At 44.9% G+C, this 49,248-nt stretch carries 54 protein-coding genes, 3 tRNA genes, 3 pseudogenes and 1 other annotated feature; of the genes and pseudogenes, 41 read left to right on the plus strand and 19 right to left on the minus strand.

Translation table 11 applies throughout. The features are described from left to right. The first annotated feature begins 385 nt into the window (after window positions 1–385). From V2H45_RS08775 to V2H45_RS08785, 3 genes are all read left to right on the plus strand, one after another. On the plus strand, window positions 386–829 hold the full coding sequence (locus tag V2H45_RS08775) for an SH3 domain-containing protein (RefSeq protein ID WP_330483257.1): 444 nt from the start codon (window positions 386–388) through the stop codon (window positions 827–829). 108 nt (window positions 830–937) lie between these two features. Next, window positions 938–2,002 carry a GTPase ObgE gene (obgE, locus tag V2H45_RS08780; RefSeq protein WP_330483258.1) on the plus strand — a complete coding sequence of 355 codons (1,065 nt, stop codon included), beginning with the start codon at window positions 938–940 and terminating at the stop codon, window positions 2,000–2,002. Between the two features lie 23 nt (window positions 2,003–2,025). Further along, window positions 2,026–2,463, plus strand: a complete 438-nt coding sequence (locus V2H45_RS08785; RefSeq protein WP_330483259.1) for a hypothetical protein — start codon at window positions 2,026–2,028, stop codon at window positions 2,461–2,463. 23 nt (window positions 2,464–2,486) lie between these two features. Here V2H45_RS08785 and V2H45_RS08790 read toward each other — a convergent pair whose 3' ends face one another. The 4 genes from V2H45_RS08790 to V2H45_RS08805 all read right to left on the minus strand — a co-directional run bounded on the left by V2H45_RS08790 (window position 2,487) and on the right by V2H45_RS08805 (window position 5,593). Further along, window positions 2,487–3,059 (minus strand): Uma2 family endonuclease, encoded by a 573-nt coding sequence (locus V2H45_RS08790; RefSeq protein ID WP_330483260.1) that lies wholly within the window; start codon window positions 3,057–3,059, stop codon window positions 2,487–2,489. A 162-nt stretch (window positions 3,060–3,221) separates the two neighbouring features. Continuing rightward, window positions 3,222–4,001, minus strand: a complete 780-nt coding sequence (locus V2H45_RS08795) for a hypothetical protein (RefSeq protein ID WP_330483261.1) — start codon at window positions 3,999–4,001, stop codon at window positions 3,222–3,224. Between the two features lie 43 nt (window positions 4,002–4,044). Next, window positions 4,045–4,407 (minus strand): hypothetical protein, encoded by a 363-nt coding sequence (locus V2H45_RS08800; RefSeq protein WP_330483262.1) that lies wholly within the window; start codon window positions 4,405–4,407, stop codon window positions 4,045–4,047. A 10-nt stretch (window positions 4,408–4,417) separates the two neighbouring features. Continuing rightward, window positions 4,418–5,593, minus strand: a complete 1,176-nt coding sequence (locus tag V2H45_RS08805; protein WP_330483263.1) for a hypothetical protein — start codon at window positions 5,591–5,593, stop codon at window positions 4,418–4,420. Window positions 5,594–5,736: 143 nt separating this feature from the next. On the opposite strand from V2H45_RS08805, the pseudogene V2H45_RS25575 reads away from it, so the two are divergent. Continuing rightward, window positions 5,737–5,799: pseudogene (locus V2H45_RS25575) on the plus strand (DUF4351 domain-containing protein); the annotation flags it as partial. A 24-nt stretch (window positions 5,800–5,823) separates the two neighbouring features. Here V2H45_RS25575 and V2H45_RS08810 read toward each other — a convergent pair. Beyond that, window positions 5,824–7,194, minus strand: coding sequence for a four-carbon acid sugar kinase family protein (locus V2H45_RS08810; protein ID WP_330483264.1), 1,371 nt, complete (start codon window positions 7,192–7,194; stop codon window positions 5,824–5,826). Between the two features lie 150 nt (window positions 7,195–7,344). Here V2H45_RS08810 and V2H45_RS08815 point away from each other — a divergent pair, with 150 nt between their 5' ends. Then, complete coding sequence (locus V2H45_RS08815; RefSeq protein ID WP_330483265.1) at window positions 7,345–7,683, plus strand: hypothetical protein; 339 nt, start codon at window positions 7,345–7,347, stop codon at window positions 7,681–7,683. 112 nt (window positions 7,684–7,795) lie between these two features. On the opposite strand, the gene V2H45_RS08820 is transcribed toward V2H45_RS08815, so the two are convergent. After that, window positions 7,796–8,365 carry a Uma2 family endonuclease gene (locus V2H45_RS08820; protein WP_330483266.1) on the minus strand — a complete coding sequence of 190 codons (570 nt, stop codon included), beginning with the start codon at window positions 8,363–8,365 and terminating at the stop codon, window positions 7,796–7,798. Between the two features lie 343 nt (window positions 8,366–8,708). Here V2H45_RS08820 and V2H45_RS08825 point away from each other — a divergent pair. The 4 genes from V2H45_RS08825 (at window position 8,709) to V2H45_RS08840 (ending at window position 11,172) form a co-directional block, all read left to right on the plus strand. Further along, window positions 8,709–8,793 (plus strand) — tRNA-Ser (locus V2H45_RS08825). 161 nt (window positions 8,794–8,954) lie between these two features. Continuing rightward, window positions 8,955–10,022 (plus strand): hybrid sensor histidine kinase/response regulator, encoded by a 1,068-nt coding sequence (locus tag V2H45_RS08830; protein ID WP_330483267.1) that lies wholly within the window; start codon window positions 8,955–8,957, stop codon window positions 10,020–10,022. Further along, on the plus strand, window positions 10,019–10,579 hold the full coding sequence (locus V2H45_RS08835) for a hypothetical protein (RefSeq protein WP_330483268.1): 561 nt from the start codon (window positions 10,019–10,021) through the stop codon (window positions 10,577–10,579). Before V2H45_RS08830 ends, V2H45_RS08835 begins: the two co-directional genes overlap by 4 nt. An 8-nt stretch (window positions 10,580–10,587) precedes the next feature. Then, window positions 10,588–11,172, plus strand: coding sequence for an antibiotic biosynthesis monooxygenase (locus V2H45_RS08840; RefSeq protein ID WP_330483269.1), 585 nt, complete (start codon window positions 10,588–10,590; stop codon window positions 11,170–11,172). On the opposite strand, the gene V2H45_RS08845 is transcribed toward V2H45_RS08840, so the two are convergent. The 3 genes from V2H45_RS08845 to V2H45_RS08855 form a co-directional block, all read right to left on the minus strand. Continuing rightward, the gene (locus V2H45_RS08845; RefSeq protein WP_330483270.1) at window positions 11,142–11,792 is read right to left on the minus strand and encodes a transglutaminase-like domain-containing protein; all 651 of its coding nucleotides are present in this window, start codon (window positions 11,790–11,792) and stop codon (window positions 11,142–11,144) included. The genes V2H45_RS08840 and V2H45_RS08845 overlap by 31 nt on opposite strands. Before the next feature lie 30 nt (window positions 11,793–11,822). Then, complete coding sequence (era, locus tag V2H45_RS08850; protein WP_330483271.1) at window positions 11,823–12,755, minus strand: GTPase Era; 933 nt, start codon at window positions 12,753–12,755, stop codon at window positions 11,823–11,825. Between the two features lie 35 nt (window positions 12,756–12,790). Beyond that, window positions 12,791–12,864 (minus strand) — tRNA-Pro (locus V2H45_RS08855). Between the two features lie 78 nt (window positions 12,865–12,942). On the opposite strand from V2H45_RS08855, the gene V2H45_RS08860 reads away from it, so the two are divergent. From V2H45_RS08860 to V2H45_RS08870, 3 genes are all read left to right on the plus strand, one after another. Then, on the plus strand, window positions 12,943–13,386 hold the full coding sequence (locus tag V2H45_RS08860; protein WP_330483272.1) for an RrF2 family transcriptional regulator: 444 nt from the start codon (window positions 12,943–12,945) through the stop codon (window positions 13,384–13,386). Between the two features lie 150 nt (window positions 13,387–13,536). Continuing rightward, window positions 13,537–16,590: an ATP-binding protein gene (locus tag V2H45_RS08865; RefSeq protein WP_330483273.1), complete on the plus strand. Its 3,054-nt coding sequence runs from the start codon at window positions 13,537–13,539 to the stop codon at window positions 16,588–16,590. Further along, window positions 16,587–18,833 (plus strand): two-component system response regulator, encoded by a 2,247-nt coding sequence (locus tag V2H45_RS08870; protein WP_330483274.1) that lies wholly within the window; start codon window positions 16,587–16,589, stop codon window positions 18,831–18,833. The genes V2H45_RS08865 and V2H45_RS08870 overlap by 4 nt, the downstream gene beginning before the upstream one ends. Window positions 18,834–18,887: 54 nt before the next feature. Here V2H45_RS08870 and ribH read toward each other — a convergent pair whose 3' ends face one another. Both ribH and psbZ read right to left on the minus strand, forming a co-directional pair. Next, a complete protein-coding gene (gene ribH, locus V2H45_RS08875) occupies window positions 18,888–19,382 on the minus strand; it encodes a 6,7-dimethyl-8-ribityllumazine synthase (protein WP_330483275.1) in 495 nt (164 codons plus the stop codon). Window positions 19,383–19,517: 135 nt separating this feature from the next. Then, on the minus strand, window positions 19,518–19,706 hold the full coding sequence (gene psbZ, locus V2H45_RS08880; protein WP_330483276.1) for a photosystem II reaction center protein PsbZ: 189 nt from the start codon (window positions 19,704–19,706) through the stop codon (window positions 19,518–19,520). Between the two features lie 204 nt (window positions 19,707–19,910). Between psbZ and uvrB the strand changes: the two genes are divergently transcribed. The 11 genes and pseudogenes from uvrB to V2H45_RS08935 all read left to right on the plus strand — a co-directional run bounded on the left by uvrB (window position 19,911) and on the right by V2H45_RS08935 (window position 27,613). Further along, window positions 19,911–21,920 (plus strand): excinuclease ABC subunit UvrB, encoded by a 2,010-nt coding sequence (gene uvrB / locus V2H45_RS08885; RefSeq protein WP_330483277.1) that lies wholly within the window; start codon window positions 19,911–19,913, stop codon window positions 21,918–21,920. 102 nt (window positions 21,921–22,022) lie between these two features. Next, window positions 22,023–22,385 carry a 50S ribosomal protein L19 gene (gene rplS, locus V2H45_RS08890; protein ID WP_330483278.1) on the plus strand — a complete coding sequence of 121 codons (363 nt, stop codon included), beginning with the start codon at window positions 22,023–22,025 and terminating at the stop codon, window positions 22,383–22,385. A gap of 114 nt (window positions 22,386–22,499) precedes the next feature. Further along, window positions 22,500–22,572: transfer RNA gene (locus V2H45_RS08895), tRNA-Trp, on the plus strand. A gap of 31 nt (window positions 22,573–22,603) precedes the next feature. Further along, the gene (secE, locus tag V2H45_RS08900) at window positions 22,604–22,846 is read left to right on the plus strand and encodes a preprotein translocase subunit SecE (RefSeq protein WP_330483279.1); all 243 of its coding nucleotides are present in this window, start codon (window positions 22,604–22,606) and stop codon (window positions 22,844–22,846) included. After that, the gene (gene nusG / locus V2H45_RS08905) at window positions 22,846–23,505 is read left to right on the plus strand and encodes a transcription termination/antitermination protein NusG (protein ID WP_330483280.1); all 660 of its coding nucleotides are present in this window, start codon (window positions 22,846–22,848) and stop codon (window positions 23,503–23,505) included. The genes secE and nusG overlap by 1 nt, the downstream gene beginning before the upstream one ends. Window positions 23,506–23,615: 110 nt before the next feature. After that, on the plus strand, window positions 23,616–24,041 hold the full coding sequence (rplK, locus tag V2H45_RS08910) for a 50S ribosomal protein L11 (protein WP_330483281.1): 426 nt from the start codon (window positions 23,616–23,618) through the stop codon (window positions 24,039–24,041). Between the two features lie 120 nt (window positions 24,042–24,161). After that, on the plus strand, window positions 24,162–24,872 hold the full coding sequence (gene rplA, locus V2H45_RS08915; RefSeq protein ID WP_330483282.1) for a 50S ribosomal protein L1: 711 nt from the start codon (window positions 24,162–24,164) through the stop codon (window positions 24,870–24,872). 103 nt (window positions 24,873–24,975) lie between these two features. Further along, window positions 24,976–25,167 (plus strand) — a sequence feature (ribosomal protein L10 leader region). Between the two features lie 65 nt (window positions 25,168–25,232). After that, window positions 25,233–25,760 (plus strand): 50S ribosomal protein L10, encoded by a 528-nt coding sequence (gene rplJ / locus V2H45_RS08920; RefSeq protein ID WP_330483283.1) that lies wholly within the window; start codon window positions 25,233–25,235, stop codon window positions 25,758–25,760. A gap of 51 nt (window positions 25,761–25,811) precedes the next feature. Next, the gene (rplL, locus tag V2H45_RS08925) at window positions 25,812–26,198 is read left to right on the plus strand and encodes a 50S ribosomal protein L7/L12 (protein ID WP_330483284.1); all 387 of its coding nucleotides are present in this window, start codon (window positions 25,812–25,814) and stop codon (window positions 26,196–26,198) included. 219 nt (window positions 26,199–26,417) lie between these two features. Next, window positions 26,418–26,690: pseudogene (gene hisE / locus V2H45_RS08930) on the plus strand (phosphoribosyl-ATP diphosphatase); the annotation flags it as partial. A gap of 74 nt (window positions 26,691–26,764) precedes the next feature. After that, a complete protein-coding gene (locus tag V2H45_RS08935; RefSeq protein ID WP_330483286.1) occupies window positions 26,765–27,613 on the plus strand; it encodes a Tab2/Atab2 family RNA-binding protein in 849 nt (282 codons plus the stop codon). On the opposite strand, the gene nadB is transcribed toward V2H45_RS08935, so the two are convergent. From nadB to zds, 3 genes are all read right to left on the minus strand, one after another. After that, window positions 27,610–29,274: an L-aspartate oxidase gene (nadB, locus tag V2H45_RS08940; protein WP_330483287.1), complete on the minus strand. Its 1,665-nt coding sequence runs from the start codon at window positions 29,272–29,274 to the stop codon at window positions 27,610–27,612. The two genes, V2H45_RS08935 and nadB, sit on opposite strands and share 4 nt — an antisense overlap. A 132-nt stretch (window positions 29,275–29,406) precedes the next feature. Next, complete coding sequence (psbU, locus tag V2H45_RS08945) at window positions 29,407–29,787, minus strand: photosystem II complex extrinsic protein PsbU (protein ID WP_330483288.1); 381 nt, start codon at window positions 29,785–29,787, stop codon at window positions 29,407–29,409. A gap of 284 nt (window positions 29,788–30,071) precedes the next feature. Further along, complete coding sequence (gene zds / locus V2H45_RS08950) at window positions 30,072–31,466, minus strand: 9,9'-di-cis-zeta-carotene desaturase (protein WP_330483289.1); 1,395 nt, start codon at window positions 31,464–31,466, stop codon at window positions 30,072–30,074. A gap of 282 nt (window positions 31,467–31,748) precedes the next feature. Between zds and V2H45_RS08955 the strand changes: the two genes are divergently transcribed. The 8 genes from V2H45_RS08955 to cobT all read left to right on the plus strand — a co-directional run bounded on the left by V2H45_RS08955 (window position 31,749) and on the right by cobT (window position 36,568). Continuing rightward, on the plus strand, window positions 31,749–31,964 hold the full coding sequence (locus V2H45_RS08955; RefSeq protein ID WP_330483290.1) for a hypothetical protein: 216 nt from the start codon (window positions 31,749–31,751) through the stop codon (window positions 31,962–31,964). Beyond that, window positions 31,961–32,365 carry a type II toxin-antitoxin system VapC family toxin gene (locus V2H45_RS08960; RefSeq protein WP_408648758.1) on the plus strand — a complete coding sequence of 135 codons (405 nt, stop codon included), beginning with the start codon at window positions 31,961–31,963 and terminating at the stop codon, window positions 32,363–32,365. Before V2H45_RS08955 ends, V2H45_RS08960 begins: the two co-directional genes overlap by 4 nt. Window positions 32,366–32,400: 35 nt before the next feature. Beyond that, window positions 32,401–32,610 carry a hypothetical protein gene (locus V2H45_RS08965; RefSeq protein WP_330483292.1) on the plus strand — a complete coding sequence of 70 codons (210 nt, stop codon included), beginning with the start codon at window positions 32,401–32,403 and terminating at the stop codon, window positions 32,608–32,610. Window positions 32,611–32,689: 79 nt separating this feature from the next. After that, a complete protein-coding gene (locus tag V2H45_RS08970; RefSeq protein ID WP_330483293.1) occupies window positions 32,690–33,655 on the plus strand; it encodes a metallophosphoesterase in 966 nt (321 codons plus the stop codon). Between the two features lie 44 nt (window positions 33,656–33,699). Then, a complete protein-coding gene (locus V2H45_RS08975) occupies window positions 33,700–34,446 on the plus strand; it encodes a GvpL/GvpF family gas vesicle protein (RefSeq protein ID WP_330483294.1) in 747 nt (248 codons plus the stop codon). 29 nt (window positions 34,447–34,475) lie between these two features. After that, on the plus strand, window positions 34,476–35,300 hold the full coding sequence (locus V2H45_RS08980; RefSeq protein WP_330483295.1) for an LmeA family phospholipid-binding protein: 825 nt from the start codon (window positions 34,476–34,478) through the stop codon (window positions 35,298–35,300). Between the two features lie 48 nt (window positions 35,301–35,348). Further along, a complete protein-coding gene (locus V2H45_RS08985) occupies window positions 35,349–35,492 on the plus strand; it encodes a DUF2256 domain-containing protein (protein ID WP_330483296.1) in 144 nt (47 codons plus the stop codon). Then, window positions 35,489–36,568 carry a nicotinate mononucleotide-dependent phosphoribosyltransferase CobT gene (gene cobT, locus V2H45_RS08990; RefSeq protein ID WP_330483297.1) on the plus strand — a complete coding sequence of 360 codons (1,080 nt, stop codon included), beginning with the start codon at window positions 35,489–35,491 and terminating at the stop codon, window positions 36,566–36,568. Before V2H45_RS08985 ends, cobT begins: the two co-directional genes overlap by 4 nt. On the opposite strand, the gene V2H45_RS08995 is transcribed toward cobT, so the two are convergent. Continuing rightward, window positions 36,565–37,098 carry a DUF2808 domain-containing protein gene (locus V2H45_RS08995; RefSeq protein WP_330483298.1) on the minus strand — a complete coding sequence of 178 codons (534 nt, stop codon included), beginning with the start codon at window positions 37,096–37,098 and terminating at the stop codon, window positions 36,565–36,567. The two genes, cobT and V2H45_RS08995, sit on opposite strands and share 4 nt — an antisense overlap. 13 nt (window positions 37,099–37,111) lie before the next feature. On the opposite strand from V2H45_RS08995, the gene V2H45_RS09000 reads away from it, so the two are divergent. The 9 genes from V2H45_RS09000 to V2H45_RS09040 all read left to right on the plus strand — a co-directional run bounded on the left by V2H45_RS09000 (window position 37,112) and on the right by V2H45_RS09040 (window position 44,856). Further along, the gene (locus tag V2H45_RS09000; protein ID WP_330483299.1) at window positions 37,112–37,276 is read left to right on the plus strand and encodes a hypothetical protein; all 165 of its coding nucleotides are present in this window, start codon (window positions 37,112–37,114) and stop codon (window positions 37,274–37,276) included. A 128-nt stretch (window positions 37,277–37,404) separates the two neighbouring features. Next, window positions 37,405–38,553: a hypothetical protein gene (locus V2H45_RS09005; RefSeq protein WP_330483300.1), complete on the plus strand. Its 1,149-nt coding sequence runs from the start codon at window positions 37,405–37,407 to the stop codon at window positions 38,551–38,553. Window positions 38,554–38,621: 68 nt separating this feature from the next. Next, entirely contained in the window at window positions 38,622–39,455 is an 834-nt protein-coding gene (locus V2H45_RS09010; protein WP_330483301.1) for a SirB1 family protein, read from the plus strand. A gap of 381 nt (window positions 39,456–39,836) precedes the next feature. Continuing rightward, window positions 39,837–40,388 carry a type IV pilin protein gene (locus V2H45_RS09015; protein WP_330483302.1) on the plus strand — a complete coding sequence of 184 codons (552 nt, stop codon included), beginning with the start codon at window positions 39,837–39,839 and terminating at the stop codon, window positions 40,386–40,388. Window positions 40,389–40,665: 277 nt separating this feature from the next. After that, complete coding sequence (locus V2H45_RS09020; protein WP_330483303.1) at window positions 40,666–42,093, plus strand: hypothetical protein; 1,428 nt, start codon at window positions 40,666–40,668, stop codon at window positions 42,091–42,093. A 7-nt stretch (window positions 42,094–42,100) separates the two neighbouring features. Beyond that, window positions 42,101–43,537, plus strand: coding sequence for a RecQ family ATP-dependent DNA helicase (locus tag V2H45_RS09025; protein WP_330483304.1), 1,437 nt, complete (start codon window positions 42,101–42,103; stop codon window positions 43,535–43,537). Between the two features lie 105 nt (window positions 43,538–43,642). Beyond that, on the plus strand, window positions 43,643–43,921 hold the full coding sequence (locus V2H45_RS09030) for a hypothetical protein (protein WP_330483305.1): 279 nt from the start codon (window positions 43,643–43,645) through the stop codon (window positions 43,919–43,921). 129 nt (window positions 43,922–44,050) lie between these two features. Continuing rightward, the gene (locus tag V2H45_RS09035) at window positions 44,051–44,332 is read left to right on the plus strand and encodes a hypothetical protein (RefSeq protein WP_330483306.1); all 282 of its coding nucleotides are present in this window, start codon (window positions 44,051–44,053) and stop codon (window positions 44,330–44,332) included. A 5-nt stretch (window positions 44,333–44,337) separates the two neighbouring features. Further along, window positions 44,338–44,856, plus strand: a complete 519-nt coding sequence (locus V2H45_RS09040) for a hypothetical protein (protein WP_330483307.1) — start codon at window positions 44,338–44,340, stop codon at window positions 44,854–44,856. A 15-nt stretch (window positions 44,857–44,871) separates the two neighbouring features. On the opposite strand, the gene V2H45_RS09045 is transcribed toward V2H45_RS09040, so the two are convergent. The 4 genes from V2H45_RS09045 to V2H45_RS09060 all read right to left on the minus strand — a co-directional run bounded on the left by V2H45_RS09045 (window position 44,872) and on the right by V2H45_RS09060 (window position 48,584). Then, window positions 44,872–46,062: an NAD(P)/FAD-dependent oxidoreductase gene (locus tag V2H45_RS09045; RefSeq protein WP_330483308.1), complete on the minus strand. Its 1,191-nt coding sequence runs from the start codon at window positions 46,060–46,062 to the stop codon at window positions 44,872–44,874. A 130-nt stretch (window positions 46,063–46,192) separates the two neighbouring features. Next, window positions 46,193–46,399 (minus strand): hypothetical protein, encoded by a 207-nt coding sequence (locus V2H45_RS09050; RefSeq protein WP_330483309.1) that lies wholly within the window; start codon window positions 46,397–46,399, stop codon window positions 46,193–46,195. 153 nt (window positions 46,400–46,552) lie between these two features. Then, window positions 46,553–47,647, minus strand: a complete 1,095-nt coding sequence (locus V2H45_RS09055) for a fatty acid desaturase (protein ID WP_330483310.1) — start codon at window positions 47,645–47,647, stop codon at window positions 46,553–46,555. A 355-nt stretch (window positions 47,648–48,002) separates the two neighbouring features. Further along, window positions 48,003–48,584: a Uma2 family endonuclease gene (locus V2H45_RS09060; protein WP_330483311.1), complete on the minus strand. Its 582-nt coding sequence runs from the start codon at window positions 48,582–48,584 to the stop codon at window positions 48,003–48,005. Between the two features lie 194 nt (window positions 48,585–48,778). Here V2H45_RS09060 and V2H45_RS09065 point away from each other — a divergent pair. Next, window positions 48,779–49,198 (plus strand): annotated as a pseudogene (locus tag V2H45_RS09065) (Uma2 family endonuclease); the annotation flags it as partial. Window positions 49,199–49,248 lie beyond the last annotated feature (50 nt).

A 49,248-nucleotide genomic window follows, 5' to 3' on the forward strand; every position in this document is an offset into this window, starting at 1 on the left:
TTTTCTCGTGCCTTTCTGTTGCTCTTGCCTTGCTGCCGATTAGTCCAAACTAAAGATCTTAATCACAGCCTGATGAAGAGGATCGCAGCTTTTAACACTTGTAAAATGCAATTCAGGAGATTTTGGAGTGCTTTGGCAGCAAAGGTTCAAAAATTCGCTGCTCTTCAAACAACAAAGGACTGTACCCATTGAAATTTTTGGCTCAGTCCATCAGCTTAACATTTTGTAATAAAACTCATGGCTTTTTATGTAAATTTTTTGTTGTGCTAAATCCGCCAACATAGGTTAATCTATTCAGTCAACTATCTCAAAACGATCCAAAGGGTCTACCGTTGAGATAGTTGAACGAATTATCAGATATGTAACGAGATAGGTGTATTGACTGATGAGATTCCCAGATACTGCTAAATCTAGTGTTAGCTTGGCTTTCAGTGCTGGTCTTATTCTTGCGATCGGGTTCGCTACTTGGAAGTATGTGATTGTGCCCTACCATACACCGCCCCAACGCCCGAAATTTGCGAACGATATTAAGTCACCGCCCAAACCGACACTGCCGATCGCTGCCATCAAACCTTCGCCTTTAGCAAAACCTCAACTAACGGCAAAAGCTACGCCTGCCGCTGACGTCAAATATGCTGGCAAAGTTAATGCCAGTATGGGATTGGTTTTGCGATCTGAACCCAGTCAGTCTGCGCCTAGGGTTGGCGGCGCCGATTACAACGCCAAAATATCTGTCCTCAAAGAAACCCCCGATCGCGAGTGGGTTTATATTCGTCAGGAAACCACCAAAGAAATAGGCTGGGTGCGATCGGGCAATATTTCCCGTTAAGATCCCCGCATAAATTACACCCAATCTTAACTTAAGCAACTGTTTTCGTCAGATTTTGCTTAGGATGGTATCTGGTGAAAATTTTTATTCCATTTATAGTCCTAAGGTATGCAGTTTATCGATCAAGTCGAAATTCACGTTAAAGGTGGCAAAGGAGGAGATGGTCTCGTTGCCTTTAGACGCGAAAAATACGTACCCGCAGGAGGACCTTCTGGGGGAAATGGTGGCAATGGTGGCTCGGTGATCTTTCAATCTGTGAGCGACTTGCAAACCCTCCTAGATTTGCGGTTTCAGAAAATTTATAAAGCCGATGACGGTAAGCGCGGCGGCACGAGTAATATGACGGGTGCGAGGGGAAGCGATCGCATCATTAAAGTTCCCTGCGGCACGGTCGTGATTAATTCTGAAACCGAAGAAGTCATGGGCGATCTGACTGAACACGGTCAAACCTTTGTCGTTGCCAAGGGTGGCAAGGGCGGCATGGGCAATAAGTACTTTTTGAGCAATAGCAATCGCGCCCCCGAATACGCGCTCCCCGGCTTAGAAGGGGAAGAGTTTGAGTTGCGCTTAGAACTCAAGCTGATTGCGGAGGTCGGCATCATTGGTCTGCCCAATGCTGGCAAGTCCACGCTTATCTCTGTGGTCTCGTCAGCCCGTCCGAAGGTAGCAGACTACCCTTTTACCACGCTCGTCCCCAATTTGGGTGTAGTATCGAAACCTAGCGGCGATGGTGTCGTTTTTGCCGATATTCCAGGGTTAATCGAGGGCGCTGCGATGGGGATTGGCTTAGGGCATGATTTTTTACGTCATGTCGAACGCACTCGCCTTTTGTTACACATGGTTGACATGACCGCCGAAGATCCGTTGGGAAACTATCACACCATTCAGAGCGAATTGGATGCCTATGGGCATGGTTTATCTGAAAAGCCCCAGATCCTCGTGCTCAACAAACTCGATGCGGTGGAACCCGAACAGGTCGAAGCGATCGCTTCCCAATTCCCAAACAAGCCCATTATTATTTCGGCAGCGGCTCAAAAAGGTCTGGATATTCTCTTAAATCTAATTTGGAAAAATTTAGATAGCATGAATGAGATGGAAGCGAGTAACTTAGAGGAAGCTGCCAATTATCGATTACCCATTCCCCATAACCGAGAACTGAAAGTTGAAAGCTGATAACTGATAACTGATAACGACCTATGGAACGCGGACTTTTATGGCTGCCCCTGCTGAGTATATTTATTTGGTTAGCGTGGTCGGGATGGAATGAATATCAAAAAATAGAAGCCTACAAGCTATGGGCAACACAGTTTGAGCGGCATAAATTTGATATTTACGCGGTGCTAGGGCAAAAGGGCGATCGCCTCACATGGGGCAAGCCCACTAGAAAAGAACCGATCGCGCTCAAATCAGTGAATTTGCCCGACCTTCAGCAAGTTCGCTTGAAATTAGATCGCAAGCTTATAGAAGTTCCAATTCAGAATTTACCAGAGGGTTCGCAAGTGGAACTGCCAACCAAAGCGAAGGATATTGAGATCGAACTTGTAGCGCGATCGGGTGAGATCTCTCAGATTCCTTTTACGGATATTGCGATCGCCTATGATTGGTATCGTTTTCTTGCTAGCAGAGTCAACTGATAGAATCGCTGTTCTATACTCGCCTAAAAGGTTCCAGGTTTTAACCAGCTAAACAAATCGCCGACGGTCATTTGTAATGGGGTCAAAAAGTTAGGAACAGGGAGAACGTCCTCAGATTCTTGCAGAAACTCTGGTTGTTGCCCTGATGGATAGACCAAAACAGATTTGATATTGGGGTCGATCAACCATCCCATCTGGCAACCAAACTTGAGGCAGTACAAAATATTGGCTGTGACCTTTGACTGATTTTGGTCTGGAGACAAAATTTCAATTGTCCAATCAGGTGGTGCGTTGAATGTATTGGCAATGTCTCCCTCTCGATCTAACGGAATTCGGCTCCATGTAAACACAGCAATATCGGGTACGATTGACCTATCCCCAAAGGTACAGCGCAGTTCAGGAAGGGCTAAGGCTGTTTGCGCTTTCTCAGCCACTTCGTTAATTACCGTTACGATTCGTCCTTGTAATTTGCTATGTTTTCCCTGTGGCATCGGCTTTTGAACAAGTTGACCGTTAATATATTCCGTCGCAGGTTTAGTCTCTGGTAGTTGCAGAAACTCAGCGATCGTCAAGGTTTTTTCAGGGACTTGTACCATCAGTTTTCTCTTTGTGAATAGTCGAATGTCAAATTTTATTCGCGAAGTAGGGAATTACGCTGATATTCCCTACTTACATTACAATTGAAGGTTATTTTTAGTGAAAGGCAATAATATTTGCGATTAAAAATATTTGCGATTAAATATAGACTATATAGTTCACTATATTAAATCTTTTAAATAATTTGGTAAATCAATATCCATAGGCTCGACTACAGATACTGTTGGCAAACCGCTATTTTCTTCTAATTCTTTTATCTTTCTAATCAAGATTGTAATTAAAGAGCCGTTTTTATCAAGGTCAAATATATCATCCTTATCCAGAACAACTATTTTTTTACCACTTCTTGCATTAAATAATACTTGGCAGAGTCTAGCATGTCGAATACAACTGGTTCTGCTTTTTTGTGAACGTTTTGGAAAGCCAGCAGCACCATTTATAGTGAAAAATACACCCAGCCCAACTGATTTATATAATTCCAGAGTCATGATGCTACATAAACGGGCAAATTGAGAAACAGAAACAGAACTATTAGTTGCTTTTGCTTCTCCAAGAATAGTGCGATATGTTTGGTTGTTTTCCTTAAGATAAAGTCGATCCAAAATCAAATCCCATTCAGTATTATCTCCACTAACTAGTTGATCAATTTGATGGCTGGCTGACTGATAGTTTTTGAGTTCGGAATGACCTGTTAGCCCCTTAAAGGCTAGTAGAAGAATCCTCTCCAATAAATACCCTGCTTTTTGACTTTGAGCTTTTGTTGGTCTTTTAATTCTCAAGAAGTCTCTAAGTTGGTTTAAATGATCAGAAATCCGAGGATCTGGAGTGTATAAAAAGTTGATAAGTTCATTGGATTCTGGGCTATCTCTCTTTAGAAAGCTTAATGCTAGAGTAATCATCTTGAATGCCTCTCTACTATTTTGAGGATGACTTATATTCATATTTTGAGGATGACTTATATTCATCTAGCTTTTGTATTTCTTATTAGATAAATTCAACTGACATTTCAGTTTCTGCCATAACATCAAGTTTTAATTCGTCATAGTTATAAATTGTTATTTCACAGTAAGGACAAACATAAGGCAATTTGGGCATTCCTGAACGTAGAGGAGTACGATCTACAAAAGTCTCTGAGCAATTATGGTAAATTAATAGCCAATTTTGGCAATAACCATCAGCGGCTAAAACAGCCAAAATGGCAATAACCTTTGAATAGTGAATCCCAAGCTTAATTGCAAGCTCACGAGGTTGTGCGGTTTGAGAAGGCTGGCTAAAATGCTTACTTAGCAGAGTCTTGTGATGCTCTGAAAGAAAAGTTAACCTGTTTGCGCAATCTATGCGAGCCATGATACTTACCTCACTTTGCCAGTTCGGAAAGAAGAAAACTTAGAGCTTTAGAACTCCCTCCATAGTCTTTTACAAAGCAATTTAAGTGCTGAAGTGCATCTTGGGGTGAGTTACTAATTCCATTCGCAAAATAACAGTGTGCTCGGAAAAGACTTTTTCGGTTATCATTCGACAATTCAGACAATTCAGATTCTGTTATTTCATCTAGACTAAATTCATATGATTTAGTCTCCCATTCCTGAATCAAAGTTCTCAATAAAGAGCTTTCGACAGATTTAATGACTTCGGGCTTTTTTTCTATATTTAAGGAATCTAAGGCTGAGTATGCTAACTGTCTTGCCAAAGCTTGCAACCCTCTTATTTGTTCGCTTTCTCTATCAAAAGCCCCAGTGCTATGAGCATTCAGTGCTACGCCATGATGATCGGCTCGAATTCTTAAATGCCGCCAAACATATTTTGGATTACTGATATATTTATCCCAAAGATTATAAAGGATAAACTGATCAAGAACTGGATGTTCCCAATTAGCTTTGCATTCTCTTACAAGCTCATCAAAGAAGCCAGGAATATGAGACCAGTATGGGAACTGCATAAGGGATTCAATCTGAGGTTCGTATGTGTTACCCTTTAATTCATTATGCCGAAATCCGTTCCAGGACAATGCTACATAATTTATATCTATCTCTGCAATAACTGTCCATCGGATTTGATGTGTTGTAACCGAACTAAATTGCTGTGGGATTTCTCCTTCCAGAACATTTTCTGCCTTATAAAGGTTCTCATAAAATGGAATTTTTTTAGTCCGAATATACCATTTGCGAGAGCTATATCTATCCTTGATAGGTCCATACCAACATTCTTTCCCAAATTCTGTGAGTAAGATGTTGGGTGTCTCAAAAGTGGGGAAATCCTTACAAGATCCCAATTTAAAACTTAACCACTTACGAGGCTGTTGTACAAATGCAAGAAGAACTTCTTCTGGATCAATTGTGTGGCTATATAGTGAGTCTGTCAGACTAGAGGCTAGTTCATACTTGGAGGAACTTTTTCCCCTCGTTACTAGGCTTTTTAAAGTATTGGCGCTAAACTCAGCACTGTAGAGAAACTGAGTACAAAACGTTCTGCCTTCAGGGAAAGACTGATCTACGAATGCATCTACTATACTTCTTCCACTTTGACTTGGCATGTTTTCTTGTTGTTATACCAATAACTTAAACTATACATCTATCTGAATGGCTTTAATTAATTGTAACTATGATGCTTGATCATGCGATCGCAGCGTGCAAATTAATGTGGCAGCAGCAACGACTTTACTAGGTGGATTAGTATTTGCTTGAAGATCTGGCAGAGGCGATTTTAGATTTTACAACCGTTGCTGATTTGAATGCTTGGCTGCGCGATCGACCCCTTAGAGACTCAATCATGAATACCCGCAGCAAGGCGATTGTAGACAGTAGCAAGCGCATCGGCGTCGCCAACATTTCCAGGAAAGAGAACCACAGGTAAATCGGGAAAACGTGGATGGTCGGAAGGCGTGCGAACTACTGAGCAACCTGCGAGAATTTGACCCAGCAAACGTGCAGTTGGTAGTGCTAAGCCAGTACTGAGAACATCGTTAGAGGTGATTCCGCCTTTACTAATTAAGAACCCAATATCCGCAGGCAAACCCTGCACGATCGCCATTAGTAAAGCTGAGACAGACTGCCCAAAAGCCTGACGGGTGGTGATATCGGCAAAAGAGAGTTCCTTGCGACTGGTAAAGATTGCCACAGTTTTACCAGAGGCATGGATTTGGTCAACGCGATCGCTGACTTCCTTTAACAGAATCTGGGATTCTTTTTCTACATCCGTGAGCAATCTCGATACATCGATTTCCACGGGAACGATATTTGCTGCTTGCAGAAGCTTCTCTAGTTGTTCCGTAGTTTTTTTGACATGGGAACCAACGATCACCGCGCCGGGTTTTGGCGATCGCATGTATTTTGACATCTCTTCGGCTGGGATTGGCTGTGGTGGCAACTGTGCTAAGGCAGTTAATAGACTAGCGGCGCTACGAAACAGAAACCGCTTCCCTTGCGAAGCTGCGATCAGAATATCGCTAGCGAAGCGATCGAGGTCGGCTTGGGTTTCGCCATCCACGACACCACACTGATTGCCCTTGAGCTGCATCAATCGTTCTAGACTGCCCGAACGAATATCTGAGAGTAAAAATCTCTCAACGAGATCGCTCTTGATGCGACCGTTCGTTTTCTCTTCAACATAGTCAGGTAGATAGCTATACTTGTAGGCAAATACGGAATCCTTGGCGAATTCTGTCTCATGCACGGGTGTGGGAATTCCATTCACAACGAGATAATGGATGCTGTCGCGGGTAAAGCGACCTCCCTCAAAGAAAGCAGGCACGAGGAAGTGAGCGTCAAAACCACCTAATTCTTCCGCGATCGCATCGGTCTCAATGGGATAATGCCCTCGCAGAGTGGAATCAGAACGACTGACAACCAGAAATTCAGCGATCGCTTCGGCTTCGATTGCCAGTTTCAAATTATGACAAACTTCACGGGTAACCGTGGCGGCATCGCTCGGCGTCAAGGCTCTAGTATTCGTTAGCACAAACATAATGGGCGAGCGATCGGCTAGACCAGTTCTGAGGGTATCCACATCCCACTGCGTCAAGAGCAAACAGCTATGAACGGTTTGCGAACCTGTAGGATCGTCGTCAAGGACAACTATTTTCGGTGATTTCAGTGGTGAGATTTCAGGAGAAGAACTAGGGGATGTGCTGGTCATTGAGAATTATGTCAAAAAATAGGAAGAGAATTTAGGTGAGGACTTTGCAGCTAAGAGGAAAATCATAGATTGAAATCTATTTGTTATGATTGCAATTAAACAAGTTTTGCGAATAAACTTACATTGAAATCATTCCAAGGAGAAAACCGAATGAAGATTTACCTCACTGGTCTGCCAGTAGTTGCTTCCTGTATTTTAGCCCTCTCTGCTCCCTGGAGCAATTCGCTCTCAGCCGAGGTAGTCTCATCAAAACTCAAAGACAGCGCTTTTAAGAACGAGCTTGTAACGAGTTGTGTGCGTGAAGCCACAAAACAAAGTGTAAGTGAAGAACAAGCCAAATCTTATTGTCAATGTTTTGCCGATAATCTCGAAAAACAAGATCCAGCCGTAACCCAAGAATTTTATACATCAATCCTTGCCAAACAAAGACCCTCAGCCAAGGTAATTAATATGATTGAGGGGATTGTCAAGGCTTGTGCGCCCAAGTAGAAGTGGGTTAGTTTCTTCCTAATTTAAGCGACAGAGCAGGCTATGCAATCTTCCTCCCCATTTTCTTGCCTGCTTTGCCACTGCTCGAAGCATCAGACCCCTGTAAAAATCGCTATGACTGAATATTGACATCTTCATAAAGATCGACAAATTTTCCTTCAAAGTTAATGCTCGATAGTTGGAAATCACTTCGATCGCTTGAGTAGGTTTGTAAAAACCAACGCCCTTCTTCTTTTCTAAAGCATTCAAGACGTTGACGTTTAGTACTAACTAGGACATATTCTTCTAGGCTTTCTAGTTGCTGATAATCTGCAAATTTATCTCCACGGTCGAAGGCTTCGGTGGAACTTGAGAGTACTTCGATAATTAATTTGGGAAAGTGTTTGCGATCTAGAGTTTCGGCATCTCTAGGATCGCAAGTTACCATGACATCAGGATAGTAAAAGCGTTTTAAAGAGTCTACATGTGCTTTCATGTCAGTGATATAAACTCGGCAGCCAGTCCCTCTTAAATGGCTGCGAATCAAAGCAAAAATATTTCCTGTAATTGTAACGTGAGGATCGTTTGCGCCAGCCATGGCATAAACATATCCATCGATATATTCATGTTTAATATCGCTTTTTTCCTCCATCTCGAGGTATTCCTCTAGAGTCATGTAATTAGACTGTGGCGTTGCAAGCATAATTTGCCTAAAGTAAGGTTCAAATTAAATGCGGAATAAACTTATTTCTCATTCTATAACCTTCACTCAAGGCGATCGCTTCCGAATAATTAGCCTTGGCTTAGGTCTTGCTGTTTTGCTAATTGAGTAACCTAGGTTTGGGTTAAGGATTTCGGAATAAAGCAAGCCAACTTACTGGAACCAAGGGGTTTGATCCCCCTGCCCTATCGGGCATCCCCCTTACAAAAGAGGGACAAGTGAGTTCCTTACCTAAAGTACCGCTAACTAAATTGCTAGGTTTTAGTCTTTGAAATTCAGTTTCAGAAGATGTTAAACTCAATGAGCGCTAAATTAGCCGACCGTTGGAGAGGTGGCAGAGCGGTTGAATGCGGCGGTCTCGAAAACCGTTATGGCGAAAGCCATCGGGGGTTCGAATCCCCCCCTCTCCGTAGATGTTTTCATAAACATGAAACTAACCCTTTTTGTAGAGATTTCAACCTAAGACATCGCTAGGGTTGGACTATCTGTCATGGGGGTGAAGGCAATTTGAGCATTTTATGTAACCATATAAGGTCGTGAATGCCGTACTTGACACCCCCTAGTTGTTTGCATGATGCCCCCCGATCGCCTGTTAGTTGTAGATGATGTCCCTGATAACCTGTTCTTGATTCGTACCATCTTAGAAGAGGAAGGGTATGAGGTTCTAACAGCATCGAATGGCGAGAAGGGCTTAGCCCTAGTCCAGTCAGAATTGCCCGATCTCGTACTGCTGGATGTGATGATGCCTGGGATCGATGGCTATGAGGTCACCCGCCGCATGCGCAGCCAAAAAGATTTACCCTTTATCCCGATTTTGCTGATTACTGCCTATGACCAGTCGAGTGCAGTCAAGGGGCTAGATTTAGGCGCAGATGAATTTATTCGCAAACCCGTTGAAGCCGATGAGTTACTCGCAAGAGTCCGATCGCTATTGCGACTCAAACACAGCATTGAAGAACGCGATCGCATCGCCCAACAACGTCAAGATTTTGTGTCTCGACTCACCCACGATCTGCGCACGCCCCTAGTTGCCGCCGATCGGATGCTCGGTTTGTTGCAAGATGGGGCATTAGGACATATCTCCCCCGATGTCATCGAAGCGTTGGAGATTATGTCTCGTAGCAATCGCAATTTGCTGGAAATGGTGAATAAGTTGCTGGATGTATATCGTTACGAAGCAGGCAGCAAAACCCTTAACCTTCAGCCTTTAGATTTAGCAGAACTAGTTACCGAGGTCGTGCAGGAACTCGGCGCGATCGCCAAGTCTAAGGATCTAGCGTTAACCATTGAGATTCAAGAGCATCTACCCACGATTAAGGGCGATCGGCTGGAATTGCTACGGGTTTTTAACAATTTAATCGGCAATGCGCTCAAATTTACCGAAGCGGGTAGAGTTCATGTTAGCCTAGAAAAAATTGGTGCAGAGATCCTTGTGACGATTACCGATTCGGGTATTGGTATTCCAGAAGCAGATCAACCTTTTCTGTTTCAGAGATTTCAACAGGGTAGTCACCAAAAACAAGGCAGTGGGCTAGGTTTATATCTGTCTAATTACATTGTCGCCGCCCATGGTGGCAGAGTTACGCTCCAGTCTGCACAAGATCGAGGCTCTAGCTTCTCTGTACATTTACCTTTATGAATACGCACCAGCACCAATACGACACCCTACTGTGTCACTACAGCAACCAATTAGAAGCGATCGCACTCTTACGGCAATATCGCCCCTATTTTGAGCTAATTCCCAGTCTCAGACGACCGACAGATAGCGTGATTAGCTTACCCCTACCTGTAATTAAGCTTGCGATCGCTCAAGATAATCAAAATCACATTCAGTTAAATTGCGATCTGGCATTAATCATGTGCGATCCAGATTGGAAAGTGAAAACAGGACGTGAGGTGTTTATTTTTATTCACCGTCCTGGGGAAGACTTTTCATCACTACTGCGACGATGGCGACAAGTAGAAGTTGTCTTGGGCGATGAGTATTACTGGCTCATGCCTTGGAAGCATCGCAACCTCATGGGGGATAAGGGTGAGTTTCACTATCCGCTATTTGTGACCCTTGACTACACACCACTTCGAATTAAACGGGGTCTGGAAGGGGCTTCACTGCCATTTGTCGAAGCGGAAGTACCAGAGATCGATGCACCGCCTGATATGGAAGAGGCTGAAAGCGCGATCGCCGATCAAAACTAATTCTTCCTATGCAAAACTCTGAACAGCATCCAGATCCGATTACGTTAGTCATCTCAGAGATCGTCGAACCAGACCGCATACAGGAATACGAAGCTTGGACAAAAGGAATCAACCAATCTGCCCAGCAATTTGAAGGGTTTCTCGGTGTTGAAATTATTTGCCCCCGCGACCATGATTATCCTGAGTATGTGGTTATTGTTAAATTTGACAATTACATTCACTATAAAAGCTGGCTAAACTCGCCCACCTATCAAAAGTGGATGGAGCGATCGCAAGACTTTATCTCAAGGCGATCGCTTCAGCAACTACCAACAGGATTAGAGCTATGGTTCTCGCTACCAAGAGATAGAGGCTATAACCCGCCCCAACCTGCTTATTACAAGCAAGTAATCCTTGGCGTTGTGACCGTGTATCCATTGATTTTGCTCGCTAATGCCCTGATCGGTCCATTCCTTCAAGGTCTCCCACCCTTATTAGGTTTATTGATATCCGTGATCTTCGTATCTGCCTTACTGACCTATCCAGTCATGCCTTGGTTGACCAAATTGCTCAGCTTCTGGCTTTATCCATCATCCCGACGCAAGCGATCTTGATCGGAATGTTCGCACCTTCTCACAGTGAGACCGTAGGTTGCGACTGCTTCCAAAGGGAGATCGGGAAGATCTTGCAATAGCTCATCCCATGTACGCTGCGTTTGTAAAGCTCGAACCACGACGGGAAGCGGCTCCGCCAGAATTTCTTGAAAATCTGCTTCTTCTGGAAATTGCAGGCGATAAGCTATTTTCTCTTGGGGCGGAACGAACTGGGCGTCAACATCTTGGCGATTGCCCCTAGCATCCACGCGATACCAGCCAAAATCCTTTAGATACAAAGCATTGAACCCGTGCAAGCTATAGGGTACGCCGTTATCAAAGACACTCAATCGTTGATAACAAAAACCCGTGGGAATGTGATTGGCTCTAAGCAGTGCAGCCAGTAAATGGCTTTTGGCAAAGCAATAACCCGTCTGATGTTTGAGTACATCAGACGCTCGACAGGTTAGAGGATTCATCTTGTAGTCAGAGCTGTGATGAATGCGATCGCGTACCCACTCAAAACTTGCCCGTGCGATTTCCAATTCGGTGGAATTTTGGGAGGCAATCTGTTTTGCCAGTTCCAAAATCGTAGGATTCTGCCAATCAACGATTTCACTTACTTGCAGGTAGTCTTCCATACGCTTTCTCCTTCCACTCGTCCAATCGAATTATTCAGCGCGATAGCCAAAATCTGTCAATTGAGCACGCGACGATCGCCAATTGGGTTGCACCTTGACAAACAGTTCCAAATGCACCGCTCCCATAATTAATTTTTGCATTTGCTCGCGGGCTTTCGTGCCGATGTCCTTAAGCATTTGCCCTTTCTTCCCAATTAAAATTCCTTTCTGAGAATCTCGTTCCACATAGATCGTCGCCATCACCTTGGTGATTTTGGGCTGTTCGTCCACGCGATCGATGCCGACAGCGACAGAGTGCGGCACTTCCTCATGGGTATGCAGCATAATCTGCTCTCGCACCAGTTCGCCCATAATAAAGCGCTCGGGCTGATCGGTGACTAGCTCTGGGGGATAGTAATAGGGTCCCACAGGTAAATGGTTGCACATCATTTCCTGTAATTTATCCAAGCCCTCTTTGGTAATTGCCGAAAATCTTGCTAAATCCCAATCATGGGGTTTGGCGATATCTCGATAACTAGCGAGGATCTTGGATTGTTTGAGTTCGTCATCTAGACTCTCAGAGGTTAACTGGTCGATTTTATTTAACCCCACGATCGCAGGGGTTCCCGCATTCGCTATGATGTCGGCGATAAAGCGATCGCCTTTGCCAGCCTCCACCGTGCCATCCACCAACCAGACGACGAGATCGACCGAAGCGATCGCGCCCACAGCATTTTTGACAATCACTTCGCCTAAAAGATGATGGGGCTTATGAATGCCAGGGGTATCCACCAAGATAATTTGGGCTTCTGGTAAGGTTAAAATACCCTGAAGCCGATTGCGCGTCGTTTGCGCGACGGGAGAAGTAATCGCAATTTTTTGTCCGATCAGCGTATTCAGTAATGTGGACTTGCCCACATTGGGTCGCCCGACCAAAGCTACAAATCCAGATTTAAATTCAGGACTTGCCGAAGGAATTAGCATTTGTTTTTTTATTCAGATCGAACATTCAAGTTAAATCGGGATGATAGGATTTGAACCTACGACATCCTGCTCCCAAAGCAGGCGCGCTACCAAGCTGCGCTACATCCCGTTATTTTTCGCGCCAATAGAACCTATTCTACATTCAATCTGTCGTTTTTAGCGATCGGCTTAGATATTATTACACAAGATGAAACTAACCAGACGGGGACATTATAGTGTGAAAGCAATGCTCGACTTGGTTGTGTGGGCAAAACACAAGCCAACATCTGTGCGGGAAATTTCTCAACGTCAGTCGATCCCAGCCCCCTATCTAGAAAAGCTGTTGATCGAGCTGCGGCAGGCGGGGCTAGTTCAGTCCACCCGAGGGGTGCAAGGGGGCTACCAACTCAAGCGATCGCCCAAAAATATTTCTCTCGGTGAGATCTTGACCGCCGTAGGTGAAAACACCAATCCTTTGCCGCGATTATCTCCTGATGCTGCACTGGCGTCTGATTGGGTGACGTTTGCGCTATGGCAGCGAGTCAGTGACAAGTTAAAAGATGCGCTCTATAGCATTTGCCTTGAAGATTTATATTACGATGCCCGCAGTTGGCAGGCTGCTCAAGGTCAAGAAACAGGCTTTATCGTTTAATCATGCCCAATTCCCAAGAATTTACATTGGCGAAAAATTAAAAAACCGAATTTAGAATAACGCCAGTTTGGATACATTCCTTTCTGAATTTTTGCTTTTAGATAAAGATCTGGGCAAATCGTTAGCTCGCACTGACGTCTTTTAAATACTATGATTAAGCCCTCAAAATCCTCCTTGAAAATTGTCAAAGTTCGACGCGATTACAATGCTTGGGTCGCAACGGAAACGATCGAAGACTACGCCTTACGCTATACGCCCCAAAGCTTTAGGAAATGGTCTGAGTTTCAAATTACAAATACCGCATTAGGGGGGATTTCGTTTTTAGCGCTAGAAGCGATCGGGGCTTCGATCGCGATCAGCTATGGATTTACGAATTCCTTTTGGGCAATTTTGGTGGTGGGTGCGATCGTTTTTCTGACAGGACTACCGATCTGCTACTACGCCTCCAAGTACAACATTGATATGGATCTGTTGACCAGAGGTGCGGGCTTTGGCTATATCGGTTCGACGATTACATCTCTAATTTATGCTTCTTTTACCTTTATTTTCTTTGCCCTAGAGGCGGCGATCATGGCGCAGGCATTGGAGCTTTACTTCCATTTGCCATTGTATTTAGGCTACCTGCTCTGTTCCATTATTATTATTCCGTTAGTCTTCTTTGGTGTCACCCTGATTAACCAGTTGCAATTATGGACGCAGCCTATCTGGTTGACCTTGATGATTTCGCCCTATATTTTTGTCTTGTATAAGGAACCTGATGCACTAGTAAATTGGTTCAATTTTGCGGGGAATTCAGCTAGTGGTGCGGGGTTCGATCCGATTTTGTTTGGAGCCGCAGCAACGGTCTCTTTCTCATTAATTCCACAACTGGGGGAACAGGTTGACTTTCTCAGATTTCTGCCCGACAAAGAAAAAAACAACCGCATCCGATGGTGGTTCGCAGTGATTTTGGCAGGACCTGGTTGGATTATCCTAGGAGCAGCAAAGCAGCTCGGCGGAAGCTTCCTTGCATCCCTAGCGATTCAGCATGGAGTCAGTTTCGAGAAAGCGAAGGAACCAGCACAAATGTATCTGGCAGGCTTTGCCGATATCTTTGCCAATCCAGAAGTGGTCTTAGCGGTTTGTACGTTATTTGTGATTATTTCGCAAATCAAAATTAATGTTACCAATGCCTATGCGGGTTCTCTAGCTTGGTCAAATTTCTTTTCAAGGGTTACTCACAACCATCCCGGTCGCGTCGTTTGGTTGGTGTTTAATATTACGATCTCCCTGATGCTGATGGAGTTGGGAGTGTTTGCCACCCTAGAGAAGGTGTTGGGACTTTATTCCAATGTGGCGATCGCTTGGATCGGGGCTTTAGTCGCCGATCTTGTCATCAATAAACCCCTCAAACTCAGTCCATCCTACATCGAATTTAAACGCGCCTATCTGTACAACATCAATCCTGTGGGATTTGGCTCGATGTTGATTGCCTCTGGGGTCGCGATCGCTGCTTTTGTCGGAGTTTTCGGTGCGATCGCCCAAGCTTACTCTGCTTTTATTGCCTTGGGGTTAGCCTTTGTTCTATCTCCCATCATTGCCATTCTCACGAAAGGAAAGTACTACATCGCCAGAGAGAATGCACTTCGCACCGAGACTATCTTGCATCGCACCTTGGCTTGTTGCATTTGCGAGAATACCTACGATTTAGAGGATATGGCATTTTGCCCAGTGTATGATGGGCACATCTGTTCTCTCTGTTGCAGTCTAGATGCGCGTTGCCACGATCGCTGCAAAGAATCTCCAAACCTGACCTTACAAACCAGTGCCCAGAGCGCAGAAAGTTCTATAAAAACCGCTCACGCTATTTTTGCTGCTAAGCTCTCCCCAAAACTAGGAACGAGAATCGTTAGTTTTCTCACGATTTTCTTGGCGATCGCGGGGGGCGTAGCAGCTTTATTAGCGATAGTTTACTATCAAGAGGTTTCCAGCCTGCAAGCTGTCTTACCCAAAATATCCGAGCGAATTTTAGACATCTTCTTGAAATGGTATGCCCTCCTATTGCTCTTGATTGCGATTGGAACTTGGTGGATTGTCTTGACACAAGAGAGTCGGCAGATGGCAGAAGAGGAACTCGACAAGCAAACCATTGAACTCCAAGCAGCAAAGGAACTTGCCGAAGTTGCCAATCTTGCCAAAAGTGAGTTTATTGCCAATATGAGCCACGAACTGCGTACGCCACTAAATGCGATTCTTGGGTTTACTCAAATCATGACGCGCGATCGCTCGCTCACGCAATTCCAGCATGAAAATCTGGGCATTATTAGCCGCAGTGGCAAGTATTTACTGGGGCTGATTAACGATGTCTTGGATATGGCAAAAATTGAGTCTGGACATATCTCTTTACAGGAGACTGACTTCGATCTCCATCAAACCCTCGATCGCGCGATCGAGATGTTTGAGATGCGAGCCGAAACCAAGAATTTATATCTACACTTCGAGAAATCTGTAAATCTACCCCAATTTGTGAAAACCGATGAAAAAAAATTGCGTCAGGTTTTGATCAATCTGATTGAAAATGCGATCAAATTCACCCCCAAAGGGGGAGTTACAGTGCGTGCGGCGTTAGATTCTTTAGAAACTGCACAACAGTCCCATTTCCCCTCTCCAAACACTCTATACATTAGCTTTGAAGTGGAAGATACGGGCACAGGTATTGCGCCCGAAGAAGCCGAACTAGTGTTTGAGCCTTTTATGCAAACGCAGTCTGGACGGAGATCTCAACAAGGCACTGGCTTAGGCTTGTCGATTAGCCGCAAATTTGTGCAACTGATGGGTGGCGATATGACCTTTCGTAGCAATGTGGGCATTGGCTCGGTATTTAGCTTTAAAATTCAAGCTAAACTAAGTAAATCACCCATAATGCCGCAATATTTAGGTATACCCTATACCAACGATGCGATCGCGACATTATCCTCCCAAAAGACAACTGCTCAAGTTAGATTTACAGCAGAATTATTGACGGAATCTTTGCGCGCTATGCCTAAAGAATGGTTGGAGCAATTGAAAGTATCAGCATCTCAACTTGATGAGGAGCAAATTTTATCGCTGCTCGACCAAGTTCCAGAACAACATGCCATTTTAGTTAAAGAGATTGCGGAAAAAGTAAAAGATTTTGACTTCGATCGCATAATAACCTTGGTGCAAGAGGCAATTTCTCTATGAATGTCAATACATTCTCCTTCGTAGAAAAAGCAGCAGAGAGAGCCAGAGAGCAATTAATTCTGATTGTAGACGATCTGCCTGACAACCTGAGAGTCTTGTCTACAGCACTTGCGGGACAAGGATTTCAGATCCGTTGCGCAAAAAGTGGGGCGATCGCCTTGATGGCAGTACAGACCACTTCTCCCGATCTGATCTTGCTTGATATTAAGATGCCCGATCTAGACGGTTATGAGGTCTGTCAGCGTCTCAAATCAATGGAACTTACCCGTGACATTCCCGTAATCTTTTTGAGCGCGTTAGATGATGCTTTCGATCAGGTCAAAGCCTTTAAAGTTGGGGGGGTAGACTATATTACAAAGCCCTTCCATGTTGAAGAAGTTTTAATTCGGGTCAGACATCAATTAGATTTGCAAGCAGCAAAGGCGGAAATTCAGCAGCTCAATCAAGAACTCGAACATCGGGTCGAGCAACGTACCGCCCAACTCGCAAAAATTAACGAAGAATTATCCTTAGAGGTAATTGAACGCCAGCATATCGAGGAATCCTTGAGAGTGAGCGAAGAGCGTCTGGAAAATATTTTAAGCTCCCTCGAAGATGTCGTGTGGTCAGTTGCTGCAGATTATTCGCAGATCTTCTATCTCAACTCTGCCGTGGAGAAAGTCTATGGATATTCCATCGCTAGTTTTTTAGGGAATCCCAGTTTTCGATTACAGGTAATTCATTTCGAGGATCGCGATCGCATTGAAGATGCGAACAAAGCGATGTTAGCAACAGGTCATTTGTGCGAAGAATATCGTATTTTGCATGCCAATGGAGAAGTGCGTTGGATCAACGATCGCAGTCACGTTATCTATGATGCTGAAGGTAAACCCCTACGAATTAATGGCATCGTGCGGGATATTACGGAACAAAAGCAGGCACAACAGCAATTGATCTACGATGCCTTACATGATGCCCTCACAGGCTTACCCAATCGCAATCTGTTTATGGATCGGGTCGAGCAGACCCTTAAGCACAGCAAACGTCATTCAGGCTATCTATTTGCCATTCTTTTCATCGATCTCGATCGCTTCAAAATGATCAATGATAGCCTCGGACATGCAACGGGCGATCGCTTTCTCAAGGCAATCGCACAGCTTTTAGAGAGTTGCTTGCGCCCCTCTGATACGGTCGCTCGTTTTGGTGGGGATGAATTTACGATTTTGATTGACGATATTCAAGAGCCCAGCGAAGCGATCGTGATTGCCGAGCGAATTCTCAACAAATTTCTGATGCCTGTTGACTTAGGCGATCAGACCATTTTTACCAGTGCCAGCATTGGCATCGTCATCAGTACGAAAGACTACAATAGCGGAGCCGATCTGCTGCGCGATGCAGATATTGCGATGTATTGTGCGAAATCTCTCGGTAGAGGGCGCTACATTTTATTTGATAGTGAAATGTACGAACAAAATCTCAAACTGATGCAGCTTGATAGCGACCTGCGTTATGCGATCGAGCGTCAAGAGTTTGAGCTTCACTATCAGCCGTTTGTAGCTCTGGCAACCAATAAGCTGGTTGGATTTGAGGCATTGATCCGTTGGCGACATCCCGAACGAGGATTGGTTTCTCCCACCGAGTTTATTCCAGTCGCCGAAGATAGTGGTTTGATTGTGGCGATCGGTGATTGGGTAATGCATGAAGCCTGTCAGCAACTGCGTAAATGGCAAACGCTGTTTCCAGAAACAACTGCGTTGAAAATGAGTATTAATCTCGCCAGTCACCAAGTTCGAGAGAGCAACCTCATCGAAAAGTTAGATCGGGTTCTGGCTGCAACAGGAATAGTGGGAAGCTCAATCTGTCTAGAGATTACGGAAAGTACGCTCATGGATCGCAGCGAACTCACGATTGATAAACTCAGACAATTGCGTGCCCGAAACATTCAACTCAGCATTGACGATTTTGGTCAGGGGTACTCTTCTTTGGGCTATTTACGTCGTTTTCCCATTAATACCCTCAAAATCGATCGGGCTTTTATCGATCGCATGGCTGCTGATGCTGAGAATCTGGAAATCGTCCGTACCATCGTCGTCCTCGCCAAAACCTTAAGCATGAATGTGGTTGCTGAAGGGGTAGAAAATCAACAACAAGTTACGATGCTGAAACAGCTAGATTGCAAGTTCGCACAAGGGTATTTCTTTTCTCGACCTTTGCCCGTATTGGCACTAGAGCAGGCGATCGCTACAAAAATCCTAGAAATATAGCGATTTGGCTAAAGACCTAGCGTAGGGCAGTCCCACTTTGAATTTGCAGGTTTATTAATTTGGATTTGCAGTTTGGCGAATTTGGCGCATCAGGTTTGCCATTTCGATCGCGCCCATGGCATAGTCCCAGCCCTTATTGCTCTTGATCCCTGCACGTTCTAGCGCTTGCTGCATCGTATCTGTTGTAACGACACCAAAAATAATCGGTACGCCAGTCTGAAAAGATGATGCGGCAATTCCCTTAGACACCTCACCCGCAACATAGTCAAAATGGGGCGTATCCCCACGAATTACTGCCCCAAGACAAATAATCGCATCGTAACGACGGGTTGTTGCAAGTTGTTGCGCCACCATCGGTATCTCAAAACAACCTGGTACCCAAGCATAGTCAACCTGACTACCTTCTTCTGAAACATCTACACCATGGCGTTGCAATGCATCTTTGCAACCACCCAGCAGCCGCGATACGATCAAGTCATTAAAGCGACCTACTACGATCGCAAACTTGAGATCCTTTGTATGGACAAAGTTACCTTCAAAAACGGTCATATTTTTACTGTAAACAACCTAGCAAAATCTTTGAGCCGTCAGCCATATCTCTGCCTCGGGCTACGAAAGATTAAGCTGTCAAATTTAGACGAGCGCTTTAGAGGAGCGCTTTAGGCGAGCAAATTGAGTTAAGAATTAAGCAACAAAAGAATTTAGCGCGCCGATCGCAAGGATTAATAAAACCCACAGCACTGAACCAGCGAGTAACAAAGGCTTAGATTGGTTCCAGTAACTGGGTGAGGCATAGGCTACAGGTACGCCAACCAACAGCACAAATGAAAACAAAACAAATACAGTTAATAAAAGTTGAAAGATAATTGTCATTTTTTTAAGCTCCAGGCGATAAAACACTTTGTAAAACGTTTCCCTTAAACAAAGTTAGCAGAAAATGTTTCAAAATGCAGATGCGCTTTTAAGCAAAGCTTTTCAGTCTTAGAGATTAGTTTTTATCGCCGTAAATGCTTCGCCCCACTAGAGTGCGATGTTACAATTCCTTTACAAAAGCGACTCACAAGCAGGTTAACTTTTATGTCAGAGTTTCAACTTCGCGCCCCCTGGGAACCTAAAGCCGACCAACCCAAAGCGATCGCTCAGCTATTACAGGGACTAAAAACGGGCAATCGCTATCAAACCCTTCTAGGTGCAACGGGTACGGGCAAGACCATGACCATGGCGAATGTGATCGCCCAGTACCAAAAACCAACCCTAGTCTTAGCCCATAACAAAACCCTAGCCGCACAACTATGTAACGAGTTGCGGGAATTTTTCCCAGACAATGCTGTGGAGTACTTTATCAGCTATTACGACTACTACCAGCCCGAGGCTTATATTCCCGTTACCGATACCTATATTGAGAAAACCGCTTCGATTAACAATGAAATCGATATGTTGCGGCACTCAGCCACGCGATCGCTATTTGAGCGCAAAGATGTGATTGTAGTCGCATCCGTAAGCTGCATTTACGGTTTGGGTATCCCCGAAGAATACCTCAAAGCTTCCATTCCTTTAAGGGTCGGAGCCGTACTCGATCAGCGGCAGGTTCTGCGAGATTTAACCGCGATTCAATACGAACGGAATGATGTCGAGCTAACGCGGGGAAAGTTCCGCGTCAAAGGAGATATCTTGGAAATTGGACCAGCCTACGAAGATCGGATGATTCGCGTGGAATTTTTTGGTGATGAGATCGATGCAATTCGCTATGTCGATCCGGTCACGGGCGAGATTTTGCAAAGTATGGAAGGCTTGAATATCTACCCTGCCCGTCACTTTGTCACGCCTCAGGAACGTTTGGAAATTGCCTGTGCTGACATTAAACAGGAATTGGAAGAACGCCTCGATGAATTAATTAAGGAAGGCAAGTTGCTGGAAGCCCAACGGCTAGAACAACGCGGTCGATACGATCTAGAACTGCTCAGAGAAGTGGGCTTTTGTAATGGCGTTGAGAACTATTCGCGGCATTTAGCGGGTAGACAGGCAGGCGACCCACCCGCTTGCTTAGTCGATTATTTTCCTGCGGATGATTGGCTGTTGGTCGTGGATGAGTCCCATGTCTCCATTCCCCAAATTCGAGGCATGTACAACGGCGATCGCGCCCGCAAGATGGTGCTAATCGATCACGGCTTTCGTTTACCCAGTGCTGCCGATAATCGTCCCCTCAAGGCAGAAGAGTTTTGGGGCAAAGTCAAGCAATGTGTATTTGTCTCAGCCACACCAGGCGACTGGGAACTAGAAATATCCGAACAAATTGTCGAACAGATCATTCGTCCCACAGGCGTGCTTGATCCTGAAGTCTTTGTCAGACCTACGGAGGGACAGGTAGACGATCTACTGGGAGAAATCAAGAAACGAATTGTCAACAAAGAGCGGGTATTAATTACGACCCTAACCAAGCGCATGGCAGAGGATCTGACCAATTACTTTATCGAGCGCAAACTCAGCGTGCGTTACCTGCATTCCGACATTAAATCGATCGAGCGTATTGAGATTCTACAAGCACTGCGGGAGGGGGAGTTTGATGTCTTAATTGGGGTGAATTTATTGAGAGAAGGGCTAGATCTACCCGAAGTTTCCCTAGTCGCCATATTAGATGCCGACAAGGAAGGGTTTTTAAGAGCAGAGCGATCGCTGATTCAAACCATTGGGCGAGCGGCTCGGAATGTGAATGGCATGGTGATCATGTATGCCGATCGCTTAACCAACAGCATGGAAAAAGCGATTAATGAAACAGCGCGGCGGCGTAAAATTCAAATCGCCTACAACCTCGAACACAATATCGAGCCAACCTCAATTGTGAAAAAATCAAGCAATGCCATCCTCGACTTTTTATCGGTTTCGCGGCGCTTACACGAACGAGACACAGAATATTTCGCGCAACCCTCTAACAACATCTCCCTAGATGCCATCCCCGAACTGATCGAGCAGCTCGAAGCCCAAATGCGCGAATCTGCCAAAAAACAAGAATTCGAGCAGGCTGCCCAATATCGCGATCGGATCAAACAACTCCGCAGTCAACTCCTCGGCAAATTTCCTAAAGGCTAAATCAAAGCTAGCGATCGCCAAAAAACAGATAAAAGCAAAAAATCTATAGACCAAATCAACAAACTATACTACTATTGATGATCGTGACTTTTTGGGACTCCTATGCACGCAACGGAGATAATTCGCTCAATCGAAGCGAAGTACATGAAGCAAGAAGTGCCACTCATTTATGTGGGTGACACGGTTAAAGTTGGCGTAAGGATCAGAGAAGGCGGCAAAGAACGCACTCAGCCTTACGAAGGTATCGTGATCGCTATGCGCGGAAGCGGCATTAATGCCGTGATCACAGTACGTAAAATCTTTCAAGGTGTGGGCGTAGAACGGGTCTTCCTGTTGCACTCTCCCAAGGTTGAAAGCGTTAAAGTACTGCGGCGTGGTAAAGTACGGCGAGCCAAGCTTTACTATTTACGCGATCGCGTTGGCAAAGCCACCAGAGTCAAGCAGCGATTCGATCGCGCCCTCTAGTTTCATAAAAGCTAGATGTTTGACGATTTTGGCTATAATTGTTTTGATTAGATCTGTCTTTCGCAAATCAAATTGCCAAGACAAATTTATTTCAAGACAGATTCAAAAAAGTGTGCGTCCTTAGTTCAGTTGGTAGAACGCAGGTCTCCAAAACCTGATGTCGGGGGTTCAAGTCCTCCAGGGCGCGCTTCTCAAAATTTGAGCACTAGAGTTGCGATATGACCAAAAACGAAGTTAAAGACCTCAAAGAATCCACAAAAGAGTCTGACTCTAGTGGCGGATTTAATTTAGGTAACTTTTTCAAAGAGACACAGGTTGAGTTTAGCAAAGTGGTTTGGCCAACTCGTCAACAACTATTTAGCGAATCTGCTGCTGTGCTTTTGATGGTTGTAGCTGCTGCAACTTTGATCTACTTGGTCGATGCTCTCTTTAGATGGACTGCTTTGCAGGTGTTTCACTGATGGTTGCTGGAGACAAAGCCCCCCAAGATTTGACCGACCAACTGGATCAACTTGAAGAAGGTTCTAACCTTCAATGGTTTGCAGTTCAGGTGGCATCGGGGTGCGAAAAAAAGGTGAAGTCCAGTCTAGAACAGCGCATCATTATGCTAGATGTGCAGGACAAGATTAGGCAAATTGAAATTCCTCAAACGCCCTCAATCAGGCTGAGAAAAGATGGTAGTCGCCAGACTGTTCCAGAAAAAGTCTTTCCTGGCTACATCCTGATCCAGATGTTAATGGCGAAAAATGACACTACTGGCGATTGGGAAATTGATGATGACGCATGGCAAGCTGTTAAAAGCACCCCCCATGTGATCAATTTTGTTGGAACAGAACAAAAGCATCACTATAGTCGCGGTCGCGGTCACGTCACACCTCGCCCATTGAGTCGTAGCGAAGTAGAGCGCATATTTCGGGTCACTACTGAGCAGGAACCCGTGGTCAAGTTTGACATGGCGCAAGGTGACAAAATCAAGGTGTTATCTGGTCCATTCAAAGACTTTGAAGGTGAAGTGGTTGAGGTTAGCCCCGAGCGCAGTAAGTTGAAAGCCTTGCTCTCGATCTTTGGTAGAGATACGCCTGTAGAACTAGAGTTTAATCAGGTGCAAAAGCAAAATTAATCAGCAAAGCTAGCAAGTTCAAATTGCAAGGCTAACCGTCTTGACTTATCTTTACGGCGTCATCGCTCTGCCACATAAAGTTCACAATACATCGTTCGATAACTTAGACAATGGCGAAAAAAGTAGTAGCAATCATCAAGCTGGCATTAAATGCTGGCAAGGCAAGTCCTACACCTCCTGTTGGTCCTGCACTGGGTCAACATGGTGTCAACATCATGATGTTCTGCAAGGAATATAATGCTCGTACTGCCGACCAAGCAGGTATGGTTATTCCTGTAGAAATCTCGGTTTTTGAAGATCGCAGTTTCACGTTTATTCTCAAGACACCTCCTGCCTCTGTATTGATTCAGAAAGCAGCGGGTATTCCTGGAGGATCGCCTGAACCAAATCGCAAAAAAGTAGGTTCGATTACGCGTACGCAATTACGTGAGATCGCTCAAACGAAGTTGCCCGATCTGAATGCCAATGACATTGATGCGGCAATGAAAATCATTGCAGGCACTGCCAAAAATATGGGTGTATCGATTACCGATTAATTCTGGTATCGGTCAATTTAGCGAATTCCTAGCAATTCGTTAAAATTCAATGCCTTAAAGTTTAATCAACATTATCGGGGGAGAAGCTACTGGCTTCGTTATCTACCCCAAAGGAGCAAAATGGCTAAAAAAGTATCAAAGCGTTTACGCGAAGCTCTAAGCAAGATAGAGGATCGTCCTTATCAACCACTAGAAGCTTTAGAGTTATTAAAACAAACTGCAACCGCTAAGTTTCCTGAGTCAGCGGAAGCCCATGTCAGATTGGGAATCGATCCTAAGTATGCCGACCAACAGTTGCGGACTACAGTAGCCTTACCAAAAGGAACTGGGCAAAAAGTAAAAGTCGCTGTAATCGCCAGAGGCGAAAAGGTGGCGGAAGCCACAGCAGGTGGTGCCGATCTTGCTGGTTCTGAGGAGCTGATCGATGAAATCGGCAAGGGCATGTTAGATTTTGACTTGCTGATTGCTACGCCTGACATGATGCCTCAAGTTGCCAAGCTTGGTCGCTTGCTAGGTCCAAGAGGTTTAATGCCCTCGCCTAAGGGTGGCACAGTCACCTTCGATTTAGCGACTGCGATCGCTGAATTTAAAGGTGGTAAAATCGAATTCCGTGCCGATCGCACTGGGATCGTTCACGTACTATTTGGCAAAGCAACCTTCGATGCTCAAGACTTGCTTGTGAACTTGAAAGCTTTGCAAGAGACCATCGATCGCAATCGTCCATCGGGTGCAAAGGGCAGATATTGGAGATCGCTTTATGTCTCTTCTACGATGGGACCTTCTATCGAAGTAGATATCAGTAGCTTGCGCGATCTGAAATTCGGTGAATAGATCGTTCGTTGAATGAAATCGATGCGGCCAGTTGGTCGAATACTGAGTCGAATCCTAATTTGTCGCATCCATCCATCTAAACCAAACAGAAATTAACATGCAGATTTAAAAACGAAATATACCGTAGAAAGTAGGTGCATTTTGCTTAATTTCCTACCGAGGTAACCGAATGGAATGACTCAGGAATTTTGAATTGCTACTTTACAGTTCAAAATCCTGCTTCAAACCTGAAGTTGTAAAGCTGCGAAAGCAAGCGCCTCGTCTTTTCTCAAGCGGGGCGTTTTGTTTTTTGACTGTTTGTTTTTTAGGGATCTATCCAATGGATAAATCTCAATCCCAAATGATAAGGAGGTGATAAGTATGGGCAGAAGCCTAGCTGGAAAAAAAGAACTTCTCCAAGAATTCTTAGGCGAACTCGCTGAGGCGCAGATGGTGATGGTAATCGATTACACGGGTCTAACCGTGGCTGAGATTACAAAACTTCGCCGTCAACTAAGACCAACTGGAGCTGTATGTAAGGTGTCTAAAAACACTCTGATCAAAAAAGCGATCGCCGAGCAAACCCAGTGGCAATCCCTAGAATCTTTTCTCAAAGGTTCTACAGCTTGTCTATTGGTGAAAGACGATATCGCTGGTGCGATCAAAGCATACCAAGCGTTTTTGAAGGAAACCAAAAAGACTGAACTCCGTGGTGGTGTGCTAGACGGAAAAGCTTTGACTCCTAACGATCTCAAAGCGATCGCCGATCTACCCTCTCGCGAAGTTCTGCTGGCTCAAATTGCAGGTGCAATCAATGGTGTGGCTACCAAGTTGGCAGTCGGCATCAAAGAAGTGCCGCAGTCTCTGGGTAGAGCAATTAAGGCAATTCATGAGAAAGAAGCAGCCTAATTTTTTACTGACCGCTGACAACTGACAACCAATAACTGGAGAATAATTACCATGTCTGCAACAACCGACAATATTATCGAACAACTCAAGACCCTAACCCTTTTAGAAGCTTCTGAATTGGTGAAGGCGATCGAAGAAACCTTTGGCGTTTCTGCTGCTGCTCCTGTAGGTGGTGTAATGGTGGCTGCTGCTGCTGCTGCTCCTGCTGAAGAAGTAGAAGAACAGACTGCTTTCGATGTCATTCTGACTGAAGTTCCTGCTGACAAGAAGATCGCCGTTCTCAAGATCGTGCGTGAAATCACTGGTTTGGGTCTAAAGGATGCGAAGGACTTGGTAGAGTCTGCACCTAAGACCGTTAAGGAAGGCTTGGCAAAGGCTGATGCCGAAGCAGCTAAGAAGCAACTCGAAGAAGCTGGTGGTAAGGTTTCCATCAAGTAATCGAAGTTAGTTAGCTGGTAAGAATCCTGTAAATTGCGAAAGAAGTTCTCTCTAGGTATCTAGATATTTCTAGCAAATTACATACTGTAGGGGCAATCTCCCTGTGGTCTCCCTTAAATTTCTGGGCAGGCACAGGGGCACTGCCCCTATGTGATTTGGGATAGATTCGCTTCTGTTGCAATTTCAATTGAAATGGGTATTAATTCTTTGGTTATGAACGATCCTCTTTCAGAACTATTTACGGTAATTACCGATCGCCGCGATCGCCCTAAGGCTGGCTCCTATACCTGTCAACTCTTTGACGGTGGCGACAATAAGATTTTAAAGAAAATTGGCGAAGAGTCCGCAGAAGTGGTGATGGCATGTAAAGACGATGATGCCGATGCGATCGCTTCAGAAGTGGCAGATTTGTTTTATCACACCCTTGTAGCTATGGCACATCATCATGTCGATCTGCAAATGGTTTACGATAAATTGGCGCAACGGCGCTGATTGAATATCCATCGAAAATTTATAAGAAACCGATCGAACGACTATATTTAGAGTGAAAGCGAGCGTCGAGATTCATGGCAACCATTTGGGAGTTAGATTTTTATTCCCGTCCCGTTCTGGATGAGAATAACAAGAAAATATGGGAACTGTTGATTTGCGATACAGATCGACAGTTTGAGTGGGTTAAGGAATGTCCTAGCAACGAGGTCAACTCCACTTGGTTAGCTAACCAACTGCGTGAGGCAGTGACTGCCTCTCAACAAACTCCGCTCAAGATTCGCTTCTTTCGTCCTAGTATGAGCAACATCATCACGCGCGGGTGCAAGCAAGCAGAAATTCCCGCCCTCGCATCTAGACGTCTTTTCACGCTCTCTGATTGGTTGCAAGAACGGATGGAGCAGGTCTATCCTCAACGCCCGGGTTTTCAGGCAGTCGATCCAAAACCTCTGCCTTTACAAGTACAAGCCATTACATCCCTGCCCGTACCGAATGCCTTAATGGGCGATCGCTGGATTTTGGTATCGCTTACAGCAGCCGATCTAGCCTCAGCTTCAGAATGGTCTATGGACTTTGGTGAAACCTTTCAGACCGCATCCCTTCCGCCAGACTTGGTAATCCCAGGAATTATCATGATTTCTGCCCGTGCCTTACCTTTAGCCGCGTGGATGTCAGGGGTCGATCCAGTATTCCTCAAATTTGAACGGGCGGCGATGGCTGGTAAAACTCAATTACTCCTAGAAGCTAGTGCTGATGACAGTTGGATTCTCACAAGTTTGCAAGCACCGAAAGATAGCAAAGCGATCGCCGAAGGAGATAGCTTTGAAGCCGCAAAACAAAAAGCGAATGGCATTCACTTTTTGGCAGTTCAAACCAGCCCAGATGTGGAACATTTTGCAGGTTTTTGGCTACTGAGAGAGGTTTAAGTCCTTAGGGGTTGACGGTTTATCGTTTCATGCGCGATCGCAGTATGACATTGCCATTCAGGATCGGTGCTGGGATAGTCACTGCGGTAATGCGCCCCACGACTCTCAGTACGAAACAACGCCGATCGCACCAGCAAGTAGGCAAAATCCGCGAGGTTACAGGTCTCACCCCAGAGGCGATCGCTACAGGTAAGCTGGGCTAGTTCTTTTCGCCATTGTTGAATTTGGGCTAGGGCTGCTACCATTTCGTCCGCTTGCCGACAGATACCTGCCGCTTGCCAAGTCAGTTCGCGTAAAGCCGTTTTGATCCCTTGCAACTTTGCTTGCGGATTTACTTGAGAATCTGACTGAAGCAGCATGGCTTGAAGATTCTCAGACCACTTTTGTTCCCATGCTTGCGCCAGATCGGAAACCCGAGGATTGGAGAGAGATTCTATTTGACTTGATGTAGCGAAACTTTGCTTTACCCCTTCTGCTAAACGCGCCCCAAACACAAAACATTCCAGTAGCGAGTTACTGGCAAGGCGATTGGCTCCGTGAACGCCCGTACTGGCGGTTTCACCGACAGCATAGAGTCCAAGCAAAGAGCTTTTGCCCCAAGTGTCTGTGACAATGCCACCCATGCAATAGTGCGCCGCAGGTGTAACTGGAATGGGGTGAGAGAAAATATCGATTTGCCATTTTTGACAAATTTTGATGATGTTGGGAAAACGGTAAGCGATCGTTTCGGGCGAAATCGGCGACAGATCTAAGAAAACCGTTGGTTCGCCCGTGGTTTGTAAGTGGGTAAAAATGGCACGACTAACCACATCCCTCGGGGCTAATTCTCCTTGAGGATGATAGGTAAAGGCAAAGCGATCGCCTTTGGCATCAATCAAATGTGCTCCTTCTCCCCGCACTGCCTCGCTAATTAAAAATCTAGGTGCACCCGTCACAGCTAAAGCAGTGGGATGAAATTGCACAAATTCCATATCTCGAATCAACGCCCCAGCCCGCCACGCTATCGCTACGCCATCGCCCGTACTTGCCGTGGGGTTGGTGGTTTGGGCAAATACCTGAGCCCCTCCACCCGTAGCCAAGACCACAACAGGCGCCAGAAATAACTCTGGGGCATTGGTCTCTCCCAAACTTTTCTGGGCTAAATCGAGGCAAAAGGCTCCCACGCAACGACCTCGCTCCATACATAGATCGAGGACGAGGGTTTCCTTGAGAACGTGAATATTCGGTTGTTCTAAAACTTGTTTGGCAAGCGTACTTACGAGGGCGCGCCCCGTAGCATCGGCTGCATGTAAAACTCTACGCCGAGAGTGTGCGGCTTCAAGGGTCAGTGCCAGCGAATCACCGTGGCGATCGAAATCGACCCCAAATTCAATTAATTTCTCGATTTGTGGCTTGGCAGCGTTCACTAAAACTTCAACTGCCTCTGATTCGCATAGCCCCACACCTGCTTGTAACGTATCCTCGGCATGAAGGATGGTGGAGTCATCAACGCTTACAACTGCAGCAATGCCACCCTGCGCCCAGTCACTGGCTGAGATCGTGAGATTATCTTTGGTGATTAAAGCAATTTGGCGATCGCCCATACTAGCAAGGGAGAGCGCTGTATACAGCCCTGCTGCTCCTCCTCCGACAACGATGGCGTCAAATTGGCTTTTATTCACAGATTAAATTCACAGATTAAGCATTTATTCAAATTTTAAAGATAGAAATAAGGGAATAAACTCCCAGAATGAGAATTTATTCCCCTACTACCAAAAGACATAGTCATGACATACCGTAAGTTGGGGCAAGCCTTAGAGTCTGTAGACGCTATTGTTGATCCGTTCGCGGTTCATAGAATTGTCTGGTTTATTTAATGTGAAAACACCAGCATTGTCACGGATCGTTTGTTTCTGAGTATCCGTCAAGCCTGAGATGTTTAGCACATCATCTAAGGAATCATAAGGGGCATTTTCAACAATGATTCGGCCGAGCGTGGGGTACATACCCTTTACTTTACGAAAAGCATTGATGTTGGCATTGTTTAGATCGATTTTGCTTATATCTTGTTTGATAAAGCTGGTATCGGGGAGTTGGTCAGCCAAAACAGAGGGACTTAGGTTACCGATAAGACCAAATGTCCAAGTAACAGCGATCGCTAGTATTAAAACTGAAAAGCGCACTAGTGCTTTCATGCTCAAATCTCTCAATTAAAAAAACATTACATATTCTTTTGAGATTAGCAGAAAAAGGGAAACCAAGAACCCTGACTCGCTATTGTTTCGTGAATAAGTGTAAATCAAGCGATCGTAAAGCTAGGCAATTTAGACATTTCTAGTATAGAAAATCCCATTGTGTACGCGTAAGTCGGACTTACCCCCTTTAATTCCCCCTTTACAAGGGGGAAGATCTGAAATCTTGTTCCCTCCCTTTTGCAAGGGGAGGGCTAGGGTGGGGTAAATTCCGAAGAAGAAATCATCTATTTATTCTGGCTAGCGAGAATGGCTTCAGCACATTGTTTGCCTGACAGCGTAGCTCCCTCCATACTATCGATGTAGTCTTGCATGGTGTAGCTGCCTGCCAAGAAAAAATTGGAGATGGGTGTGGTCTGACTGGGGCGATACACATCCATACCTGGAGCCTCGCGATAGAGGGATTGTGCCAATTTGACTACACTGTACCAAGTCATGTTGAGATGGCGCGACGAGGGAAAAATTTCATGGACTTGCTTGAGGGTATGCTGTGCGATCGCTTCATTACTTTCTTTAATAAACGGATCGCCGGGGGTAAGCACGAGTTGGAGTAACGAGCCTTCCCCCTGTTTGTAATAGTTGGTTGGGCTGGTAATCGCCAAATCGGCAAAAGTAGAAAAGTCAACTTTTACGGCATAGAGCAGGTTGTCGATATCCGTGACCCAGCCATCAAAGCGCAGTTGAACGGTTACCACGGGGACAGCATCGAGTTTATAGATGTTGTCAAACAACGGCCACTTGCGCCATGCCTCTGGAATCACGCGTTTAACGCCCGGCACGTCCGTGGCGCAAACATAGACATCTGCCTTCACAATTTCTTGGGTGTCATCTTTGCCCACAACCAACCCCGTGACATGGGTATTATCGCCTTCGCCTTCAAACAAAACTTCCCGCACGCCCCGCCGCACATGAATCTTACCGCCGCGCTCTTCGATATATTTCACAATCGGCTTATGCAAAAACTCATCGGGCGAGCCTTCCAGCATCCGCAATACAGAGGCTTCGGTTTTGGTGGCAAAAAACTGAAAGATCGTCAGCATACAACGGGCAGAAATATTCTCGCAGTCGATGAAGCCTAATCCGTAAGCGATCGCATCCCACATATTGTCGATACTGCCTTGAGAGCCACCATGGGACAAAAACCAGTCCTTAAAGCTAATGCTATCCAAATTGCGAATCGTTTTCATCGCACCCACAGGATCGATCAAGGCACGCACGATCGGACTCGTACCCAAGGCGATCGCGTTTTGCAGCTTGTCTTGCGCCGATAATTGTCCCGTGGTAAAAAATGCTTTCAAGCCATGAAAAGGCGCACCTGTAAAAAAGCGAAAGTCTAGATCGGCAGTCCTGCCGCCCTTATTGATAAAGGTGTGGGTATGTTCTTTGAGGCGCAGATGTTGATATGCCCCCACTTTTTTGAACAGGGCAAATAGGTTGTAATAGCAGCCAAAAAATACATGCAGTCCCATCTCAATATGGTTGCCATCCGCATCTAGCCAACTGCTGACTTTCCCTCCGACAAAGGGGCGCGATTCAAAGATTTCGACTTCATAGCCCTGTTCGCAAAGTTCCACGGCTGTGGTCATGCCTGCCAAACCTGCCCCGATAATTGCTGCTCGCATCTTCTGATTAATCGTTTTAAAATGTTGCCAATCCAGAAAGCTGAATCTTTTAGCTATTGTAAACTTTTTTGAACTCTTCCCCGATTGAAGCACAAGGGACTCTAACAAGGATGCTCCCCAAATTACAAGCCTTACAACAGACCGATGGATTGCTGTGCCTTGGGGCGAATATCTTGATTCTTGTAGGCGATCGATCCTCACTTTGAGAAAGCCAAAGGCTATGATCGCAATGGATGCATGAATGTTGAGGCAGTCCCAGCACGACGAGGAGATTAAATAGTTATGTTAACAACTGAAACCGAAATTTTAGAAATAATCCAGAATCTACCACAGCCAGCGTTAGAAGAAATTAGGATATTTTTAGATTTTTTGACTTGGCGTTATCAGAAAAATCCACCTCGAAAACGTGGAGCGGATATGATTTCAGCAATGCGCGGCAAAGCTACGACTGGAATGACATCTGATGAAATTCTTAACCTGACGCGGGGTAAAGACTGAGCAGCATATTGGTTGATAGTAATGTCATTCTTGATATTTTGACCGAAGATAAGACTTGGTTTGAGTGGTCATCCCAACAACTTGCCTACTATGCTGAACAGGGAGATTTGCTCATTAACCCGATTATTTATGCTGAAATATCCATAGGTTTTTCAAACATTACCGATTTAGAATCGGCTCTGCCACTGTCTTTCTTTCGACGTGAACCATTACCTTATGAAGCTGCTTTTTCCGCAGGAAAGGCTTTTCTGACGTATCGCAAAAGAGGCGGAGAGAGACGATCGCCATTGCCAGATTTTTATATTGGCGCTCACTCAATGTTTGCTGGCTATGCGCTTCTAACAAGGGATGCAACCCGCGATCGCACCTACTTCCCCGAAATCACTCTGATTGCTCCATAAGTTAAATCCGAACATCTATAATTTGATGATTTGATGTGCAAAATGCTTTAATTTTTGCCTTTGCGGCGGGACGCATCCTGAAAGGAATCACCAACCAAGGTAGTTATCGTATTCATCAGTCCAAGGTTGTGCCAGGCTTAGCGATCGCTACTTTGCAAGAAGCATTAAGTATGAGCCGCACAAAGTCTCAGTCTGAAGTTGGTAGTTGGTTAATGGAACAGTTTCAGACTGAATCGCTAAAATAGGCAGAGATAAAGATTCGCTTATAGTGGTAGCTGACTTAGTTATCAAATCCGTACATTTAGCAATTTCTGATTAATTTTTATGGCAATTGGTCGTCGTTTTATTATTGTGGGTTTGGGCGCAAGTGCTGGAGCCTTGGTGGCAGGTGGTGTTTTTGCCAAGCTCAATCAAGGTAAGTCAAACCCAACACAGGCAAATAACACGCCAGATTCCAACCCGCAGACTCCTTCAACAACACAGCCTACACAAATTGCGGCAAATACCTCTGGACAGCCGTTATTACGCTTTGCCGCTGTGGCGGATACAGGCACTGGCGATCGCGGACAGTATGCCGTTGCCGAAGCTATGGCTGCGACCTACAAGCAAAAAGCCTACCCTTTAGTCATCCTAGGTGGAGACAATATCTATAACGATGGAGAGATTGAAAAAATTAAAGCCGTATTTGAAGACCCCTACGCCCCACTCCTCAACCAAGGGGTAAAGTTTCACGCAGTACTGGGAAATCACGATATTCGCACCAAAAACGGAGCCGATCAACTTGCCTATGCTCCTTTCCATATGCCTACCCGCTATTACACCTTCCGTACAGGAGCGAATGATGCGGTACAGTTTTTTGCGATCGATACTAATGTCAATGCGCCTTGGCAGGAACAGTTAGCTTGGCTCGACAAGAGTTTGGCAGCCAGCGATGCCCCTTGGAAAATCGTGGTCGGCCATCATCCCATCTATTCATCGGGGCATTATGGCAATACAGCCGAGTTTATTCGCGATCTGTCGCCCTTATTTAAAAAGTACAACGTGCAGCTATATCTGTGCGGACACGACCACGACTACGAGCGATCGCTACCGATCAAAGGCACAACCTATATCGTGCATGGCGGTGGAGCCAACACTCGTCCCGTTGGAAAATCTGCCACCACAGCCTACTCAGCCGCAGAGCGCAGCTTTGTCTTGCTTGAGGTTTATGCTGACAAGATCGTCACCGAGGCAATTGACACCAAAGGACAGGTGTTCGATCGCGGCACGATTGCGCTCAAATCCACTTAAAATCAATTCACCGAATAGTTAGGATTAGTTAGTTAGGATTGCCCATGAGTTTGTACCTGTACGCTATTTTTAACGCAGCCGATCTAAATTCGGTCAAGGATCTAGATCTACAGGGCATGAATAAGCAATCTGTCCAGTTTCATGCTTTAGAACCCTTTGCCATTGCTTATAGCGAATCGCAGCAGGATCGCTATTTAGCCAGCCGCGCCAACTTACTTGCCCATGAGACGGTGCAGGAGTGCTTGATGAAGGCTTTAGAAGTGAAGCAGGCAGTACCCTTGCCCTTACAGTTTGGCTTGGTCATCGATGATTGGACGCAGGTTCAAACCGACTTAATCGAAGGTCACCAAGAAGCATTAATGGCTTTGCTGGATGACCTGAAAGGCAAACGAGAAGTAGGCATTAAGCTATTTTGGGATCAAGTACTAGAGCTAAATCTCGCTTTGACCGAAGATCTCGACTTAGCCCAAAAGCGCGAATCTCTCATGGGTAAGACCCTCAGCATGGACGAAGCGATCGAAATTGGGCAGGAGTTAGAGGCGGCTCTAGAAAAAAGACAGCGATCGATTATTGAGACGTTTTTGGATGCCTTGCAGCCCCTATGCCACAAATATATCGAGGGCGATCTGCTCACAGAAAACATGCTTTACAACGCTTCTTTTCTGATTGATGATGACAAGGAGCCCCAGTTTGCCCAACTCGTAGAGTCTCTAGATGCTCAATTTGAGAATCGGCTCAGGATTCGTTACAACAACTTCACGGCTCCTTATAACTTTGTTACGTTAGAGTAGTCAGCTATTCGTTGTCAGAAAGGAATGATATGGAACTAATCGCAGGAATTTTGACAACTTTACTTGGTTTAGCAGGTACACCAGGTATTGTGATCGATCGCGTGGCTGCTGATACCCTGCGAAATCAACTCTCCTGTGCTGAGACCCTAGAGGTCAGAGTAGACAATGCGCCCAATTACCAACTTTTACAAGGGAAAGTCGATCGCATTCGTTTAGCAGGCAGGGGGCTGTGCATCTTACCCTACCTACGCGTTGAAGCCGTCGATCTCGAAACAGACCCCATTAGTATTGAGCCTTCCTCGATCCAGTCGGGTAAATTGGTATTGCGGCAACCACTCCAAGCTGCGGTTAGAGTGGTGTTAAAGTCAGAAGATTTAAATCAAGCCCTGCGATCGCCCACCATTGCCAATTCCTTTAAAGGCATCAAGATTGACATGTCCTCCTCTGGCACAGGTAAAACCGAGATCTTTGACCTTGTGAATCCAGAAATTAAATTTTTAAATGATAACCGCATCCAGCTATCGACTAAATTACAACCAGTCCCAGCAAACCCAAATGTGCCCCAATCTCAACAAAAGCCTCCTTTAGATGTGGTTATCGAAGCAGGTCTTCAGATCGTTGACGGTACTCGCCTGAAATTGATCGATCCTGAAATCAATTTACAAGGTGCAAAAGTACCCCGACAAATTACCCATGCCTTTGCCAAAGGGATCAATAAAGTTGTGAATCTAGATCAATTAGAAGAGCTAGGCATTATTGCAAGGGTGTTAAAGCTAGAAATCACCGATGGCAAACTACAGGTAATTGGCTTTGCGCGGATGGACTCTATCGAAAAGCTGGAGTCAAGAAAGTAAAAAAACTGTCAAGGAATCCTTAATAACTCATCGTGTTCGTAAATTCCCATGAGCTACAAGGGCAATAAAGCTAACTTACCCAGTAAGACTTGTTTGGTTTGCGATCGCCCTTTTACTTGGCGAAAAAAATGGGCAGATTGCTGGGATGAGGTTAAATATTGCAGCGATCGCTGCCGCAAGCATAAGAAATGATCGAAGCCTATACCCAACTAGACCAAGCACAGGCGTGGCTGCAAAAATATAAAGGACAGAAACCTGTATTCGCTTGCGTTTTAGGGTTTACAGATACGGGGCTGATTCCGCATATTTCCGCAGCAGGGGCAACACCAGACGATCGCAAATACACCGCGATCGCCGATGCTGAGTTTCTAGCCACAGGTCAAGCGATTCAGTTTCCTTTACCCCCTTTACCCGCAGGAGCCTCCCCTGTATTAATTTCCCGTGCCGTCCTTGCAGGTCAAGCCCTGCCCCACTACATTTTTAATGCGGGGTTACCCATACCCCCAACAGTTCCACATATCGATCTACAGGGCGAGCCAGCCAAGTGTCTCAGTACGGGGCAAGCGCTTAGCATCAAAATCGTCAACCGTCTATGGGAACAGGGACTAGTATGGGGCAAGCAACTGACGCAGGCAGGTGCCTATGTGATTTTGGCTGAATGTGTTGTGGGTGGCACGACGACAGCTTTAGCTGTTTTGACCGCATTAGGAATTAATGCCAAAGATAAGGTGAATAGTTCGCACCCTACTTGCAACCACGCGCAAAAATGGCAACTGGTACAACAGGGCATACAAAATTTGACTGACCTTCCCGCCGATCCTTTTACAGTAGTGGCAGCAGTGGGCGACCCCATGCAAATTGTGGTGGCAGGCATGGCGATCGCTGCTAGCCGCAAAGTCGGTGTGCTTTTAGCAGGAGGAACCCAAATGTTGGCAATCTATGCCCTAGTCAGAGCGATCTCCGCCCAAAGACAATTAGATTGGGATGCTACTCAAATCGTAGTAGGTACGACCCGCTGGGTAGCAGAAGACAAGACGGGGGACACCGTAGGTTTGGCAAACTTAATCGGTGATGTCCCTTTGATTGCCACTCAGTTAAGTTTTGAGGAATCCAAATATGCCCAGCTACGGGCTTACGAGCAGGGATTTGTCAAAGAGGGCGTTGGTGCGGGAGGAGCCGCGATCGCGGCTCATTTATACCAAAACTGGACGCAAACACGATTGCTTAAAGCTGTTGAACAGCAATGGAGCCATTTAATCGGTGATTAATAAATTGTGACCAACCACTGACCTAAAAATTGAAACAAAGGATTTGCCTCTGTACCCAAAGCCTGAACCTCAAATCGAAACATCCCCGATCTAGAAGGATTGGTCACGCCAGTTGCCACAATCTCTAACTCTTGGTTGGGTTTGCTAGCGATCGGTTCTTGGAAAATAAAGCGAACGCTACGTACCTCGCGATCGACCAAAACCTCTCTAACCTTAACCTTTTGCTTGGTTTGGCGAATCACAATTTCCACATTGTCGGGGTCAATCGCACTGCCAAATCCTTCAGGATAGAGGACTTGTAACTCAGAAACTGCCTTATTTTTAGGCAATGGGGCAAAAAAGTTAATAGAGTTTAACCTATCATTGGGGCGCGTTGTCCGAATAACGTAGCCAAGCGTTGCTTCTTTACCAGCCCCAAACAAAACCAAATTATTTTGGGCCTGTGCAGATGAGGCGGTAAAAAGAGCGACTGGAAAAGCTGAGAGTGATGCGCAGGTTAATGTAGAAACTAGAAACGTACTGATTTTCATTGGTTTATTTAACTTGACTGATGTTTTTAAATTTTTAGAGCGATCGCATTGGACAGACTTCAATAGGCTTAACATAGAACATAAAAGTGAAGGCAAAGAAGCAACTAGGGCTCTATTTTGTGGCTTTCATGCCTATGCCTCTTCCGATCGACACCTTTATAACCAACACCTCAACTAATCGTACCGCCTCCTATTGACGTAGTACCAGTGTAAATTGTTCCATTTAAAACTCTAACCGATCCGCTCTAACGCTAAGATATAAATTGACTTTCCAATTCCATTTCCTGCTCTTGTGGCTTAATTGCTGTGGCTAAACTGTCGATCGCTGATAAAAAAGAAATTCTTCGTTTGTACTGTGAGACAGATGCGACTACAACGCAACTTGCCAAACAGTACGAAATTAGTTCGAGTACAGTCTTGAGATTGCTACAAGAACTAATTCCAGCCGAGGAATATAAACAAATCGTGGGGCAAAAGCAGTCTAAAGTAAAAAAATCTGCTGCTTCCCCTGCCGAGATTGTACCTTCAAGCGCTTTACCAAAAGCTAGTCCGCAAAAATCACCCCAGCCTAGAATTAATCAATTAAATCTAATCGATAATTTGAGCGATCCCCAACCCTCCTTTCATGGCGCATTTAAGTCCGCATTTGGTGCTCCATCTACTGAGCCAGACTTTGAACCAGGTTACCGAGAGGCTGTAGTAGTTAATCCGACAGTAACGACTCCACCCGTAGAAAAGATCATTGGTAAACCGATCACCAAACAAGCATTGCTCAAGCGCCAAGCTGAAGAGCTATTAGAAAGACAACAAGCAGAGTTACAAGAACGACTTCAGCAAGAATTGTATGTGACCGATACACCAGCGATCGCCTACAATGCCCCAGCCCCCCAAGATTCTGTTCTAGCATCAGAGGTTGGTAATGATTTAGGGGTCGATCCAGAAGTTTTGTTGAGTGAGATCAACAACGAAATTATCGTCGAGGGCAGCGTCGATGATGAATTTGATGAGGATGAAGAAGAAGATGGCGACGACTCCGATCTTTTAGATGAAGACGATCTAGATGAAGACTTTGAAGAAGATGACGAGTCCGATGGTGAATTTGAAGATATCTCTGCATTTGTAGGAGGCGATCCTGTTGATGCGAGTGTAAAGCTCAATATTCTTCCCTTAGAAGATGCAGAATTGCCATCAACCTGCTACATGGTTGTAGATAAGTCAGCGGAAATTATTACCCGACCTCTGCGTGATTTTAAGGAATTGGGACTGATTCCCCCTGAGGAAAATCAGGCTCGAACCGTGGCACTATTTGATAACCATCGCATCGCTCGTAGATTTTCTAACCAAAATCAGCGTGTAATCAAGTTTCCTGGCGATCTGATCTATGCCACCCACGAAAAGTTAGCTCAAAAGGGAATTACGCGCCTATTGTTTGGCGGTCATGTCTATGCGCTCTAGTGTATCTTTAGCAATCTTTGGGAAAAGCAGCGCATAAATTGCTGCGAGAGGTTTTTGACAGACAATCTATGACCACATTCAATCTTTCGCCTGCGCGACAAAAATTTTGGCAAGTTTCAAGAGTGCCTGAGTCAGACATGACGAACGAGCATTTGCTTGAGGGGGCATTGGCGATCGCTTGGGAAGAATATCCTCGCATCGATCTTGCCTTTTATCGCGCCGAGATCGATCGCATGGCAGAACATTTACGTCCTCGCACCGAACATCTCATCTATCCTCTAAAAATCATTGGAGAGATTAATCAGTACCTGTTCGCAGAAAAAAAATTTCACGGCAACGAAACCGATTACTACGCTCCGCGTAACAGTTTTATTACCGATGTAATCGAACATCGCTCTGGCATTCCAATTACGCTCTCGATTGTCTATATGGCGATCGCCGATCGCATTGGCTTCCCATTTACAGGGGTGAGTCTTCCTGGTCATTTTATTATTCGTCCGCATCGTGAAGATGTGGAAATCTTTGTCGATCCTTTTCATCAAGGCGAGATTTTGTTTAAGCACGATTGCGCCACTCGTCTGGCTCAGGTCTATGGGGAAAACATGACCCTGCGCCCAGAGTATTTGGAACCTGTGGGCACGCGCAAGATTTTAGAACGCATGCTAACCAATCTCAAACATATCTATTTACGCCGAGGACAAGCCGAAAAAGCCCTTGCGGCGATCGAGAAGTTGCTGATGCTCTATCCCGATAATCCCATGCAACAGCGCGATCATGGATTACTTTGCTATCAACTACAACGATTTACTGAAGCTCGTCTCGATCTAGAAAACTATTTGGAAAGAATTCCCTACGCCGAAGATGCAGGCTTGATTGCAAAGCTGATTGAAGAAATGAATTAAAGTTTAAGCAAAGCCTTAACTAGATCCAGAGTTCCCATTTCGATTCTTGAGAATGGCTACTTCATCTCCACTTTTGCAAAATCGGTCTAATACCAATTTAATTAGGGATAGCAACAGATAGGAAATGCAAGACCGTGTAATTCTTATCAACATGCTAGATCTGTTACCCTCAGTCTTTAAATTGGTATAAATTTTCTGTGTATTGACGATTTATGCTTGATATCCCATACGATCGCTTACGGAACCTCTCAAACTAGAGCGATCGCGTTTTTACATCAAGTTTCTAACTGCTTGCTATGGAGAGATTGAAATTAAATAAAAAGGGGGTAAGTTGTATTTATGGGTGAAATGTAACTACTCTCAAATACAACGGGCAAAGTCATGAAATCTGAATTCAAAGTAAAATTTCTGCAATACCTGCTCAGCAGGAAAGACTCTGAAAAGGGCTTTACCTTAATTGAATTGCTGGTTGTTGTTATAATCATTGGTGTTTTGGCAGCGATCGCACTTCCTGCTTTCTTTAATCAAACGGCTAAAGCCAAACAATCGGAAGCTAGAACCTATGTGGGTTCTCTAAACAAGGGTCAACAGGCTTATTATTCTGAGAAGAGTAGATTTGCTCCTAATCTTGATGTTTTGGGGGTTGGCATCAAAACAACGACTACAAACTTTTCCTATACTTCGTCGGCAATTAACTCGACAGGTGGGACAAACGCTACAGCCTTGAGCGAAGCTCTTAGCCAACTTCCTGCTCTTAGATCCTATGCTGGAGTAGTTTCACTGTCTTTAGTAGCTGGTAGCAGTGATGTTACCAGCCTCGCGATTCTTTGTGAAAATAATCAGCCAGGAGCAGGTGGAGTATCTGCCAATGGTGGTACTTTACCAAACAATGCTCAGGGGTGTGGTGCAGGCACTCAGACTACTGGTCAGTAATGACACAAAAAAATCTTGTAAAAACTTGGCAAAATTTTCAAAAATCTAACCTATAATTATTTCTCATTAATTACAGTCGCTAGTACGTTAGTTTTTTTTGGGTTATAGATACCTTCATAGTTAGAAAGGATTATGTCCCAAACGTCGTATGCAAGATCTTGCGCAATGCGGACGAATTGAGTCATACAAACCTAAGATTGAGGATTTCCCCATAAAATCCTCAAAATCATTAGATATAACCAAATTTAAAAATTCTTATCGGAGCTAGGGGTATGTAATGTCTGGCTTTGCTTTTTCACAGCCAACTCCAAATCAATATACTGAAGAAATCACTGAACTTCAAACGGGAAGCATTGAGCAGATTCAGCAAAGGATCTATGGCTTTTTTTTGGAAATAGTTAGACGATATACGCCTGAGCAAGTTATACATCAGTTTGAAAATTTATTTATTCGGTACGAACAGGTTGACGATCCTGTGACATTTCGATCGCTGGGGCAGATCATCTTTTTCAATCAAGAAACAGAATTTAGGAACACGCTACTACGCTGCTGCTACATTCTGATTAATAATTGGCGGATTACTAGCAATTATCGTTATACCCATCTTCTGATTGGTCTTTTTTCCGATCCATCGATCGCTCAGCCCACCAAGACAACAAAGCTCAAGACTTTACGGATTTGGCTCCAAAACTTTGTTAACAGCCCTGACTATCAATCTCTACTGCTCTTTTTGGGGAGACCTAGTAGTTCCAGTCAATCTAAAACAAACTGGAGCGATCGTTTTACCTCTTATCTCTTGACCTCTCAATATGCCGATCTGAGCAAACCAGTAGAACAGAGGCAAATTGCCGATGCGCTCTCTCGCAAAATCAAGAAGCAATTTAAATTCGATCTAGCCATGTACACTGCTCGTCTCGGTCGAAAGACAGCCTCTGCGGGAACCGATCTACAGTCAAACTCACGTCTAAGTTCTCAATCTAAACCACAGGAAAACCCAACTAGCCTCGGGGATAGCATTCTTAATCTCGTGAAAACGATTTTAACGAGGCAAGGAAGTACTAGCTATAAAAATCTAGCCCATCAATTTTTAGAGCAACTTAAAGGAGTTACATTCCAAGAATTTAAGCAGAAATTTTTAGAGTATCTAGATCTTCCTAACTATGATGCTGAGATATCTGAGCTTTTTCAGTTTGGGTTCGTTGAGAAAATTACGCAGTTTCACACAAGCTGCGATCGCCAAATTGTGATGTTTGGATTGATTCAAACAACCTGTAAACGCGCGATCCAGCTTCTCACCATTGACGAGCAAAAAAATCCCTCTGATTTATTTTACTTCCTACTGACTCGCGATAATCCCATGCCCTTGGTGATTATGTTACTTAAAATCATTCTCTTACGTCGAGAGAGTCGATTGCACCTTGAGACCTGTATTGCCGAGCTAATTAAATTTTATAGCCAATATCCTGAAGACGAGTGTCGTGGTTTTGTTAATTTTCTGGATATTCTTAACGTCACCCTTGCCATTTATGAAGATGATACGGACTATAGTATCGTTCGCATGACGGAATCTAGCGAAACCACAACGGATGAGTCAGATACTGACGATTATCGTGTTTTCTCCATCGTCAAGCGCCCCAGACCGATGTCCAAAAATATATCCGAAAGTCTGGCTAAGCTCTCTCAAAAGAAAAAATCAACTTCTTAGACATCTGATGTTGCCTCCCTCTGTTTTGCAGACCTTTCAAAAAGTATGGGGATATTCTGATTTCCGTCCACCACAAGCGGAGATTATTGAGAATCTATTATGCGATCGCGATAGTTTAGTTCTATTGGCAACGGGTGGAGGGAAGTCAATTTGCTTTCAACTTCCCGCAATTTTAAAGCAGGGTTTAACGATTGTAATTTCGCCACTTTTGGCATTAATGGAAGATCAAGTCCAAGATTTACAGAGACGCGAACTTCCTGCCGCCACCTTACATAGTAACCTGACCAGTCGAGAACGCCATCAAGTTCTGCAAAAATTACCACACCTGCGATTGCTGTATGTTTCGCCAGAAACGCTTTTGAGTCAACCCGTATGGGAACGACTCTGCGCGCCTACCCTCGCGATCGCAGGAATCATGGTTGATGAAGCCCATTGCCTCGTGCAGTGGGGAGATACCTTTCGACCTACCTATCGCCGTTTGGGATCCGTGCGTTCTGCTTTGATGCAACATAAGCCACCAGAGCATTCCAGAATTGCGATCGCGGCGTTTACCGCCACTGCCAATTCTCATGCCCAGGCTGAATTGATTTCCTGTCTGCAATTAGAACAGCCACAGGTGATTCGCACCAGCCCCTATCGTGCCAATTTAAGTTTAAACGTAGCGATCGCTTGGACACCCCTTTGCCGCAAACATCAAACCGTTCGCTTTATCCATTCTCAGAAAGGTCAAACGGGCTTGATCTACGTTCGCAGTCGGCGCGAGACGGAGGAACTCGCGGAATGGTTATCTACGCAATCTTTCCATACAGCCGCCTATCATGCAGGACTTCCCTCTGAGCAACGGCGTCAGATCGAAACAGCTTGGATAGAAGGTGAGTACCCCTTTGTGGTCTGTACGAGTGCTTTCGGGTTGGGGCTGAATAATCCGCGTACGCGCTGGGTTCTCCATTTTCAGGCTCCATTGACCCTTGCCGAGTACATTCAGGAAGTAGGAAGGGCGGGAAGAGATGGGAACCCTGCCACAGCCTTGATGTTAGTAAGCGAACCCACGGGGTTCTTAGACAATAGCGATCGCAACCGTCAGGATTTCTTTTTACAGCAGCAACAAAAACAATTGCAAAGAGCGCAGATGCTTTTGCCCAAATTACCCAGCAAGGGAAATTTCTCTGATGTTATCAAAGGAAATCCCGATATGGCACTAGTGTTAGGGATGTTGCATAGTGCGGGGAAATTAGTCTGGCATAGTCCGTTTGCCTACGAAATTCGGGCAGGAAATCACAAATTTGCCGAAATCGATCGCACGCCATTGCTCCAAATGCAGGCTTATATGAGTACTCGTCACTGTCGTTGGGCATTTTTGATGCAGGCTTTTGGGTTTGAGCGAGAAGCAAAAACTTTGCGGTGTGGCGTATGCGATCGCTGCTTGCAGCAAAATAAAAAGTGAGTGCAAAATCTAACACCTTGACTCTAAGGCAATAAATGGTAAAGTAACGCCCAAAAGCACAAAAAACGCCAAAAAGCGAAACCTCGATATGGAGGTAAACCCAAAATGAGCTCAGGCACAGATGATTCGCAAGGTCGAAGCGCGAAACAGCCAAATATCACCTTTTCACCTGACACAGACTTACTGGTTTGGTTGGTAGGATGTCGGCAAAATAACGAGATCATGTCTGATGTGATTAATCGCAAGTTACGAAAACTGATGAATATGGAACTTGCGGAAAGAGAACTGCGAAATCGACCGATTGTCCCGAGCACCGAGGATGCAGGTGAAGAAACTTCTATACAATCAGACTCTTCAGATCCGATTCAGCCCGAAATTGGATAACTCACCTAGTTGGCTGTATGAAATGTAGAATTTCTCCGAAATTCCTCACAAACAAATTATATAAATAGGTCGTTTAGATATTTAGGAGAATAAACAATCAAGCTATACAGATCAGTTAGCAAAGCAGAATTGGAAGATATCAGAGCTTATGGTGGATTCAGGATATGTCCTTCTGGATGCTCAATGGAGGTTAAGTGGTTTGCTGAGAATCTGGATGATGCTATGGAATGGGGAAATCGTTTTTATGGCGAGCAGATATTTTACGTTGTAACAGCCAGTATTCCCTCCGAGATTGCTAAAGAAATGTTTTATAATAAAAATCTAGATAATATAGGCAGCGCAATATGTATTGATGAAGATTTTTTAGATCAAATCAAACCACTTAAAGTAATACGAATTAAGAGGCGATAAAAATCATGGCTATTGCTACCTCACAAGTGAAGCCTTTTGCAACAGTTGAGCTTAGTTGGCTAAGTACTGCTCAAGGTGGAAGAAAAAGGGCAGTTAGTACGGTCGACTATGCTGCTACAGCATATTTTGCAGAGGGAGATAAGCAACTATTTAGTATTATTTTACATTTTCATACAAAGGTAGAAAGTGGTGTGAAAATCATTACTAGAATTGATCGCGCCGTGATGAATTTTCTTGCACCCGAAATCGCTGCTCCTCAACTGATGAAAGGCGTAGAATTTTATGTTACGGAAGGCGCCAGAGTGGTGGCAAAGGGGAAGGTTTTATCTGTTTGTCGTTCTCTAGCTAATACAATTTCCAATTCCAGTAAATTCTCTCGCAGATCGAAGACTTCACCTAGGAAAAGAAGAGTCAAAGTTGAGCCCTTATTAACAGAGAATGGAAGTAGTCGCCGAATAGTAAGAGCAGTGCCAAAAAAAGTGGATCGTAATACAGCTTTTGAGTATGAAGAGATCCCAATTTAAGGATAAAGCTTATGCCTAAATTCCAAAGCGCTGAGGCGATAGTTGTGACACGATCGCATTGCTGGCAAAAGCAGAGGATTGAGTAAATTCTCGCGCAAATCTCAAAGCTAAAGGAGGCACGTACACCAGAGGACTCGTAAAGCCAGAAAAAAGATAAATCTGTTCTAAGTCAGGCAAAGCGCCAACCAAGGGCAAACCATCATGGCTAAAAGCCACAAGGCAGTGATACCACGTTCCCTTTAGATCGGCAAGTTTTGGTAAGACCTGCCTAGCTTTTGCTCGAATTTCGTTCTCACTTTGAGTTGCATCGGGCAGTACGTTCGGATCGGTGAGCACGCGGCTTAGCTGTCCGAGTTTCATGGTGCGATCGCGAAATTGAATTGCCCCCACATCCACAGACGAAGGTAGTAACTCATGCCCTACCTCATCCCACAGTGGATCGATGGTGGCTTTGCTAGCATCTGCTTCGAGTTGACAGCGTTTGGTATCGGCGGGCATTACCATTGTCCGCAGTTCTAGATCGGTGGGTTCCGTTTCGATGAGTTCCGCATGGGTAAAGTAGATGCGAGAAGAGATACCTGAAGCTTTGAGCAGCGATCGCGACAAGCCACCCGCACAAACTACGGTATTCGCGCTACGATAGGCTTGCTGTTGGGTAGTAACGCCTACAATCTTATGACCAACTCGATCGAGCTTTACCACGGTCTCGCAAACAATCTCTCCTCCTAGCTGCACCAAGGCGTTTAAATAGGCTGAAACCAGTAGTGGTGGTTTAATGTGGGCATGACGAAATTGAATTGCCCCAGCGATCGCATCGGGATTGAGTAAGGGTTCTAGCTCACAGGCATCTTGGGTGCTGAGCAACTTGGGCGCAATGTAACAATTGGCATACTGAGCCAGAATTTCTGCTGGATTGCGATCGGCATCAATCGTCAATAATAAATCTAGTTCGCGGAATTCAATATCCGCATCAAGTTCTTGAGGTAGTTGTCGATGTCGCTCGATTCCCTCTATGCTAAGTTGCCGCGTTAATTCGCTCGTGCCAGTCCAATAAGAGATACCACCATAGCCAAAACGGGTCGCTCCGCTGAGAATGGAATTTTGCTCAAGGAGAAGAACAGAAAAACCAACTTTGGCTAACTCATAACTAAGCGCAGCCCCCGTGATACCACCACCAATTACTATCCAGTCGTAGAGTTTATTCATCAGAATTTTGTTCTCAAGTCGTCAGTTTTCAGTTTTCAGTTGTCTGAGATTGAACGCTAAGAGCTAATTACTAAAAGCCAATTACTAAAAGCCAATTACTAAAAGCCAATTACTAAAAGCTAGTAGCTGTTTACTGTTCGCCATTCATGGAGGCTTTTGCTAACTTAACCGCTGTCAGGAAACAGAAAACCGTGATTGGTAAACTAGCAACGAGGATTGACCATGTTGCTAGACTGCCCCATTGTGGTTCGCCCGAAGACAGTTCAAAAATACAGCCGACAAAAGCGATCGCTGTAATGATAGAAACCCCTAGAAGTAGCTGCGATTTGACGTACATAAAATGAAGTATATAAGAATTTATCGATCTATTATTAGCAGAAAACCTTTGAGAAAAGAAAAAAGAACTGGACAAGGAGCATCAACCCCTTATCCAGTTTCATTTATTTAGATGTAACTTTAGATTTCCAAATTTTAATTTGGCAATGGGAAATCATGGGTTCGAGAGTTCTTTTTTGGACTTTTGATAGATATTGCTGCCCGTGTCTGACACAAAGTGACAAGAGGCATAGGAATCTAAAAATGCACGCCAAATTGGAACCTTAGACTCGCGATAGTAAGAACCTAGTACGGGCTTGAGGGCAGTCGTTGCAGTCTTTAAATGGTAGTGAGGCATTCCAATAAAGATATGGTGAGCTACATGCGTACCAATATTATGGTGAATGTCATCGATAAAGCCATAGCTCCGATCGATCGTGGAGAGCGCTCCTTTGAGGAAGTACCAATCTTTGCCACGATACCAAGGAATATCCGCTTCTGTGTGGTGTAAATAGGTTACGAGGTCTAACCACATCACAAAGATGACATAGGGAACGATGTAGAACTTCAGCAAAAATACAAAGCCAAAGGTAAACCCGATATATCCTAAAAAGCCAACCATCAACACCCAAAGGGTGGTACTCGTAATGATGTCCCCTTTCTCAGAAGGACGGAACAGTGGGCTATTGGGAGAGAAGTGAGAACCATGTTCCCGATCGGGTGATCGCCCAAACAAATACAAAGGGTAAAGAAATAGAATCGACTCAAAACGTAGGAATTTCTCTAGCCATGTCATGCTGCGATATTTGCTCTCAGTGACAGGATACCAACTCTCATCCGTATCGATATTCCCAGTGTTTTGATGGTGGGTGCGATGGCTAATGCGCCAGCCATGATAGGGAACGAGAATGAGCGTGTGAGAGATGTGACCGATGAGGTTGTTGAGCCACTTTAATTTTGAAAAGGAACCATGTCCGCAGTCATGACCGACCACAAACAGCGCCCAAAACATAGTGCCAGCACTCGCCCAAAAAATCGGGTAAAACCACCAAGCATCAATCGTGTAAGCTGCCACATACAATGCTGCTACTACAAACATATCCCAAAAAAAATAGGCGAGCGATCGCCCAGTTGAGGGAATAAAGCATTCGGGAGGAATAGCGGCTTTGAGATCTTGAAAAGTAAATGGGAGTTCGGTTTGCTTTGTAGAAGATTCGTCTTCAAGGGGATTGTCTAGGTTTATCGGTTGATTTGTAAGTTGAAGTTGCACGTAAGTTCTAGATTGATTAGTAATAAACTCAAGTAACTAGCCCATCTTAAAGCTTTTTAATAGTTTTTAACAATTCTATGGGCTAGATCGCCTACATTAATTGCCTAATTCTCAATAGCCTCGACCTAGAACCCTCGTTTTTCATACCTATTCGCAATAGCTAGAATCTTTTGCCCCGATCGCTAAGTTATACGGTCGCAGCGATCTGAGGTTTGCAAAGCTTATAATTTCTAGGGTAAATGCAAGCATTATCTTCACCTAGATTGCTCACAGGCACAGATCTCTAGGCTGGGTTGTCCGATCCTAAAACTCAAGATTTGCGATCGCGCAGGTTCATCTAATCAAAGTACGTTTGCTACGATTGCCAAATCAAGTCTAGGCTGAGGACAAATTCGGGTAAAACATCTTCGCCTGAGAGGGTGGTAGGTGCTTGCAAGATTTCGATGGGTTGACCAATGCGATAGATTTCGACCTGCCGATCTTTGCGGTTAATCAGCCAGCCTAGCTTTGTGCCGTTGTCTCGATATTCTTGCATTTTGGCTTGGGTCGCTGACAGGCTATCGCTGGGGGACATGAGTTCGATCGCAAAGTCAGGACAAATTGGGGGGAATTTTGCTTGCTGTTCGGGGGTGAGTGCTGACCAACGTTCTTTGGCAATCCATGAGGCATCGGGCGATCGCATGGCTCCATTTGGCAAAATAAATCCTGTAGAGGAACCAAAGGTAAAGCCTAATTTTTGACGCTGATTCCAAAGCCATAAGTGACCGTTTAAGTCGGAACTATACATTCCAGTATTGCCACCTTCTGGAGCCATAATTGTCAGTTCTCCTCGAGCGCTGCGCTCAAATCTTAAATCGCGATTTTGTTGGCAGAGTTGCCAAAGTTTTTCGTCAGTGAGTTCAAAGATGGGATCTAGGCTGATGGTGAGGGCGTTCATAGAATGGCTACCTTTTGCGGCTGGGCAAGATCGCTCTTTTCATTATACAAAGCTTGTTGCAAGGCAATTCTCAATGAGTCGTGAGAGGCAATTCATAAATTGCCCCCACAGGTCTACGAGTGTGTTCCTGCCAAATACATCCCGATCGCTAAATCGAATGTAAAATTAGGGCAGAGTATTTCAGAGGTGCGATCGTGGTCGTTGCTCGTGTTAAACCAACATCGTCAAATGTCTCTCCAGAATCTAAATCGACCGAGGCAAAGGTTCGCATGACCCTAGAGGAATATCGTGCGATCGTAGAAACGGCGGAGGAACGATATGAATATTGCAACGGAGAAGCAATTGTTATGCCTGGAGGATCGCCCGCACACAGCAGAATAGCAGTAGATATCGCAACTTTTTTAAATATTGCTGTCCGCGATACTAATTTTCAGATTTACAATGGCGATCTGCGTATTTGGATTCCTAGTTTCGATTGTGGAACCTATGTCGATGTCTTTGCGATCGCTGGCGAGCCAGAATTTAATGCCGATCGCCAAGATGAAATTCTCAATCCTTTACTGATCGTTGAAGTTCTATCTCCCTCAACCGAAGCTTATGACCGTGGCGAAAAGGTAATTGCTCAACCTAGGTAAATTGACAAAAGCAGCAAAGCTGATAAAGT

It is taken from the genome of Tumidithrix elongata BACA0141, from assembly GCF_036349135.1.
GTDB lineage: Bacteria > Cyanobacteriota > Cyanobacteriia > Pseudanabaenales > Pseudanabaenaceae > Tumidithrix > Tumidithrix elongata.

Excerpts from the sequence above, each read along its gene's own strand:
- V2H45_RS08775 (WP_330483257.1), top strand. The coding sequence starts at position 386 with ATGAGATTCCCAGATACTGCTAAATCTAGTGTTAGCTTGGCTTTCAGT.
- obgE (WP_330483258.1), top strand. The coding sequence starts at position 938 with ATGCAGTTTATCGATCAAGTCGAAATTCACGTTAAAGGTGGCAAAGGA.
- V2H45_RS08785 (WP_330483259.1), top strand. The coding sequence starts at position 2,026 with ATGGAACGCGGACTTTTATGGCTGCCCCTGCTGAGTATATTTATTTGG.
- V2H45_RS08790 (WP_330483260.1), bottom strand. The coding sequence starts at position 3,059 with ATGGTACAAGTCCCTGAAAAAACCTTGACGATCGCTGAGTTTCTGCAA.
- V2H45_RS08795 (WP_330483261.1), bottom strand. The coding sequence starts at position 4,001 with ATGAATATAAGTCATCCTCAAAATAGTAGAGAGGCATTCAAGATGATT.
- V2H45_RS08800 (WP_330483262.1), bottom strand. The coding sequence starts at position 4,407 with ATGGCTCGCATAGATTGCGCAAACAGGTTAACTTTTCTTTCAGAGCAT.
- V2H45_RS08805 (WP_330483263.1), bottom strand. The coding sequence starts at position 5,593 with ATGCCAAGTCAAAGTGGAAGAAGTATAGTAGATGCATTCGTAGATCAG.
- V2H45_RS08810 (WP_330483264.1), bottom strand. The coding sequence starts at position 7,194 with ATGACCAGCACATCCCCTAGTTCTTCTCCTGAAATCTCACCACTGAAA.
- V2H45_RS08815 (WP_330483265.1), top strand. The coding sequence starts at position 7,345 with ATGAAGATTTACCTCACTGGTCTGCCAGTAGTTGCTTCCTGTATTTTA.
- V2H45_RS08820 (WP_330483266.1), bottom strand. The coding sequence starts at position 8,365 with ATGCTTGCAACGCCACAGTCTAATTACATGACTCTAGAGGAATACCTC.
- V2H45_RS08830 (WP_330483267.1), top strand. The coding sequence starts at position 8,955 with ATGATGCCCCCCGATCGCCTGTTAGTTGTAGATGATGTCCCTGATAAC.
- V2H45_RS08835 (WP_330483268.1), top strand. The coding sequence starts at position 10,019 with ATGAATACGCACCAGCACCAATACGACACCCTACTGTGTCACTACAGC.
- V2H45_RS08840 (WP_330483269.1), top strand. The coding sequence starts at position 10,588 with ATGCAAAACTCTGAACAGCATCCAGATCCGATTACGTTAGTCATCTCA.
- V2H45_RS08845 (WP_330483270.1), bottom strand. The coding sequence starts at position 11,792 with ATGGAAGACTACCTGCAAGTAAGTGAAATCGTTGATTGGCAGAATCCT.
- era (WP_330483271.1), bottom strand. The coding sequence starts at position 12,755 with ATGCTAATTCCTTCGGCAAGTCCTGAATTTAAATCTGGATTTGTAGCT.
- V2H45_RS08860 (WP_330483272.1), top strand. The coding sequence starts at position 12,943 with ATGAAACTAACCAGACGGGGACATTATAGTGTGAAAGCAATGCTCGAC.
- V2H45_RS08865 (WP_330483273.1), top strand. The coding sequence starts at position 13,537 with ATGATTAAGCCCTCAAAATCCTCCTTGAAAATTGTCAAAGTTCGACGC.
- V2H45_RS08870 (WP_330483274.1), top strand. The coding sequence starts at position 16,587 with ATGAATGTCAATACATTCTCCTTCGTAGAAAAAGCAGCAGAGAGAGCC.
- ribH (WP_330483275.1), bottom strand. The coding sequence starts at position 19,382 with ATGACCGTTTTTGAAGGTAACTTTGTCCATACAAAGGATCTCAAGTTT.
- psbZ (WP_330483276.1), bottom strand. The coding sequence starts at position 19,706 with ATGACAATTATCTTTCAACTTTTATTAACTGTATTTGTTTTGTTTTCA.
- uvrB (WP_330483277.1), top strand. The coding sequence starts at position 19,911 with ATGTCAGAGTTTCAACTTCGCGCCCCCTGGGAACCTAAAGCCGACCAA.
- rplS (WP_330483278.1), top strand. The coding sequence starts at position 22,023 with ATGCACGCAACGGAGATAATTCGCTCAATCGAAGCGAAGTACATGAAG.
- secE (WP_330483279.1), top strand. The coding sequence starts at position 22,604 with ATGACCAAAAACGAAGTTAAAGACCTCAAAGAATCCACAAAAGAGTCT.
- nusG (WP_330483280.1), top strand. The coding sequence starts at position 22,846 with ATGGTTGCTGGAGACAAAGCCCCCCAAGATTTGACCGACCAACTGGAT.
- rplK (WP_330483281.1), top strand. The coding sequence starts at position 23,616 with ATGGCGAAAAAAGTAGTAGCAATCATCAAGCTGGCATTAAATGCTGGC.
- rplA (WP_330483282.1), top strand. The coding sequence starts at position 24,162 with ATGGCTAAAAAAGTATCAAAGCGTTTACGCGAAGCTCTAAGCAAGATA.
- rplJ (WP_330483283.1), top strand. The coding sequence starts at position 25,233 with ATGGGCAGAAGCCTAGCTGGAAAAAAAGAACTTCTCCAAGAATTCTTA.
- rplL (WP_330483284.1), top strand. The coding sequence starts at position 25,812 with ATGTCTGCAACAACCGACAATATTATCGAACAACTCAAGACCCTAACC.
- V2H45_RS08935 (WP_330483286.1), top strand. The coding sequence starts at position 26,765 with ATGGCAACCATTTGGGAGTTAGATTTTTATTCCCGTCCCGTTCTGGAT.
- psbU (WP_330483288.1), bottom strand. The coding sequence starts at position 29,787 with ATGAAAGCACTAGTGCGCTTTTCAGTTTTAATACTAGCGATCGCTGTT.
- zds (WP_330483289.1), bottom strand. The coding sequence starts at position 31,466 with ATGCGAGCAGCAATTATCGGGGCAGGTTTGGCAGGCATGACCACAGCC.
- V2H45_RS08955 (WP_330483290.1), top strand. The coding sequence starts at position 31,749 with ATGTTAACAACTGAAACCGAAATTTTAGAAATAATCCAGAATCTACCA.
- V2H45_RS08970 (WP_330483293.1), top strand. The coding sequence starts at position 32,690 with ATGGCAATTGGTCGTCGTTTTATTATTGTGGGTTTGGGCGCAAGTGCT.
- V2H45_RS08975 (WP_330483294.1), top strand. The coding sequence starts at position 33,700 with ATGAGTTTGTACCTGTACGCTATTTTTAACGCAGCCGATCTAAATTCG.
- V2H45_RS08980 (WP_330483295.1), top strand. The coding sequence starts at position 34,476 with ATGGAACTAATCGCAGGAATTTTGACAACTTTACTTGGTTTAGCAGGT.
- V2H45_RS08985 (WP_330483296.1), top strand. The coding sequence starts at position 35,349 with ATGAGCTACAAGGGCAATAAAGCTAACTTACCCAGTAAGACTTGTTTG.
- cobT (WP_330483297.1), top strand. The coding sequence starts at position 35,489 with ATGATCGAAGCCTATACCCAACTAGACCAAGCACAGGCGTGGCTGCAA.
- V2H45_RS08995 (WP_330483298.1), bottom strand. The coding sequence starts at position 37,098 with ATGAAAATCAGTACGTTTCTAGTTTCTACATTAACCTGCGCATCACTC.
- V2H45_RS09010 (WP_330483301.1), top strand. The coding sequence starts at position 38,622 with ATGACCACATTCAATCTTTCGCCTGCGCGACAAAAATTTTGGCAAGTT.
- V2H45_RS09015 (WP_330483302.1), top strand. The coding sequence starts at position 39,837 with ATGAAATCTGAATTCAAAGTAAAATTTCTGCAATACCTGCTCAGCAGG.
- V2H45_RS09020 (WP_330483303.1), top strand. The coding sequence starts at position 40,666 with ATGTCTGGCTTTGCTTTTTCACAGCCAACTCCAAATCAATATACTGAA.
- V2H45_RS09025 (WP_330483304.1), top strand. The coding sequence starts at position 42,101 with ATGTTGCCTCCCTCTGTTTTGCAGACCTTTCAAAAAGTATGGGGATAT.
- V2H45_RS09030 (WP_330483305.1), top strand. The coding sequence starts at position 43,643 with ATGAGCTCAGGCACAGATGATTCGCAAGGTCGAAGCGCGAAACAGCCA.
- V2H45_RS09040 (WP_330483307.1), top strand. The coding sequence starts at position 44,338 with ATGGCTATTGCTACCTCACAAGTGAAGCCTTTTGCAACAGTTGAGCTT.
- V2H45_RS09045 (WP_330483308.1), bottom strand. The coding sequence starts at position 46,062 with ATGAATAAACTCTACGACTGGATAGTAATTGGTGGTGGTATCACGGGG.
- V2H45_RS09050 (WP_330483309.1), bottom strand. The coding sequence starts at position 46,399 with ATGTACGTCAAATCGCAGCTACTTCTAGGGGTTTCTATCATTACAGCG.
- V2H45_RS09060 (WP_330483311.1), bottom strand. The coding sequence starts at position 48,584 with ATGAACGCCCTCACCATCAGCCTAGATCCCATCTTTGAACTCACTGAC.